Source organism: Xenorhabdus entomophaga (genome assembly GCF_037996725.1).
Taxonomy (GTDB): domain Bacteria; phylum Pseudomonadota; class Gammaproteobacteria; order Enterobacterales; family Enterobacteriaceae; genus Xenorhabdus; species Xenorhabdus khoisanae.
Map to the genome: position 1 here is coordinate 1 of NZ_JBBMXH010000014.1, position 57671 is coordinate 57671.

Below are 57671 nucleotides of genomic sequence, written 5' to 3' on the forward strand. Positions count from 1 at the left end.
CAACCGCAGCAACCGCAGCAACCGCAGCAACCGCAGCAACCGCAGCAACCGCAGCAACCGCAGCAACCGCAGCAACCGCAGCAACCGCAGCAACCGCAGCAACCGCAGCAAGATAGCCTGTTCCATCCGTTTTTGATACGCAATGATCAACCATTGCCGAAATCGACGACGCCGATGCCTTCTCTGGATCTTCTGGCAAAACCGACAGCGGAAGAAGAGCCGGTTGATATGTTTGCTCTTGAACAAACCTCTCGTTTGATTGAAGTGCGCTTGAATGATTATCGCGTCAAAGCGGACGTTGTTGGGTTTTCTCCCGGCCCTGTCATTACACGATTTGAACTGGATCTAGCACCCGGAGTTAAAGCTTCCCGTATTTCCAACTTATCGCGTGACCTTGCTCGTTCACTTTCAGCGGTAGCCGTTCGTATTGTTGAAGTGATTCCGGGAAAACCTTATGTTGGTTTGGAACTACCCAATAAGAAACGGCAAACAGTTTACCTGCGGGAAGTATTGGATTGTGAGAAATTCCGTGATAACCCATCACCATTGACTATCGTTCTTGGAAAAGATATTGCAGGGCAGCCGGTTGTGGCTGATCTGGGCAAAATGCCTCACCTGCTGGTTGCAGGGACAACCGGATCGGGTAAATCGGTAGGGGTCAACGCTATGATCCTCAGTATCCTGTATAAAGCGAAACCAGAAGATGTTCGCTTTATCATGATCGACCCTAAAATGCTTGAGCTATCGGTTTATGAAGGGATTCCACACTTGTTGACCGAAGTTGTCACCGATATGAAAGATGCCGCCAATGCATTGCGTTGGTGTGTGAATGAGATGGAACGACGCTACAAACTGATGTCAGCCTTGGGTGTACGTAATCTCGCCGGTTACAACGACAAAATCAAACAAGCGGAAAATATGGGGCGCCCAATCCCTGATCCATTCTGGAAACCGGGTGATAGTATGGATGTTACGCATCCTGTGCTGAAAAAAGAGCCTTATATCGTTGTGATGGTTGATGAATTTGCCGATTTAATGATGACGGTAGGGAAAAAGGTGGAAGAATTAATTGCGCGTTTGGCTCAGAAAGCACGCGCAGCAGGTATCCACTTAGTATTGGCAACACAACGCCCCTCTGTTGATATTATCACTGGATTGATTAAGGCAAATATTCCGACACGTATTGCATTTACCGTTTCCAGTAAAATCGATTCCCGTACCATTCTTGATCAAGGTGGTGCAGAATCATTGCTTGGTATGGGGGATATGCTTTATCTGGCACCGAACTCTTCCATTCCTGTGCGTGTTCATGGTGCATTTGTACGCGATCAGGAAGTTCACGAAGTGGTTAATGACTGGAAAGCCCGTGGTCGCCCTCAATACATTGATAGCATTATCAAAGGCGGAGAAGATGGTGAAGGTGGTTTAGGGTTTGATAGCGATGAAGAACTCGATCCCTTATTTGATCAAGCCGTTGAATTTGTGGTTGAAAAACGTCGGGTTTCCATTTCGGGTGTGCAACGCCAATTCCGCATCGGATATAACCGGGCAGCCCGGATTGTTGAACAAATGGAAGCACAACAGATTGTTAGTGTACCTGGTCATAATGGCAATCGTGAAGTTTTGGCGCCTCCGCCGCACGAACATTAATCACAATTGTAAAATATAACGTGGTATCGGCCATTAGGGCCGGGAATAAATACGAATTGAAGGTATCTCGCACATGAAAAAACTGATGTTAATTGGTTGTCTGATGATGGGTGTGAGCGTGGGTTCTGCATGGGCTGATGCGACTCAGGATCTGCAAGGGCGTTTGGGAAAGGTAAATAGTTTTCATGCCAGCTTTACTCAAACAGTTACGAGTAATGATGGTTCAACGATCCAAAAAGGAGAAGGTGAACTTTGGATCAAACGCCCTAATTTGTTTAACTGGCATATGACGTCACCTGATGAAAGCGTTTTGGTTTCTGATGGCAGTACCTTGTGGTTTTATAATCCCTTTGTTGAACAGGTGACTGCAAACTGGTTAAAAGATGCAACGGGGAATACACCATTTATGTTAATTGCGCGTAATGACCCTGCTGATTGGAAACAGTACAAAGTTGTGCAAAGCAATAATAACTTTGAACTGACTCCCACTAATGCGAGTGGCAATCTAAAACATTTTTCGATTACCGTGACTCCAGAGGGAACAATTCAGAAGTTCACAGCGGTTGAACAGGACGGGCAAAAAAGCGCTTATCAATTGAAAGGGCAGCAAAACACCAATGTAGATGCGGCGAAATTTAAATTTACCGTACCAGAAGGTGTCACGCTGGATGATCAACGCCAGTGAGGTTTAAGTGAACAATTTTTCACTCGACTTTTCACAAAATGAATTTCAGCCACTGGCCGCAAGAATGCGGCCAGGCACATTAGATCATTATATTGGTCAGCAACATTTGTTGGCAGAAGGAAAACCTTTGCCAAGGGCAATTCGAGCTGGTCATCTCCATTCCATGATTTTATGGGGCCCACCAGGAACAGGAAAAACAACACTGGCTGAAATTATCGGGCACTATGCACAAGCTGATATTGAACGTATTTCAGCAGTGACCTCCGGTATTAAAGAAATTCGTGAATCTATAGAAAAAGCACGTCAAAATCGTAATGCAGGGCGCAGAACTATCTTATTCGTTGATGAAGTTCACCGATTTAATAAAAGCCAACAGGATGCGTTTTTGCCGCATATTGAAGACGGCACTATCACATTTATTGGCGCCACGACTGAAAACCCGTCATTCGAATTAAATTCAGCTTTGTTGTCACGGGCTCGTGTTTACTTATTGAAGTCACTCTCAGCGGCAGAAATTGAGCAAGTACTTATACAGGCGATGAACGACAAAGAGCGTGGTATTGGCGGGCAAAATATCATATTGCCGGATAATACCCGCCAGATGATAGCAGAGCTTGTTGCTGGAGATGCCCGCCGTTCACTGAACTTACTGGAAATGATGTCAGATATGGCAGAAGCAAATTCGCAGGGGCAGAGAGTCCTGACACCGGAATTGCTGAAAGAGGTCAGTGGAGAGCGGAGTGCACGCTTTGATAATAAAGGTGATCGATTTTACGATTTAATTTCTGCCTTACATAAGTCAGTCCGTGGTTCAGCGCCTGATGCCGCGCTTTATTGGTATGCCCGAATTATTACCGCAGGCGGCGATCCACTTTATGTTGCCCGCCGATTATTGGCGATTGCTTCTGAAGATGTAGGGAATGCTGATCCACGCGGAATGCAGGTCGCCATTGCCGCATGGGATTGCTTCACTCGTGTGGGGGCGGCGGAAGGAGAACGAGCGATAGCACAGGCAATTGTTTATCTCGCGTGTGCACCAAAAAGTAATGCGGTTTATACAGCATTTAAGGCGGCAATGGCGGATGCGCAGGACAAACCTGATTATGACGTACCGGCCCATTTGCGTAATGCGCCGACTAAGTTAATGAAAGAGATGGGGCTTGGCGAAGCATACCGCTATGCCCATGATGAAACGAATGCTTATGCTGCCGGTGAAGTTTATTTCCCACCGGAAATGCAGCAAATACGCTACTATTACCCGACAACCAGAGGGCTGGAAGGTAAGATTGGAGAGAAGTTAAACTGGTTAATGGAACAGGATAAAAATAGCCTGATAAAACGCTATCGTTAATCTCTTTGATACGGTAAGGTTTATATCCAACAGATTTCATCATGTTTTCTCAATAACAATTTTCTCAATAACAACAAGCACAGGACTAGCATGCTCGATCCAAATATACTGCGTAATGAGCTAGACGCAGTCGCCGAAAAACTGGCTCGCAGGGGTTATACCCTTGATGTGGAGATGCTGCGCAAATTAGAAGAGCGCCGCAAAGTTTTACAAGTTGAAACTGAAACCCTGCAAGCAGAACGTAACTCCCGATCGAAGTCTATTGGTGCAGCGAAAGCCCGTGGTGAAGATATTGAACCACTGCGCCAGGAAGTGAATCAATTGGGAGAAAAACTGGATTCAGCAAAAGCTGAACTGGAAGCGTTGCAGGCTGAGATCCGTACTCTTGCATTAAGCATGCCGAATATCCCGGATGATTCTTCTCCTGATGGAAAAGATGACAGTGACAATCTGGAAATGAGTCGTTGGGGTGAGCCTCGTCAGTATGACTTTGAAATCAAAGATCATGTATCACTGGGTGAATTGACTGGCGGTCTTGATTTTGCTGCTGCGGTAAAATTAACGGGTTCGCGCTTTGTCGTAATGAAAGGCCAGCTTGCCCGTCTGCATCGTGCTATCGCACAGTTCATGCTGGATCTGCATACTGAGCAGCACGGTTATCTGGAAACTTATGTTCCTTACTTAGTTAACCACGATTCCCTATATGGTACGGGTCAATTGCCTAAGTTCGGCGAAGATCTGTTCCACACCAGACCGCTGGAAGAAGAATCTGGCAGTAACTATGCGTTGATCCCAACGGCTGAAGTCCCTGTTACGAATTTGGTTCGTGATGAAATTCTGGATGAAAGCGAATTACCACTGAAAATGACAGCACATACACCTTGCTTCCGTTCTGAAGCGGGTTCTTATGGGCGTGATACCCGTGGTCTTATTCGTATGCACCAATTTGATAAAGTTGAATTGGTTCAGATTGTTCATCCTGAAAAATCCATGGATGCACTGGAGGAATTGACAGGGCATGCCGAAAAAGTATTGCAGTTGCTGAACTTGCCTTACCGCAAGATGTTGCTGTGTACGGGGGATATGGGAGCGAGCGCAAGAAAAACTTACGATCTGGAAGTTTGGCTGCCAGCGCAAAATACTTACCGCGAAATCTCATCTTGCTCTAATACGTGGGATTTTCAGGCTCGTCGTTTGCAGGCGCGTTTCCGCGGTAAAGATGACAAGAAAACCCAGTTGGTGCATACACTGAATGGTTCTGGTCTGGCGGTAGGCCGTACACTGGTTGCGGTGATGGAAAACTATCAGCAGGCAGATGGACGTATTGAAATTCCAGAAGTATTGCGTCCTTATATGAACGGATTGGAATACATTGGTTAATAACGTGTATTCTTTAATAAAAAAGCGCCGAATTGGCGCTTTTTTATTTCTCATCGGGTTTAATTATTTTACAGCTTGTTCGAGGGATTCCGATTTTTTGTAAAAAACACGACGATAGGAGGAATAAGAGGTTGCCATATACAACGGTGCTGTTAGCAAGACCCCCAAGAATAGAGGAAGTGTAGAAATCAATATCAAAAGATACATAAAAATGAAAAATAATATTACTCCTAAAATATTTTTCGATATAGCATTGAGACTGATTGAAAGAGCTTTTCCTACGTTGAAATCTTTAAGGATAATCAGTGCAGGAGCAAACCAAGAACATGCAGTGGATAAAAACAGGGAAATTAGGGCAATCACCAAGGATAAAAATGATAATTCTGAATCATTATAAGTTATGATTGAGTCATAACTTATGGATGAATAGAGATCATCAAAAACTGCTTGATAGAGATCGTTACCATCAATGAGTGCGATAAGCAGGGAACTTATCATTTGTATTCCACAAACGATTAAACCAACGACAAGCAGGCCACCACATTTATATTTAAATCCATCAAAAAAACGTCCTAACTCGAATTTACCGCTAATTCTTTGCCTTTCACAAATGGCTATAATGCCAGCGACAAATAAAGGGTCTAATAAATTTGGAAGAATAAAACCAAAACGGGGGATAAATATCAGGCCTAATTGGATGATCCCATAGATAATTCCCATTACTATCCACATACCAAGTTTAGGTTTTATAAAATCCCACGCATCACCTATCCAACCGATGGTTGCGCTTACATTAATTGTCTGGCCATTGGGAATAAATATGCTGTTGTCATTAGTCGCGTTATTAGATGTGTTTTCCAAGTTTTGATCAATATTGGGGTTATCCATTATTTTTTAATCTCCTGATTATTAATATTTTTTATCTGGGAACACCATGTGCTAAGTGATAATAAAAAAAAGCGCTATTTTTTAGCGCCTTTTACATATGGATATCTGTCAGTAAAAATTTAAACGATTAAACTCGATTTTGTTTCTTTTTCTTCTGGAGTATAAAAGATACTACGATAGGTTGTGTAATAAGTTATCATGTACACAGGGATTGTCACAAGCAGACCCAATAATAATGGAATCGCGGAAACAAACATCAGGATGCCCATCAACAAGAAAAAGAGAAAACCACCAAATAGGTTTTTCCTTACAGCACTAAGACTCATTGAAACTGCTTCGCCAAATTTTAAATCATTAATGATGATCAGAGCAGGGGCAAACCAGATAAATGCTAAGGCAACTATTATGAAAATGTATAGAATAACAATTGCTAATAAAAAGGTAGAAAAGCTACCTATTAATAATGCTAGATCTGGGTCTTGCCCTGATAAAATCAATTGAAATATACTTGCACCGCCAATAATCATAGCAGCAATAAAGCCAAGCAGATATAAGACAAAGTAAAGTCCACCAACAGCAACTAATGAACCCAACTTATTTTTAAATCCGTAGAAAATTGACTCAATGTCAAAGTCAGCTGTTGTTCTTTGTTTCTCACTTGCAGCGATGAAACCTGCAACGAATACTGGACCGAATATCACAGCCAAGATACCAAGTAAAGGAATAAACTGAGCTATTATCAGAATAACTATGTAAATTAAAGTCATCAGTATCCATTTCAGTGGACTTGCTTTAAACATCTCCCATGCGTTACCAATCCACTCTGTTGCTGCTCCAGCTCCTACTGCTCGACCACCAGGAATGAATGTGCTTTTTTCTTTGCTCAGGGAAACGTTGTTTTCTCCTGAATTCAAATTAATCTCTTGATTATCCATTTTTTTTCCGATTTATCTTATTGAATGGCTATTGTCGAATTAGTTTTTCTCTATTTCCATTCCGTTAACACAAATTGTTAGAGAAAACAGCAGAATTATCATATAAAAATTATTAATCAACAAGTATTAATTGTCATTCTATCAGTAGATTAATAGTGGTTTTATCAGTGTTACTGAGTAAATTGAAGTGTTTTTTGTCGTTTATGACAATATGATTTTAGTTAAATTAACTTATTTATATGGATGTAAAGCAAATAAACTTATCTTTAATATCAAAAATTGAATTTATTTAAATTAAAACTCCTACTCAATGCCAGCAATTTGTTCTGGTTTAAGGTCGTATGTTCTTCATATCCAGTGGTTAATGTTTCACCATTATTTGAATGGTGTTTTTCTATGAATTTTATTAAATATTAATTAGTTATAGTTAACTTATGTAATCAAAAAAGAAACATGAAAGCGCTATCTGTCTTTTTATTTGGGTAATATCAGGCTGAGTACAGCCTGATATTACTATAACTAGTCAGAATTAATAAATGGGATGAATTTATCATTATTCAGCCTTATGTTTTTGGATAAGTAATTTATATTAAATAGTTAGGATCTTAAATCAAAAGTCACTAATACCCCTTTGTGGTCAGTAGGCCAAACGCCTTTAGGTTGTTTAAACTTATCTTGGGAGGTTTCTTGGACACGTTTGCTTTTAACAATACTACTGGAAGGGCCAATGATAACTGCATCCTGAATTGTTAATCGTGGGTTATTGTGGAAAAAAATGAAATCAATCCGCTCGCGTTCATCTGCTTTTGGGGCCAATATAAGCTTTTTGATATCAACATATGTATTATTTGCTGGCCAAGTAAAGCCTGGGTAAGCGACTGGATCGGGATATTTTATTCGATAAGTATCAAGATAACCTGAATCAGTTAATAATTTACTACTCGTCCAAGGAACCACAGTTCCGTTATGATCGAAAAGGTTTTTCGTTTTCTCTGACCAATCCATCCAAGAAGGTTCATTAAAATCACCAGCCAATATAATCAAATGATTATTGTTGATTTCATTTTGAGCATCATTTATTAATAATTTAATAGAGTTTGGACGTTGGGATTGATTGTTTTCTTTCAATATATTATCAATATTAGTATCTGGACCATCGGCTAACTCTTTAAAAGTATTACCATCATAACCTTTGGGAAGGTAATAGGCAGCGTTTTTATAATCTAAATGGCCGGAGTAAAAATCTATATAAGTGTTATTTATTTTAATTAATGCTTTGGTAAATCTGTCAAAATTACTATGTTTGATTATAGGGTAACGAGAAAGAATACTGGCATCATTTTTTGATTTGTAAGAATAATATTTTATTCCTTTGTCATTAAGCGTTTTTACTAAGCGTTTAGTAAAATCAATATTATTATAATTTTCAACTTCACTAAGCGCTATAAGATCAGCGTTAGTAGAAATGATGGCATTTATGATGCCTTCATAACCGCCTTTTACTATAACACCCTCTTGCCAAGTATTTAACGTGAGAACTTTTAATGTGATTTTATTGTTTTTACCATTGCTATAAATTTTAATATTATTGTTTTTGGGTTTTTCATCAAAGTTTATCAATGTATTATCATTGTTTTCGTATGCCTGTTTATTGGTTTTTAATACTGTCTCATTAGCTTGAATATTTAACGAAGTTAATAATATACATGCGCTAAATAAAGAAAAAATAAAGTTTTTCATCATAATGCCCTCGGAGTAACAACAGAATATTGTGATAATATTGCTGAAATTAAATAATTATTCAATATTATGGGTAGAAAATATAAGAACAGATTTGAGGGCTAAGATAACTATTTAGTATAAAACTGGCATCAAATAATTGCTGCCAGTTTTTGATTAGAAGAGGGATAAATCTAGTAGATCACATGATGCCCATAACGACTCAAAATTTCTTTTACCCTATCCATTGTCTCTTTTGATGGAGGCTTGATACCTTCTAGTTTATATTCTTCGCCCATTGCAATCCATTTATGTTTACCAAGTTCGTGATAAGGTAATAATTCAATTTTCTCAATGTTTTTCATATCCTTGGTAAATTCACCAAGCAGATGAACTGATTGATCATCATCCGACCAACCGGGGACGACGACATAGCGAATCCAAACTTTTTGATTACGTTTTGCCAGATAACGGGCAAATTCGAGAGTCCGATGATTTGAAACACCGACTAATTTTTGGTGAATGCTATCGTCAAGCTGCTTTAAATCCAGCATAACCAAATCGGTATCGTCCAGTAATTCATCGATCACAGGATCATAACGGCGAACAAAGCCATTGGTATCCAGACAGGTGTGAATGCCTTCTGCATGGCAAGCCCTGAACCAGTCGCGGACAAACTCAGCCTGAAGAATGGCTTCGCCCCCAGAAGCTGTAACGCCACCACCAGAAGCGTTCATAAAATGACGATAAGTCGTTGCTTCTTTTATTAATTCTTCAACTGTCACGGTTTTTCCGCCATGGGTATCCCAAGTATCGCGGTTGTGGCAATAGAGGCAGCGCATCAGGCAGCCTTGGAAAAACGCGATAAAACGGATACCGGGACCATCAACGGTTCCGCAAGATTCAAAAGAGTGGATACGACCAAGTACGGACATGAAAGGATTTCTCCAAATACTGACAAGCTGATAAAGGCCCCGATTGTGGAGGGGCCTTTAGTGTATGTCATTTTATTTCATCAGAAAATAATGACACTTTCGATGCAGCTATTCTGGTTATTTACATTGATTGAGTAAATGTACGGGTAATCACATCTCGTTGCTGTTCTTTAGTCAGCGAATTGAAACGTACTGCATAACCGGATACGCGAATAGTCAACTGAGGATATTTTTCAGGATCTTCCATTGCATCCAATAACATCTCACGATTCATTACGTTGACATTCAGATGTTGACCGCCTTCGATATCTGCTTCGTGATGGAAATAGCCATCCATTAAGCCTGCCAGATTTGCTTTGCGTACATCATCATCTTTACCCAAGGCGTTCGGTACGATGGAGAAGGTATATGAAATACCATCTTTAGCATAGGCAAATGGTAGTTTAGCAACGGAGGTCAGTGAAGCAACCGCACCTTTTTGGTCACGCCCGTGCATTGGGTTAGCGCCTGGCCCAAATGGAGCACCGGCACGACGTCCATCAGGGGTATTACCTGTTTTCTTGCCATAAACGACGTTTGAAGTAATGGTCAGTACAGACTGTGTTGGAGTCGCATTGCGGTATGTTTGCAGTTTCTGGATTTTTTTCATGAAGCGTTCAACCAGATCACAAGCAATATCATCGACACGAGGGTCGTTGTTACCGAATTGTGGGTATTCACCTTCGATGTTGAAATCAGTTGCCAAACCATCTTCATCACGGACTGGGGAAACTTTCGCATACTTAATTGCAGACAGTGAATCAGCCGCTACGGACAGACCCGCGATACCGCATGCCATGGTACGGAACACATCACGATCATGCAGTGCCATTAATGAAGCTTCATAGCTGTATCTGTCGTGCATGTAGTGGATGATGTTCAGGGCTGTGACATACTGTTTTGCCAACCAATCCATGAAGTGATCCATGCGATCCATCACTTTGTCATAATCAAGCACTGCGTCTTTCATTGGCTCTTCTTTCGGGCCAACCTGCATTTTCAGTTTTTCATCCACGCCGCCGTTGATGGCATACAACATGGTTTTTGCAAGGTTTGCACGGGCACCGAAGAACTGCATTTGTTTACCGACGATCATTGGGCTGACGCAGCATGCGATAGCATAGTCATCGCTGTTGAAGTCGGGACGCATTAAATCATCGTTTTCATATTGCAGAGATGAAGTATCGATAGAAACTTTTGCTGCGAATTTTTTGAAGCTAATCGGCAGTTTTTCAGACCACAGAATGGTCATGTTAGGCTCTGGGGATGGCCCCATGGTGTACAGTGTGTTCAGGAAACGAAAGCTGTTTTTAGTTACAAGAGTACGACCGTCTAAACCCATACCTGCCAGTGATTCAGTTGCCCAGATTGGGTCACCGGAGAACAGCTCATCATATTCTGGAGTACGCAGGAAACGCACCATGCGCAGTTTCATGACCAGATGATCGATCAGCTCTTGGGCTTGCTCTTCTGTCAGTTTACCCGCGTTAATATCGCGTTCGATGTAGATATCCAGAAAGCTGGAAACACGACCGAAGGACATTGCTGCGCCGTTCTGAGATTTAACTGCTGCCAGATAGGCAAAATAAGTCCATTGTACCGCTTCTTTGGCATTGGTAGCCGGGTTGGAGATATCGTAGCCATATTTCGCTGCCATCTCTTTCATTTGACCAAGAGCACGGTGCTGTTCAGAAATTTCTTCGCGCAGGCGGATAGTCGATTCCAGATCTTCGCCGTTTTCCAGTTTTTCCTGTAGGGAAGTGAACTGGGCATATTTTTCATCACGCAGGAAGTCAATACCGTATAGCGCAACACGACGATAATCACCGATAATGCGTCCACGGCCATAAGCATCAGGCAGTCCAGTCAATACACCAGATTTACGGCATTTCAGGATATCAGGTGTATAAACATCGAATACCCCCTGATTGTGGGTTTTACGATATTCAGTGAAAATCTGTTTCAGTTTTGGATCCAGTTCGCGGTTATAGGCTTTGCAGGAACTTTCAACCATTTTAATGCCGCCAAATGGAATAATGGCACGTTTCAGCGGTGCTTCAGTTTGCAGGCCAACGATTTGTTCCAGATCTTTTGCAATATAACCAGCATCATGAGAGGTAATTGTAGACGCAACGTTAGTATCAAAATCTACCGGTGCATGAGTACGGTTTTCGATTTTGATACCTTCCATGACTTTTTCCCACAAAATATCAGTCTCTTTTGTGGCGCCTGCAAGGAATGATTCATCACCTTCATACGGAGTATAGTTTTTCTGGATGAAATCACGAACATTGACTTCATTTTGCCAGCTACCCTCGTTAAAGCCTTGCCATGCTACAGAAAATTTTTCATTTAACTCGGACATGATACTTCTACCTTTTAACAGTGGAAATTTTAATAAATCTGGCGTAGAGGCACAGTTAATGCTTTTTGCCGCCATGTAAATAAATAAACCAGTAAGTCAACCCAACTAATACAGCACCACCAATAATGTTACCTATCGTTACAGGGATCAGATTATCGGTAATAAAGTTCGAAATGGTGAGTTGAGAAAACTGTTCGGGGGTTGCTCCCACTTTCATCCAGAATTCATCTGGCGCGAAGTTTCTGATGACGATCCCGAACGGAATTAAAAACATATTAGCGATACTGTGTTCAAAGCCGCTGGCAACAAACATCCCAATCGGGAGTATCAACGCGAATAATTTATCGGTCAAACTGCGTCCGGCATAGCTGATCCAAACCGCAAGGCAGACCATCAAATTGGCTAAAATACCCAAACATACCGCTTCAATAAAGGTATGGTGCATTTTATGATCCGCTGTCTGTAATACATTCAGCCCCCAGGCACCATTGGCAACGGCATACTGGCCTGAGAACCAAATTAGGGCCACAAAAAATAATGCGCCAATCAGATTACCGATATAAACATTAATCCAGTTCTTGAACATCTGTGGCCACGTAATGCGCCCCGTTGCTTTTGAAATGATCGTCAATACCGTGGAAGTGAAAAGATCAACACCACATATAACCACCAGCATCAAGCCAAGGGAAAAGCAGATCCCGCCCGTCAATTTTGCTAATCCATAAGGAATGGATGAGGTTCCTGTTGTTGCCGTAATATAAAAAACAAAAGCAATGGAGATAAACACACCTGCCATGATTGCCGATAAGTACGTCACTGTGGGGTGTTTATTGACTTTATATACACCACTATCATCAGCGATTTGTGCCATTACAGCAGGTGGAAATAAATTAAAAGGGTTGTCAGTTTTCATCCTAACACTCTCTTTATCCTTAAATAATTGTAGCACGCAATGATAGTAACAAATGGACATTGACCTGAATTTGATATGGATCATATTAGCCCGAAAGTTTGGCGAGCCATGGTTGGCAAAATGCAGGGTTTTTATTTTAATATTTTGATTTATAATGAAAAATATTTTTTAAAATTTATAAAAATATTTTATACGGAGGGTTTTGGGAGTTTCAGGTGGGAAAGTAAAATAACAGGTTAAATTGTCATTTATTTGTTGTTTTAAAATAAATTATATTTAACCTGAATTTTACTTTTTATGGTTAATAAACTTTAAAGTAACAGTTTAATTATTTTGCCCAAAACTCACGCTTAGCTTTTTGCAGTTTTTCATAAGCATTCAACAATGCCTGATGCGCGGGCAATGCTTTTAATTCTGAATCAACAGACCATAAACCGTGGAAACAGTTCTCTCCAACAATAGCAGCGGAAGCAGCATCAACAGTATCTTGCCCATACATCTTAACGAATGCTTGGTAATACTGTGCTGGTTCGCGATCTTCTTCCTGAGTCAATAGCAGCAGTGTTTGCAGGCAGCGATAGTAATTAGCTCTCTCAGCGGTAAAGACAGAGGCATTGAAATCCTGTGTCCATTCAACCCAGATCAGGGCTTGTTCCAGGTCGTTACCAGCCAGTGCCAGCATAGATTTCAGTTCACCGATACGCAGATTGCTCCAGCCGTTATCTTTACCCGCAGCAATACCCAATAATTCACGAACGCGGGTGAAATCATCCAGCCCTTCATCGTCCAATAGTTCGAGGAAGGCAAGATATTCTTCCGGCTGCCATTGGCTGTCCGGTAATGTCAGGATCGTGTCACGCAGATGTGTGCCCATCGTGTTATTGGCAATGTGTAAATCTTCAACCGGATAAATATCTGACATGCCGGGAACCAGAATACGACATGCGTAAACGCCAAGATGTTCGTAATCTGCAATGTAGACTTCAGCATCCAGTGTATTAAAGATTCCCATCAGAGTGGCAAACTCTTCCTCTGTCGTGCCACTGAAACTCCAAGCAGCAAACTCATAATCGGCATCCTGTTTGAAAAGATCCCAACTGATCGCACCGCTCGAATCAATAAAGTGAGTTTCCAGATTAGTATGTTCAGAGACTTCTTCATCATCAAAACTTGGTGGAGTAAAGACATCCAGATCTTTCAGGCTACGCCCTTGCAACAGCTCTGTAACAGTGCGTTCCAGCGCAACGCCAAAATCAGGATGAGCACCAAAGGATGCGAAGCAAGTACCATTATTCGGATTGAACAATACAACACAAATTACAGGGAATTGACCACCGAGCGAGGCATCGTAGCAATAAAGCGGGAAGCCTTCTTCCTGCAATTTGCTGACTGCTTCAACTACGGCAGGATAGCGGTTCATCATATCCTGTGGAATTTCAGGCAAGCTGATGCGTTCTGCGATAATGCGGTTTTTCACATAACGTTCGAACACTTCAGACAACCCCTGAACGCGGGCTTCGTTCATGGTATTTCCGGCGGACATGCCGTTTGAAACATACAAATTTCCGATAATGTTCATCGGAATATAAATCGCCTGATTATCCGATTGGCGCGTGAAGGGTAAGGCACAGATACCACGTTTCTCATTACCCGATTGCAGGTCAATCAATTGGCTGGCGCAGAGCGCATTATCTGGATCGTAAAAACGATGCAGGCGCTCATCTAAAATCCCTTCTGGCAGAGAATCATCTTCCGGCAGAGGGAACCATTTTTCATTCGGATAATGAACAAATTCGCCTTTGGCAACAGTATCGCCAAGGTAAAAGTCAGCAAAAAAATAGTTTGTCGATAGACGTTCAAAATATTCTCCCAATGCAGAAGCCAATGCTGCTTTTTTGCTGGCTCCCTTGCCATTGGTAAAGCACAGAGGGCAGTCACGATCGCGGATATGTACTGACCAGACATTTGGTACAGGATTCAGCCATGAGGCTTCTTCAATATTAAAACCGAGAGATTCCAGCTTGTGCTGGAAACGATTAATGGAGTCTTCCAATGCGGCATCTTTGCCTGGGATATAGGTTTGCGTCATCGTGATTCACTTCAATTTATGCTAAAGACCGCATATCATACGGCGTTTTTTTTATCCGCTCTATCAATTCCCAAAAATTATTGTTAATTAGAGTTTATTTATTCTTGGTTTACATAATAAAATGGCTTTTTTTACAAGAGGTTGAATAATGAAAAAGACTAAAATAACAGCAATAGCCGGTTTTCTGGCTTTAGTTAGCGGTTCTGCTTTCGCTTTGCCAAACATTACTGTTCTGGCAACTGGTGGTACGATTGCCGGGGGTGGTGAATCTGCAACTCAATCTAGTTATACCGCAGGTAAAGTCGGTGTTGATTCATTGCTGAACGCAGTTCCGGCAATCAGAAATATTGCTGATTTAAAAGGCGAGCAAGTTGTTAGCATTGGTTCGCAGGACATGAACGATCAGGTTTGGTTGACTCTGGCGAAAAAAATCAATGCCGATTGTGATAAAACCGATGGTTTCGTTATCACCCATGGTACTGATACCATGGAAGAAACAGCTTACTTCCTTGATTTAACGACTCAATGCCAAAAACCTATCGTGATGGTTGGTGCTATGCGCCCATCCACCGCTTTGGGTGCTGATGGTCCATTGAACTTGTACAACGCGGTTGTTGTTGCTGCGGATAAAAACTCTGCAAACCGTGGCGTTTTGCTGGCGATGAATGATTCCGTTATCCATGGTCGTGATATCGGTAAATTGAGCACAACGGAAGTTCAGGCATTTCAGGCTGTAAATTCCGGTGCACAGGGTTTTGTTCATAACGGCAAAGTTAACTACTATTCCGCAGCGCCAGTAAAAACTAACAAAGCGGCTTTTGATGTTAGCGAATTGGACAAACTGCCAAAAGTTGGCATTGTTTATAACTACTCCAACGCATCTGATCTGCCAGCGAAAGCTTTCGTTGAAAATGGTTATCAGGGCATTATTAGTGCGGGTGTAGGTAACGGTAATATCTATAAATCCATTTTCGATACGTTGACTAAAGCAGCTAAAGAGGGTGTTGTTGTTGTGCGCTCCAGCCGTATTCCTTTTGGTTACACGACCAAGAATGCGGAAGTTAACGACAGCAAGTATGGATTTGTAGCGTCTGAGCGTTTGAACCCACAGAAAGCGCGCATTCTTCTGCAATTGGCGCTGACTCAGACTACTGATGTGGCAAAAATTCAGGATATGTTCAGTAAGTATTAATTCCTGATTTAATTATATAAAAAGGCGCATTAAATGCGCCTTTTTATATTCTAATTTTTAATTCTACTGACTAAGTTAGAAAATTTATTTCCCACAACTACTTTGAAAATCTTGAATTCTTTTTTCTGTTCATCAGTATTTTTTTTGAGTGAAGTGTTCAGCGCCATCATGAAAATTAAGAATACTTACTTTTCCTCTGGAATAGGCTTTTTCTAAATTGCTCTTTAACCACTCCATTGATGTTTTTATATATTATTGATGCAGCATAATGATCTAATGTAACCCAATAAGTTGGATAGTTCTGTAATTGGACATAATGGATATTGTCTATTTCTGATGCCATATTATCTACAGACAATCTTATTTTATTAACCTACTAAAAAATGTTATTTTAAAAAATTATTTACTTAACCAATACGTTGTATTTATTCAAATGATTAAGTATTGATCTTGGTTTTAACTAAAAGATTTTATTTATCAATTTTTACATATTAATTGACATGAACTATTTTTAATATTCCGACCATTAATAAGATAGCTAAATGACCTATTTTACAATAAATTGCAACAATTTTCTAATAACCATTGCAGCGGTAGAGCGGGAGTGATAAAACCAATAGGTCCGATTTTATTTGTATCCATTGATAGGGTGAGGTTGAGGTTAATGAGTCAGGTATATAATTTCAGCGCTGGTCCAGCTATGTTACCAGCAGAAGTATTGCGCCGTGCAGAACAGGAGCTTTGTAGCTGGCACGGCCTGGGAACATCGGTGATGGAAATTAGCCACCGCAGCAAAGAATTTGTGGCTGTTGCGGCAGAAGCAGAAAAAGATCTCCGAGATTTATTAGCAATACCTGAGAATTACAAGGTGCTTTTTTGCCATGGTGGGGCTCGTGGGCAATTCTCAGCATTGCCACTGAATTTACTGGGTGACAAAACAACAGCAGATTATATTGTTAGTGGCTATTGGTCTGAATGTGCAGCGAAAGAAGCAGAAAAATATTGCACACCAAACGTCATTGATATCAGGATGGAAACAGAGGGCGTAACCAGTGTGAAGCCGATGAGTGAATGGGCTTTGAGCAGTGATGCCGCTTATATCCATTATTGCCCTAATGAAACGATTGAAGGCGTTGCAATTTTTGAAGAGCCTGATTTTGGTGATGATAAAATTGTGATTGCCGATTATTCTTCAACCATTCTCTCTGCACCCATTGATGTTAGTCGTTATGGCGTTATTTATGCCGGCGCACAAAAAAATATTGGGCCAGCAGGAATTACCGTGGTCATTATCCGTGAAGACCTATTGGGTAAAGCACACAAACATACTCCATCCATTCTGGATTATACCGTGCAAGCTCAATACGGCTCTATGTACAACACCCCCCCCACATTTGCATGGTATCTGTCTGGCATGGTATTCAAATGGCTGAAAGAGCAGGGAGGGCTGCAAGAAATCAAAAAACGCAATCATGCAAAAGCAGAACACCTCTATCGTGCCATTGATAATAGCGATTTGTATATCAACCGGGTTGCACCTCAAAACCGTTCTATCATGAATGTTCCATTCCAATTGGCTAATCCGGCGCTGGATGGTCAGTTTTTGGAAGGGGCATACGCAAGTGGGCTACACGCATTGAAAGGACACAAAGTTGCAGGTGGTGCTCGTGCTTCCATTTATAACGCTATGCCTTATGAAGGTATAAAAGCGTTGGCTGAGTTTATGGCTGATTTTGAACGCCATAACGCATAATGTTTTTTCTCATCGGGAGGATAGAACCTCCCGATATTAATATTCTCGCTTTATCCCACAAACCAAATTAAAAATATAGTGTGTTAAAAACCGGAGACACCCTTCCTTATGCAATCCCTGACGTTACAACCTATTTTCCGTATTAATGGAACAATTAACCTGCCCGGCTCTAAGAGTGTTTCCAATCGTGCTCTGTTACTTGCTGCTTTTGCTAAAGGAACGACCCGGCTCACTAATTTATTGGATAGTGACGATATTCGTTACATGCTTAATGCTCTGACTGCGTTAGGTATTTCCTATCGCCTGTCCGGCGACCGTACCATTTGTGAAGTCGATGGTATTGGGGGGCGTATTGCGGGTAAAAGTGGGATAGAACTGTTTTTGGGTAATGCTGGTACAGCAATGCGCCCATTGGCAGCGGCACTATGCTTAGGCGGCAATAACGTAGTGCTGACTGGTGAACCACGAATGAAAGAGCGCCCAATTGGTCACTTGGTAGATGCCCTGCGTCAAGGTGGGGCAGAAATTGTCTATCTTGAACAGGAAAATTATCCGCCACTGCACATCAAGGGCGGATTTTCTGGAGGAAAAGTTACCGTAGACGGCAGTGTTTCGAGCCAATTCCTGACAGCCTTGCTAATGGCTGCACCCTTGGCGGATAACGATACAGAAATCCATATCCAAGGTGATTTGGTTTCTAAACCTTATATTGATATTACGTTGGCGCTGATGAAAAGCTTTGGCGTGACGGTAAGTAATCACCAATATCAGATTTTTTACATTAAAGGACAGCAACAATATTTGTCTCCGGGGCAGTATTTAGTAGAAGGAGATGCTTCATCAGCATCTTATTTTCTGGCAGCGGCGGCGATTAAAGGCGGAACGGTGCGTGTTACAGGTATTGGCAGAAATAGCCTGCAAGGGGATACCAAATTTGCCAATGTACTGGAGAAAATGGGCGCAATTATTCGTTGGGGTGATGACTTTGTTGAATGCGAGCGCGGTACATTAACTGGCATTGATATGGACATGAATGCAATTCCTGATGCCGCCATGACCATTGCAACAACGGCTCTGTTTGCTCAGGGAGAAACGGTTATCCGCAATATCTATAACTGGCGGGTAAAAGAAACGGATCGACTCAATGCAATGGCGACTGAATTACGCAAAATAGGCGCAGAAGTAGAAGAAGGGCATGACTATATCCGCGTAATTCCACCAAAAACACTCAACCATGCTGAAATTGAAACCTATAATGATCACCGGATTGCGATGTGTTTTTCGCTGGTGGCCTTGTCGGATACGCCAATCACCATTCTTGATCCAGGTTGTACAGCAAAAACATTCCCTGATTATTTCAATCAACTTGAAAAGCTCAGTCAAAATACAAAATAGATAGGAATAGTGTTTCGCTCATCTGCTGAGTGCGTATAATAAGTCAGACTTTTTATTGCTTGTTAATTGAGCAATTCCCGCATTCGGTAGATGACCTGTCTGTTGTGCGAATGTTATGCGAAAAGGAGGAGAATGATGGCGGCGATAGCCCCTGTAATAACCGTTGATGGGCCAAGTGGTGCTGGCAAGGGAACACTGTGTCAGGCATTGGCAGAAGCGTTAAATTGGCAATTACTTGATTCAGGCGCCATTTATCGTGTGCTGGCACTGGCTGCTATCCACCATCAGGTAGATATCCAGTCTGAAGACGCCCTGGTTCCTCTGGCTGCCAATCTGGATGTTCGTTTTGTGCCTGCAAATGGCAAGCTTCGGGTTATTTTGGAAGGCGAAGATGTCAGCAATGAAATCCGTACCGAAACTGTCGGGAATACGGCTTCGCAGGCAGCAACATTTCCGCGTGTCCGTGAAGCGCTCTTGCGTCGTCAGCGGGCTTTCCGCATCTCTCCTGGCCTGATTGCGGATGGTCGTGACATGGGAACGGTTGTGTTTCCTGATGCGCCAGTGAAGATATTTCTTGATGCAAGTGCAGAAGAACGCGCCCGTAGACGCATGTTACAGTTGCAGGAGAAAGGTTTTAGTGTTAACTTTGAACGCCTTTTGTCCGAAATACAGGAACGAGATTTCCGTGACCGCAATCGGGCAGCTGCGCCATTAGTGCCTGCACAAGATGCATTGATCTTAGACTCGACCAGCATGTCTATCGAAGAAGTGATTGATAAAGCACTGACTTATGCGAAAAATGCGCTGGAAATACCAGCATAAGCATTAATTTTCGCGAATATGCTATTGCAGTAGCATATCAAGAAGATGTATATAGAATTCTGGTGTGTGGGTAGTGAAATATGCTGGCATACCAAAACACCTTGTAACAGGGAGACGTTGCGAGGTATGTAAAACAACCCCATTCGGCCGGATGCTAAATGGACGTTAATTAAAAACCTTGAAGATCATTAACATGACAGAATCTTTTGCTCAACTCTTTGAAGAATCCCTACAGGCTATTGAAACTCGTCCAGGTGCAATCGTACGTGGTGTTGTAGTTGCTATCGATAAAGACATTGTATTGGTTGACGCAGGTCTGAAATCTGAATCTGCAATTCCTGTAGAACAATTCAAAAACGCTCAAGGCGAGCTGGAAATCCAAGTTGGCGATGAAATCGACGTAGCTCTGGATGCGGTAGAAGATGGTTTCGGTGAAACTATCCTGTCCCGTGAAAAAGCAAAACGTCACGAAGCATGGCTGATGCTGGAAAAAGCATACGAAGAAGCTGAAACTGTCACTGGTGTTATCAATGGCAAAGTTAAAGGCGGCTTTACTGTAGAACTGAACGGTATCCGTGCGTTCCTGCCAGGTTCACTGGTTGACGTTCGCCCAGTTCGTGACACTGCTCACCTTGAAGGCAAAGAGCTTGAGTTCAAAGTCATCAAGCTGGATCAGAAACGCAACAACGTAGTTGTTTCTCGTCGTGCTGTTATCGAATCTGAAAACAGTGCAGAGCGCGATCAGCTGCTGGAAAATCTGCAAGAAGGCATGGAAGTTAAAGGTATCGTTAAGAACCTGACTGACTACGGTGCATTCGTTGATCTGGGCGGCGTTGATGGCCTGCTGCACATTACTGATATGGCTTGGAAACGTGTTAAACACCCAAGCGAAATCGTCAATGTGGGCGATGAAATCACAGTTAAAGTACTGAAATTCGACCGTGAGCGTACTCGCGTATCTCTGGGTCTGAAGCAATTGGGCGAAGATCCATGGGTAGCAATCGCTAAACGTTATCCAGAAAGTACTAAACTGACTGGTCGCGTAACTAACCTGACTGACTACGGCTGCTTCGTTGAAATCGAAGAAGGCGTTGAAGGTCTGGTACACGTTTCAGAAATGGATTGGACCAACAAAAACATCCACCCATCCAAAGTTGTTAACGTTGGTGATGTTGTGGAAGTTATGGTTCTGGATATCGATGAAGAACGTCGTCGTATCTCCCTGGGCCTGAAGCAGTGTAAATCTAACCCTTGGCAGCAATTTGCTGAGACTCACAACAAAAACGACCGCGTTGAAGGTAAGATCAAGTCTATCACTGACTTCGGTATCTTCATCGGTCTGGACGGCGGCATCGACGGTCTGGTTCACCTGTCTGACATCTCCTGGAACGTTGCAGGCGAAGAAGCAGTTCGTGAATACAAGAAAGGCGACGAAATTGCTGCTGTAGTTCTGCAAGTTGATGCAGAGCGTGAGCGTATCTCTCTGGGCATCAAACAACTGGCAGAAGATCCATTCAACAATTACCTGTCTGTAAACAAGAAAGGTACAATTGTTACTGGTAAAGTAACTGCAGTTGATGCAAAAGGTGCTACAGTTGAATTAGCTGACGGCGTTGAAGGTTACCTGCGTGCATCAGAAGCTTCTCGTGACCGCGTTGAAGATGCAACTCAAGTTCTGAACGTTGGCGATGAAGTTGAAGCTAAATATGTTGGCGTTGACCGCAAGAATCGCGTAATCAACCTGTCTGTTCGTGCAAAAGACGAAGCTGATGAAAAAGACGCTATCGCTTCTGTGAACAAACAAGAAGATACAAACTTCGCTAACAACGCAATGGCTGAAGCTTTCAAAGCAGCTAAAGGCGAATAATCTAAGTCAATAACGGCGGGTAATATTTTCTTAAACGAGAGTATTACCCGAATACGGTAGTTTAGGGAGGTACTATGACCAAGTCTGAATTAATCGAAAGACTTGCAGAGCAACAATCTCACATGCCGGCCAAAGCCGTTGAAGATGCAGTGAAAGAAATGCTTGATCATATGGCTGAAACATTAGCCACAGGTGAACGTATTGAAGTTCGCGGATTCGGCAGCTTTTCTCTTCACTACCGCGCTCCGCGTGTGGGTCGTAACCCTAAAACGGGTGATAAAGTGGAATTGGACGGCAAATACGTTCCCCACTTTAAGCCGGGTAAAGAGTTACGTGACCGCGTGAATATCTATAGCGATAGCTAAGATATCAGTTATTACTTAATTAAATTAACGGCACTTTAGGGTGCCGTTTTTTTGTGTATCTGATTTTTTGCGAAGAGAATCGCATTACCTTGGGAGTTGTTTCTGTTGCCTGAAAATTAATTTGCGAAGCGATTCCATAATGACATTCATCCGACTGGTGGTGATATTGATTATGCAATAGGCTCTCTGGCGTGAATGGAATATCAACGCAGAGGCATAAATGGATGCAGCCTATAATTTTCTTCATCTTTAATTTTTTATACAGTCCCTGGTGGAAAAAAACACCCATTATCAGTTTGAATTTGGTTGCGCTAGCCGTTGTATTGGGCATTTTTCCTTTATTATTCCTTTCTGAACTCCCTCAACAAAAGATCATAAATTTCCTGCTTTTTCTTGCAATTTTATCTTTATTTTTGCCTTATAAGTTCATTCGAGTGATGTCCATAGGATTATGGGCATTTATTTTCGGTTGTTGGCATGGTCATCAGATATTAGCGAAAATAACGTATTTTAGTGAAACTACTCGTTCTGCAACGGTTATGATTGATAGCGTAACATTGGAAGATAAAACGAAAGAGAGTGAGCAAAAAGCACGTTACCGCATTCGGTTGATTGAAAGTGATGGAAAATATATTTTCCCCGCTTTATACGCATCGGTATTATGGAGTTCACAAGAGCAATTATGCGCAGGCCAAAAATGGCAGGTTACAATGAAACTCAGACCTGTTCATGCCCAATTAAACCATGGTAGTTATGATAACCAGCGATATTCACTTTCTATTCGCCAGCCGTTGAATGGAAAAATTATTCAGGCAAAATTACTCAATAAAAACTGTAGCCTCCGACAAAATTTCATTAATAAGCTTCTGCCAGAAATTCAGTCATTAAAACATGCAGGGATTGCGTTGGCGCTTTCGTTCGGCGAAAGAGCCTGGTTGGATAAACCTACCCGCCTGCTGTTACAGCAGACAGGTATTGCACATTTAATAGCAATTTCAGGGCTGCATATTGCAATGGCCAGCTTATTTGGTTGGAGTTTTGCAAGAATGGCACAATTTTTCTTCCCTGCAAAATGGATTGGATTTTGCTTCCCATTAATTATAGGCTGGTTAACCGCCGTGCTGTATGGGTGGTTATCTGGATGGGGAATTCCGGCTATTCGGGCAATATTGGGGCTAACGTTGTGGGTGTATCTGAGATGTAAAAATAGGCTTTGTTTTTCATGGCAATGGGCTTTATGGAGTGCCGCGCTTATTTTATTTTTTGATCCTTTAGCAATACTTTCCGACAGTTTTTGGCTTTCATTTACCGCAGTGATGGCACTGCTATTTTGGTTTCACTGGATACCCTTGCCAGAAAGAATGCGTCATGGTTGGAAATGGGTTTGGCTGCGTGGATTGCATATGCAATTGGGAATGATACTAATGTTGTTACCGTTGCAGCTTTTGTTATTTCAGGGCGTTAATATTTCATCATTGGTTGCTAATCTGTGGGCTGTTCCAATTATTTCTTTCTTATCTGTGCCATTAGTGATGTCAGGATTAGTTTGTGTTTTTCTTCCCCTTATCCAACCGTTCTTATGGCAACTTGTTGATTACAGTGTTTCTTTTGCTTTGGCTCCTTTATCCATTTTAACGCACTCATGGATTGAAACAGGGCATTATCCTATCGTTATTACGCTTGCCGGCTGGTTTTTTGTTGTTATTTGGCGTCTTGGTTGGTGGAAATCTTATAAAGGGTTATTGGGAGTTTCAATTAGCATTATTGCTTGTTATTCAATACGCTCTGATGAGCATCAATGGCGTTTTTCCATGCTGGATATTGGTCACGGACTGGCGGTAGTGATTGATAAGGGCGGGAAAGCGATAATTTTCGATACAGGGAATCGCTGGGAAACAGGCAGTATGGCAGAAAAAGTCATTGTGCCTTATTTGCGTTGGCACCGATTGACGGCAGAACAAATAATCCTGAGCCATGATCATTTGGATCATACAGGAGGTGTAGAACACCTCAGAGACAACTACCCTGATATCCAAATTAGAAGTCCTTTGCTGAATCAATCTCATTTACCTTGTATCCGTGGTAAACAGTGGCTGTGGCAGGGGCTGAATTTTAAAGTTCTCTGGCCGCCAGAAAAAGCAACTGTCGTTGGAAATAATCAATCTTGCGTGATTCGCATTGATGATGGTAAATACAGTCTGTTATTAACAGGTGATTTGGAGAAACAGGGGGAATATCGCTTATTGGAACTTGAGAAGGGTGAACTGAATGCCACAATATTACAAGTTCCTCATCATGGGAGTAATACTTCCTCTACCGCGATATTTATACGTAAAGTCATGCCTGAATATGCGTTGACTTCAGTTGCACGCTATAGCCCGTGGAGATTACCTTCCGCTAAAGTGAAACAACGTTATAAAAATGCGGGTATTCAATGGAGTAGCACCGCAGTTTCTGGTCAAATAACCGGCTATTTTTATTTTGATCACATTAAATTAGAAGGTTATCGACAACAAATAGTATCACGATGGTATCATCAGTGGTTTGGTATTCGCGGTGATCATGAGTAGAATGAGCCGCTATTTCTTTTGGTTTTGGTAACTCAATAATGAATGATAAAGACCTTTCTACCTGGCAGACCTTTCGCCGATTGTGGCCGATCATCACACCATTTAAGGTCGGGCTGTCAGTTGCGGCGGTTGCACTAATTATCAATGCTGCCGGTGATACATTAATGCTTTCCTTGTTAAAGCCTTTGTTGGATGAGGGTTTTGGTAAGGCAGACATTAGTGTATTGAAGTGGATGCCACTGGTTGTTATCGGATTGATGCTGTTACGTGGCATATCTGGTTTTATATCAAGTTATTGCATCTCTTGGGTATCTGGCAAAGTGGTTATGCAGATGCGTCGGCGCCTGTTTAACCATATGATGGGCATGCCAGTTTCCTTTTTTGACCAGCAATCTACGGGGACATTACTTTCTCGCATCACATATGATTCAGAACAGGTTGCTTCTTCCTCTTCTAGCGCATTGGTGACAGTCGTCAGGGAAGGGGCATCAATTATTGGCCTGTTTATCCTGATGTTCTATTACAGCTGGGAGCTGTCCCTCATTTTGATTGTGATTGCGCCGATCGTTGCAGGTGTTATCCGCCTTGTTTCCGTGCGTTTTCGTAATATCAGTAAAAATATGCAGAATAGCATGGGAATGGTGACGACCAGTGCCGAACAGATGCTGAAAGGGCATAAAGAGGTTTTAATATTTGGTGGCCAAAAAGTTGAAACGGAGCGTTTTAACAAGGTCAGTAACCATATGCGCCAGCAAGGCATGAAAATGGTTTCTGCTGATTCTATTTCAGACCCGATTATTCAGCTTATTGCTTCATTTGCATTGGCGTTTATCCTGTATGCGGCCAGCTTCCCTGAAATTATGGGGGCTTTGACAGCAGGAAAAATTACTGTTGTGTTTTCATCCATGATTGCCTTGATGCGTCCATTGAAGTCACTGACTAACGTTAATGCGCAGTTTCAACGTGGCATGGCTGCTTGCCAGACTTTGTTTGCCATTCTGGATATGGAACAGGAAAAGGATAATGGCAAACTGGAAATCAAAAAAGCAAAAGGCAATATCGAATTCCGCGATGTGACTTTCTGCTATCCAACCAAAGATCATCCAGCCTTGAAAAAGATTTCAATGACGATACCAGCAGGCAAAGCAGTCGCATTGGTTGGTCGTTCTGGATCAGGTAAATCGACAATCGCTAATCTCCTCACCCGTTTTTATGACGTGAATGAAGGGGAAATTATATTGGATGGTCATGATCTGCGCGAATATACGTTGGCTTCACTGCGTAATCAAATTGCGTTGGTGTCGCAAAATGTGCACCTGTTCAACGATACTGTCGCTAATAACATTGCTTACGCCAGCGAAGGACAATTCAGCCGTGAAGAGATCGAACGTGCAGCGGAAATGGCCTACGCAATGGACTTTATCAAAAAACTGGATAACGGCCTTGATACCATGATAGGTGAAAATGGTGTCTTGCTTTCCGGTGGTCAACGTCAGCGTATCGCTATTGCCCGTGCTTTATTGCGTGATTCGCCAATTCTGATTCTGGATGAGGCAACTTCAGCATTGGATACAGAATCTGAACGTGCGATTCAAGCCGCATTGGATGAATTGCAGAAAAACAGAACCTCATTGGTGATTGCTCACCGTCTTTCCACTATTGAAAATGCTGATGAAATTATCGTCATTGAAGATGGTAATATTCTGGAACGAGGCAACCATGTCGCTCTATTGGAACACGAGGGCGCATATGCTCAATTACATCGGATGCAGTTTGGTCAATGATTGAAAAGATATGGTCAGGCCGTTCATGGCTTTATATTGCGCTATTACCCTTATCAGCCCTTTATGGGCTGGTAAGTGGTTTACGTCGATTAAGTTATAAAATGGGGTTGAGCCGCTCTTGGAAAGCACCTGTACCTGTCATTGTGGTTGGTAACCTGACGGCAGGGGGAAATGGCAAAACCCCTGTTGTTATTTGGCTGGTAGAACAGCTGCAACAAAAAGGTTATCGGGTTGGTGTTGTTTCCCGTGGCTATGGAGGGAAATCGGAATATTATCCTCTGCTCGTGACAGATGAAGTGACTACAGCACAGGCAGGAGATGAGCCTGTTTTAATTCGTCGTCGTACTGGTGCGCCTGTTGCAGTTGCACCAAAACGTGCTAATGCTATTGAAGCATTATTGGCTCATACCCCTATTGATATCGTGGTTACGGATGACGGTCTCCAACATTACGCTTTACAACGTGATTATGAGATTGTAGTGATTGATGGCGTTCGTCGTTTTGGTAATGGTTGTTGGCTACCCGCAGGGCCGATGCGGGAACTGGCCGGGCGCTTGAATACCGTCAATGCCATTATTGTTAATGGTGGAACGGCTCAGGCAGGGGAATTGCCGATGACTCTGAAAGGGGAATTGGCCGTTAACCTGTTAACGGGCGAGATGCGAAACGTCACTGATATTCCAAATACAATTGCAATGGCAGGGATTGGTCATCCACCGCGTTTTTTTGCGACATTGCAACAATTGGGCGCAAGTCTACAGGAAACCCATGCTTTTGCTGACCATCACTCTTATGAAAAATCTCAGTTACTGGCTTTGGCGAACAGTGAGCAAAATCTGCTGATGACAGAAAAAGATGCGGTAAAGTGTTTCCAATTCGCTCAGCCTAACTGGTGGTATTTACCCGTCAATGCAGTTTTGCCTGAAGAAGAAGGGCAGAAAGTACTGAATGAGATTCGAGCCTTGATCCCAGAGTGAACCACTCATTTAACAAAATAACAGAGTTAACGGTGAGACATCGCTTGTGGTATTCTGGGCCGCATTAAATTGAAGGCCCGTCTTTTGGGGGATATATGGATCACCGTTTACTCGAAATCATTGCTTGTCCGGTATGTCATGGCAAGCTCAGTTACGATAAAGAAAACTTTGAACTGATTTGCAAATTTAACCGCCTCGCATTTCCTGTCCGTGATGGTATTCCTGTGTTGCTAGAGCATGAAGCACGAGTCTTGCCTACAGAGGAAAACAAGTAACCTATGTTTACCGTTATCATTCCAGCTCGCTTTTCTTCAACGCGCTTGCCCGGAAAACCACTGGCCGATATTCATGGCAAGCCCATGATTGTACGTGTTATGGAACGGGCAGCCCGTTCTGGCGCTGCCCGGGTTATTGTGGCAACAGATAATCAAGACGTTTTTGATGCAGTGATTGCCGCAGGCGGTGAAGCCTGCATGACAAGCGAAAACCATCATTCAGGCACAGAACGGCTGGCGGAAGTTATCGATAAATACCAATTTGCTGATGATGAAATCATTGTGAATGTGCAGGGCGACGAACCGCTTATTCCAGAACAAATCATTAAGCAAGTGGCTGATAACCTGGCTGGCAGTGATGCTGGAATGGCAACACTTGCTGTGCAAATTAAAGATGCAGAAGAAGCATTCAATCCCAATGCTGTTAAAGTTGTTATGGATGCTAAAGGTTATGCGCTCTACTTTTCCCGCGCTACCATTCCATGGGAACGTGACCGCTTTATGCAGTCAAAAGAAACTATCGGAGACAATTTCCTGCGCCATATCGGAATTTATGCGTATCGGGCAGGGTTTATCCGGCGCTATGTTCAATGGACTCCAAGTCCGTTGGAAAATATCGAGATGCTCGAACAATTACGGGTGCTTTGGTACGGTGAAAAAATCCATGTAGCAAAAGCATTGCAAGCGCCGGGTGCAGGTGTGGATACTCCAGAAGATCTGGAAACAGTTAGAAAAGTTTTTGCAGCGCTCTGATCTCTATTGGCATGAGTATTAATTGAATGTGATTTAAAAGAGAATGCCGTATAGCGGCATTCTCTTTTTTCAGTTTTGTTCTTTTCTATTTGGCGATATTTTTCTCACCATTTTTAGGCTGGGGCTCTGATGGCTTTTCAGTGTCTATGTCTTTATTAATAGGTTTAATAGATTGCCAGATACGCCCTAATGTCTCATACCAAGCTCGTTCTGTGTGTGAGAAATAATAGGAAGAAGGGAGATATTTTTCCCACGGATAGAGCGGTGTTGTGACAGCCAATTGGTTGGCCGGGGCTGCGATGGGATGTAGGCCACGTTGTTCAAAGAATCTCATTGACCTTTCCATATGGTTGGCAGATGTGACAAGAATAAAAGATTGCTTCCCGACGACTTTTTCTACCTCAGCAGCTTCTTCTTCTGTATCCAAAGGTTTTTTCAATGCTATGGTGTCTTCTACAGGAATACCCATAGATTGTGCTACCATAGCAGCAACTTCTGCACTGCTAATTGAATTTACGCCTTTACCGCCTGTGAAAATCATTTTAGCGCCAGGATTAAGGTAATATAACCGAATGCCCTCGGTGACTCTGGGCAGGCTGTTGCTGATAAGGTTAGCACTGGGTGCCCACTTAGGGTTATAAGTAAAACCTCCGCCGAGAACGACAATATATTTTACGGGGGCGATGGAGGTAGTATCAGCTATAGTGTCAGATGTGGTTTTAGGCTCATAGCGTTGAACATATTTCCCTTCAATAGGAAGTAAGAGCTTGTCGGCAATAGGCTGTAAACTAAATAAAAGTAATGCAAGCCAACTCAGTGATAAAATAGTTTTTCCCGTTTTTTGCCAGCGGGTGAACCATAGTAATAGTAACGCAATGAAAGAGGCGATAATAATCAGCGGCAAAGGCATTAGCAGCGAGCCGATATATTTTTTTAGCAGGAATAGCATTGATGGGCCTTTGTTTGGTTAAATTACAGCCGTGCAGGGGCGAATTTAAGGCTAAAAGTAGTTAATTAAATGATTACTGTGCCAAAATAACAGTAGCAAAAATAGCAGTAGATAGCTTAACTACTCAATAGATAAATTAAACTCAGCTTATAAGTGGGGCAGTTTTTCATGCGGGATCGCAATTTCGATGATATTGCAGACAAATTTTCGCGTAATATTTACGGCACAACCAAGGGTAAAATCAGGCAGGCCGTTGTCTGGCAGGATATTAACGAATTGCTGAACCATTTGCCTCAACGCTCTTTACGCATTTTAGATGCAGGGGGCGGTGAAGGGAATATGGCTTGTCAATTGGCTGAATTAGGTCATCAGGTCATACTTTGTGACTTATCCGAAGAGATGATCCAGCGGGCGAAACACAACGCGGAAGAGCGGGGTGTTCTCCATCAAATGCAATTTATCCAAAGCCCAGTACAGGAAATTCACCAACATATTGAACAGCCGGTTGATCTGATTCTATTTCACGCTGTATTGGAGTGGATCACTGACCAAAAAGATGCAATAGAAACATTGGGCGATATCATCACGCCCGGTGGTGCACTCTCATTAATGTTTTATAATGCTAATGGGTTGGTCATGCGTAATGCCATCTTGGGTAATTTTCATTTGGCGACACCCAATATTCAGCGCCGCCGCAAACGTTCTCTATCTCCGCAGAATCCATTAGTACCGGAACAGGTATACCAATGGCTGACTGAACTCAAGATGGAAATAACCGGTAAAACTGGCGTAAGGGTTTTTCACGATTACCTGCAAAGCCGCCAATTACAAAACACAGATTTTCCGGCGTTGCTTGAACTTGAACAACGTTATTGCAGACAAGAGCCCTATATCAGCCTGGGGCGTTACATTCATGTGATGGCGCGCAAGCCTACCTTAAAGAGCGAATTATGAGTGAATATTCCCAGACTGTTCCTGAACTTGTGTCCTGGGCCAGAAAAAATGACTTTTCAATTTCGTTGCCACCAGAACGATTGGCTTTTTTATTGGCAATTGCCGTATTGAACAGTGAACGGCTCGATGGTGAAATGAGTGAAGGAGAGCTGGTGGATGCTTTCCGTGAAGTGTGTAAAGGTTTTGAGCAGACTTCTGAAGCGGTATCCGTCAGGGCGAATAATGCCATTAACGATATGGTTCGTCAGAAGCTACTTAACCGTTTTACCAGTGAACTGGCTGATGGCAATGCTATCTATCGTTTAACCCCGTTGGGGATAGGCATTAGTGATTACTATATTCGCCAGCGTGAATTTTCCACGTTGCGCCTTTCCATGCAGTTATCCATCGTTGCTAACGAATTGCATCGTGCGGCTGAGGCAGCCGAAGAAGGTGGTGATGAATTCCATTGGCATCGCAATGTCTTCGCACCTCTCAAATATTCTGTGGCTGAAATTTTTGACAGCATTGATATGTCCCAGCGCTTGATGGATGAACAGCAAAACGGTGTAAAAACCGATATTGCCGCGTTACTTAATCAGGATTGGCAGGCCGCCATTGCCAATTGTGAACAGTTGCTGTCTGAAACTTCCGGCACATTGCGGGAGCTTCAGGACACATTAGAAGCAGCGGGTGACAAATTGCAGGCGAATCTATTGCGCATTCAGGCGGCTAATATGGATAGTGATGGTTCTGAACTGGTTGATAGACTGGTTTTTGATCTCCAAAGCAAGCTGGATCGTATTATCAGTTGGGGACAGCAGGCTATCGACTTGTGGATAGGCTATGATCGCCATGTTCATAAATTTATCCGAACCGCCATTGATATGGATAAAAACCGCATTTTCGCCCAGCGCCTCCGTCAATCCATACAACACTATTTTGACAGCCCGTGGGCGTTGACCATCGCCAACGCAGAACGTTTTCTGGATATGCGTGATGAAGAACTGACTCTGCGCAATGAAGAAGTAATGGGAGAATTACCGCCAGAAATGGAATACGAAGAGTTCAATGAAATCAACGAACAATTGGCTGAAATGGTTGAACAGGCGCTGGCGGTCTACCAACAGGCAAAACTCCCTCTGGATTTAGGAGCCATCCTGCGCGACTACCTTGCTGAATATCCACGTAAACGCCACTTTGATGTGGCACGTATTCTGGTGGATCAGGCAGTAAGATTGGGCGTTGCAGAAGCAGATTTCTCTGGGTTGCCAGCGGAATGGTTAGCGATTAATGATTACGGAGCCAAGGTGCAGGCACATGTCATCGACACATATTGAACAATTTATGCCAGTTAAACTGGTTCAGGCATTATCCAACGTACTTTTCCCGGAATTAGACAGCCAGCTTCGTTCTGGCCGTCATATCAGTATGGATAATCTTGATAATCATGCTTTTCTGATGGATTTTCAGGAAGAGTTGGAAATGTTTTATGCGCGTTATAACGTCGAGTTAATCCGTGCACCGGAAGGTTTTTTCTACCTGCGTCCCCGTTCAACAACGTTGATCCCGCGATCTGTCTTGTCTGAATTGGACATGATGGTAGGTAAGATCCTGTGTTATCTCTATCTCAGCCCGGAGCGCCTGTCCAATCAGGGGATATTTACTTCTCAAGAATTGTATGACGAGCTGCTGTCATTGGCTGATGAAAATAAGCTGATTAAATTCGTGAACCAGCGTTCGACAGGTTCCGATCTGGATAAACAGAAATTACAGGAAAAAGTACGCACTTCCCTAAACCGTCTACGCCGTTTGGGAATGGTTTATTTCCTGCAAAATGACAGCAATAAATTTACGATTACCGAAGCCGTATTCCGCTTCGGTGCAGATGTACGCAGCGGTGATGATCCACGCGAGGCTCAATTGCGGATGATCCGTGATGGTGAAGCCATGCCGATCGAAAAGGAATCATCGCAGGAAGATAATGAACATGAAGAAGCATCAGAGCATTCAGCAGAAGGTGCGGAGGATGAGCAGTCATGATTGAACGCGGTAAATTTCGCTCACTGACGTTAGTTAACTGGAACGGCTTTTTTGCCAGAACGTTTGATCTTGACGAGCTTGTAACGACTTTATCCGGTGGTAATGGCGCGGGTAAATCTACGACGATGGCGGCATTTGTAACCGCTTTGATCCCGGATTTAACGTTACTTCACTTCCGTAATACCACTGAGGCAGGGGCAACCAGTGGTTCACGTGACAAAGGCTTGCACGGTAAACTGCGCGCTGGTGTCTGTTATTCCACGCTGGATGTTGTTAACTCCCGTCATCAAAGGATCATTACCGGGGTTCGTCTACAGCAGGTTGCCGGACGTGATCGTAAAGTGGATATCAAGCCATTTATGATTCAGGGCGTTCCTGCATCTATTCAGCCAACACAACTTTTGACTGAAAATATTAACGAACGTCAGGCAAGAGTTTTACCATTAAATGAACTGAAAGAGCGCCTTGATGAGATGGAGGGCGTTCAATTCAAACAGTTTAATTCGATTACGGATTACCACTCCCTGATGTTTGATTTGGGGGTAATTCCAAAACGTCTGCGTTCGGCGAGTGATCGAAGCAAGTTTTATCGCCTGATAGAAGCATCATTGTATGGTGGTATTTCCAGCGCCATTACACGTTCATTGCGTGATTATTTATTGCCGGAAAACAGTGGCGTCAGAAAAGCGTTTCAGGATATGGAAGCCGCGTTGCGTGAAAACCGTATCACATTGGAAGCCATCCGCGTAACTCAATCTGATCGCGATCTATTCAAGCATCTCATTACAGAAGCAACGACTTACGTTTCTGCGGATTATATGCGTCATGCCAATGAACGTCGTGTTCATTTGGATGAAGCGTTGGCCTTGCGCAGTGAATTATTTGGCAGCCGCCGTCAGTTAATTGCTGAACAATATCGTCATGTCGAAATGGCACGGGAGCTGACGGAACAAAGCGACACATCTTCTGATTTAGAAATGGATTATCAGGCTGCCAGCGATCATCTGAATTTGGTTCAGACTGCAATGCGTCAGCAGGAGAAAATCGATCGTTATCAATCAGATATTGAAGAATTGACTTATCGGCTGGAAGAACAGAGCGAAGTCGTAGAAGAAGCGAAAGAGCTACAGGCAGAATATGAAGCTGTTTCTGAAGCGGCTGAACAGGAAGTTGATGAGCTGAAAAGCCAGCTTGCTGATTACCAGCAGGCTTTGGATGTTCAGCAAACCCGTGCGATTCAATATCAGCAGGCACTACAAGCATTAGAGCGTGCCCGTGAACTTTGCCAGCTTCCTGAGCTGTCAATAGAAAATGCTGATGAGTGGCAGGAAACGTATCAGGCCGCAGTGCAACAGGCGACGGAAACTTTGCTGGCTCTGGAACAGAAACTGAATGTCGCAGATGCAGCGCATAGTCAGTTCGAACAAGCTTATCAACTGGTGAAAAACATTGTTGGTGAAGTGAGCCGCAGTGAAGCATGGCAAACTGCCCGTGAATTATTACGTGAATGGTCCTCCCAACGCCATTTGGCTGAGCGCGTTCAGCCTTTGCGTATCCAGTTGGCTGAGTTGGAACAGCGCCTGAACAGCCAGAAAAATGCAGAGCGTTTGTTGGAAGAGTTCTGTAAGCGTCATAACCAACAATATCAAGCGGAAGATTTAGAAGCTTTACAGGGCGAATTAGAAGCCCAGTCGGAAGAATTGAGTCTGAATGCCAGTGAAAGCGGTGAACGTCGTATACAGATGCGTCAGGAGTTTGAACAACTCAAGCAGAAGATCCAAGGATTAACTGCGCGCGCACCAGTATGGCTTGCAGCACAGGAAGCCCTGAATCAGTTGTGTGAACAGAGTAATGAGACGCTTGAAAGCGGGAACGAAGTTACTGAATACATGCAGCAATTGCTGGAACAGGAGCGTGAAATCACTGTTGAGCGTGACGATGTAGCGGCACAGAAACGTGAACTGGAAAAACAAATTGAGCGCTTGAACCAACCAAATGGTGCAGAAGATGGGCGGTTGCTTGCATTGGCGGAGCGTTTCGGCGGTGTTTTGTTATCAGAAATTTATGACGACATTACCATTGATGATGCGCCTTATTTTTCTGCACTGTATGGCCCGGCACGCCATGCGATCGTCGTGTCTGATCTTTCATTAGTTCGCCCACATCTGGAAGCATTGGAAGATTGCCCGGAAGATCTCTATTTGATCGAGGGAGATCCACAATCTTTCGATGACAGCGTATTCCATTTCGAAGAGCAGAAAAATGCCGTTCTGGTGAAATCATCCGAACGCCAGTGGCGTTACTCGCGTTATCCTGAAGTTCCGTTGTTTGGACGGGCAGCAAGAGAAAGTCGTCTGGAAGCACTCAGCCTTGAGCGCGATACGTTGGCAGAGCGCTATGCGACGCTCTCATTTGATGTTCAGAAAATTCAGCGTGCACATCAGGCGTTCAGCCGTTTTGTGGGTAAACACCTTTCTGTTGCGTTTGATGCTGATCCAGAAGCGGAAATTCGCAGCCTGAACCAGCGCCGGACGGAACTGGAGCGTGAGTTATCCCAATTTGAAGTCCAGACTCAGCAGCACCACCAGAAACTGGCTCAAGTAAAAGAAAGTTTGTCAGTATTGAATCGCTTGATCCCACAAATCACGATCTTGTTGGATGAAACGCTGATTGATCGCGTGGAAACAGTTCGTGAAGAGATGGATGAAGCGCAGGACGCAGCACGGTTCCTGCAACAACATGGTAACGCCCTGACTAAACTTGAGCCGCTGGTTTCTGTTTTGCAAAGCGATCCACAGCAACATGAACAGTTGCAGAAAGATTATGAGACAGCGAAACACAGCCAAAATAAGGCCAAGCAGCAAGCTTTTGCCCTGACAGAAATCGTCCAGCGCCGTGCGCATTTCAGTTACAGTGATTCTGCCGGAATGCTCAATGAAAATTCCGACTTGAACGACAAGCTGCGTCAGCGTCTTGAACATGCAGAATCTGATCGCAGCCGTGCGCGTGAACAATTGCGCCAGCAGCAATCACAATGTGCTCAGTTCAACCAAGTATTGGCATCTCTGAAAAGTTCTTATGACACTAAGCAGGATATGCTGAAGGAACTTGAGCAAGAGCTGAAGGATATTGGCGTTCAGGCCGACGCCAACGCAGAAAGCCGCGCTCGTGAACGTCGTGATCAGCTCCATGCTGCCGTGAGTACCAACCGTTCCCGCATTAACCAGCTTGAGAAACAAATCGCATTCTGTGAAGCAGAAATGGACAACCTCCAGAAAAAACTGCGTAAATCTGAGCGTGATTATTACCAGAAGCGTGAGCAGGTGGTTTCTTCGAAAGCAGGCTGGTGTGCTGTAATGCGCATGGTAAAAGACAATGGGGTTGAGCGTCGTTTACATCGCCGTGAATTGGCCTATATAGATGGTGATGATTTACGTTCGATGTCGGATAAGGCATTGGGCGCATTGCGTCTGGCAGTAGCGGATAATGAACATTTGCGCGATGCGTTGCGTTTGTCTGAAGATCCGAAACGTCCTGAGCGTAAAATTCAATTTTTTGTTGCTGTTTACCAACATCTGCGCGAGCGCATCCGTCAGGATATTATTCGAACAGACGATCCGGTTGATGCCATTGAACAGATGGAAATTGAGCTGGCGCGTCTGACCGAAGAGTTAACCGCTCGTGAGCAGAAACTGGCGATTAGCTCCAAGAGTGTGGCTAATATCATTCGTAAGACCATCCAACGTGAACAAAACCGCATTCGCATGCTGAACCAAGGGTTGCAGGCTGTTTCCTTTGGGCAGGTTGGCGGCGTACGTCTGAATGTGAATGTACGTGAAAGCCATTCTCTCTTGTTGGATATTTTGTCTGAGCAACAGGAACAACATCAGGATCTGTTCAACAGCCAACGTCTGACCTTCTCAGAAGCGATGGCGAAGCTCTATCAGCGTTTGAACCCACAGATTGATATGGGGCAGCGCCTGCCTCAAACCATTGGTGAAGAATTGCTGGATTACCGTAATTACCTCGAACTGGACGTTGAAGTTAATCGTGGTTCGGATGGTTGGCTCAAAGCGGAAAGCGGCGCACTCTCTACTGGTGAAGCTATCGGTACGGGGATGTCTATTCTGGTTATGGTTGTACAGAGCTGGGAAGAAGAATCGTGTCGTTTACGTGGTAAAGATATTTCACCATGCCGTTTGTTGTTCCTTGACGAAGCCGCACGTTTGGACGCGAAATCAATCGCGACGCTGTTTGAACTGTGTGAACGCTTGCAGATGCAGTTAATTATCGCAGCACCGGAAAACATCAGCCCAGAAAAAGGGACAACCTATAAACTGGTACGTAAGGTCTTCAATAATCAGGAGCATGTACACGTTGTTGGGTTGCGTGGTTTTGGGCAGGATGCCCCGGCGACTGAGCAATTACAGTCACAAGCACTGCAATCACAAGCACTACAGTCACAAACACAATCGATATTGGAAAAATAACGTCAATATCGTCAAATAATGCCTTTGGCAAGGAGGTGTATTATGACCTCCTTGCCCTGATATACCCCTTATCTTTTTTCCCCTGACTCTTATCTGATGAGTAGTAACCTTAATCAATTGTGCAGTGTGTCTCGTTTTCATGTGGTAATAACGTTTATTATTTCGGACCGTTATGATTAATATAAAAAGGAATAACGATGCGTAAAGTCACCCTGGCATTCAGTGCGATTGTACTCGCTTTTGGTTTAAACGGTATGGCACAGGCAAAAGTGTTTATGCCGGAGCAAATTGGCTCAGGAGTCACAGCAGCAGATTTGGCTCAACGTCAGGCGGTACATTGGGTTTCTGTTGATCAAATCGAAAAAAGCCTGCAATCCCAACCTCCAATGGCGGTAGGATTTGATATCGATGATACAGTGTTGTTTTCAAGCCCTGGTTTTTTCCGCGGTAAATTGGAATACTCGCCGAATGACAATAGCTATCTGAAAAACCCGGAGTTTTGGGAAAAAATGAATAATGAATGGGATAAATTCAGTATGCCAAAACAAATTGGCATTGAATTAGTTCAGATGCACTTGAAGCGGGGAGATGATATTTATTTCATTACCGGCCGTTCAAAAACCAAAACAGAAACGGTAACCAAATATTTGCAAGAAGATTTACATATTCCTGCTGATAAAATGAATGCTGTTATTTTTGCGGGAGATGAGCCAGGTAAAAATAATAAAATTAGTTGGATGAAAGATCATAAATTGAGAATTTACTATGGTGATGCAGATGCTGATATTGCCGCAGCCCGTGAGTTGAATATCCGTGGCATACGCATTTTGAGAGCATCAAATTCTTCTTATCAGCCTTTACCTAAAGCAGGCCGATTCGGAGAGGAAGTAGTCATTAAATCTGAGTATTAATCTGAAATTTCAGGATAGTACATTCCAATTAAGGGCACTATAGGTGCCTTTTCCCTTTTTAGAGCCAGTATAATCTAATTTATAATAGTGAAAATTTTCTTTTGCTTAGAGTAATTGAGTATGATTGGGTAGGCCCCTATCTTAAGAAGTAATTATGTATATAATTACTACTATTCTTTTCTGATAAAATAGGACTCCTGATAATTAGAATAAGTCATTGAATAGCTGTATGCATAATAAGGTGAGGTGAACTGTTATGGTGAAGAACTCGGTAAGGTTACTGAAAGTCTCTTTTATCTGTAGCGCATTGGCGGTATCAGAAGGAACCTTTGCAACTCAACAAAATGGCTTAGAATCAAGTGGCGTGCAACCATTGACAGGGGAACCAAAAAAAGAGGTTTCGGTTGCTTCATCTGATAAGACTATTCCTATATCTCAGATAAATTTTATTAATGATAATCGAAAGCAGTTACAAAATTGGCTACCGCAACAAGTAAAACCGGTATTCCTTGATCGTTTGGTAACGTTATATACTGCCAATAAAATGAAACCATTATGGACAGATAAAAAATCCATTCAGCAATTCGAAGATCAATTATTTGAAATATCGTTAGCTGGTTTTCAACCTCAATTTGAAAAATGGTTAGTGCAACTTAATTCTCCAGAATTAAGTGATATTGGGCGTGATGTTATTTTATCTGATGCTATGTTAGGTTATCTCCATTTTATTAACGGTGTTAAGAAAAAAGGGGATTCATGGTTATACAGTAAAACACCTTATAAGATGAATTTACCTCCTTCTCATTTAATTGATAAATGGCAGCAACATATCAGGGATCAGAGTACTGAATCTTATATTACCACCTTATCACCCAACCATCCTATGTATGAAAATATGCGTAAGGAGATGTTGGCTCAATTAGCTGATAAGCAACCATGGACGGAGTTTTCGCTGAAAGGCACCCTAAGACCCGGGCAAAGCAGTGAGAGTGTTGCAGCATTAAGAAAAATATTGATTCGAGCAGGTATGTTGGAGGTATCAGATGCCAAATCTGATAATAAGGCTTATGGTAAAGAATTAATCGCTGCGGTAAAACGCTTTCAAACTCTACATGGTCTGTCAGCCGATGGTGTTATTGGCCGATCCACTAAGGTATGGTTAAATACGACACCACAAATTCGTGCTCGCATTATGGCATTAAATATACAACGGTTACGAGTTATCCCCAGAGATATTCCTACAGGTATTTTAGTTAATATTCCTAACTATTCGCTTTTTTATTATCTGGATGGAAAGGAAATATTAAATTCTAAAGTCGTAGTTGGCCGCCCTAGTCGCAAAACGCCCATTATGAGTAGTGAATTAAACAATGTAGTGATCAATCCACCATGGAATGTACCTACGAGTATGACTCGTAAAGATATTGCGCCAAGAGCGCAGAGTGATCCAAGTTATTTTCGTACTCGTGGTTATACCGTTTTTTCTAGTTGGGGTAATGACGCTAAAGTTATTGATCCTTCATCAATTAATTGGAGCGTAGTTACACCGAGTAATTTTCCTTATCGTATAAGACAAGCACCCGGCCCAACTAACTCATTAGGGCGTTTCAAATTTAACATGCCAAATTCAGAAGCAATTTATTTACATGATACGCCAAATCAGGCTTCCTTTGGTCGGGAAATGAGAGCAGTCAGCTCTGGTTGTGTGCGTGTCAATAAAGCGCCTGAATTGGCTAATATGTTGTTAGGCGATGCTGGTTGGAATAAAAATAAAGTTAATGGTTCATTGAAAACTTGGGAAACAAAGTATGTTAAGATTCCCAAAAAAATTCCTGTCTTTCTTTACTATCAAACAGCCTGGGTTGATGGTGAAGGAGTACCACAATACCGAGCTGATATCTACGGCTATGATATGAATGCAAGACAACAATCTGAGATTTTACCCAAGATTCTGGCTACCAGAAGTGATTTATGATTTTTATAGTTATTAGTAACATATAAAGGCATAAATTTGACATTCATATCCATCTTATAAACGGTGAAGAAAAAAATAATTTCTTCACCGTTATTTTACTAATTCTTTTTTCAGATCTTTTCCTACTATAATGGTTTATTAATGAATTGCGTTTATCTGCGATTAGTCGATTTCTATGGTTCATACGAAAGAAATCTGTTAACAACATATCGTCATTAAAATTTCATCTATATTTAATATGATTTGTATTCTGTTAGATTGGTCACAATTATAGGCTGGTAAATTTACAGTAATATACAAAAATAATTGAAACTACTTTTTATTTGTTGATGTCTCATTAATTGGTTAAACTCACCTATTAATGTAGTTTAGATATTATTAATACATCATAGAATAGCAGGGCATTTTATCCATGAATGATATTGACCACGATCGCCGAAAGTGGCTCGGCGTAAGCGTGGCCGCGCTAGGGTTGGGTTTATTACCTCAACCTGCTTTGGCCGCATTGACGACGCCGCGTCCCCGAATTTTACGCTTTGATAATCTGCATACGGGAGAAACACTCAAAGCTGAATTCTTTGATGGTCGCCGTTATAACAAATCGGAATTAGCTCGTTTGAATTATTTATTCCGGGATTTCCGTCAGAATAAGATCAAAACTATTGATCCGAAATTGTTTGATCAAATTTATTTATTACAGATGCTGATGGGAACAAATAAATCTGTTCAACTCGTTTCTGGTTACCGTTCATTGACGACAAATAATATACTGCGCCAAGCTAGTGCTGGGGTCGCAAAACATAGTTATCATACGCGCGGGCAGGCAATGGATTTCCATATTGATGGTGTTCAATTAGCGCATATTCGTAAAGCGGCACTGAAAATGCGGGCAGGGGGAGTTGGGTTTTATCCAAAAAGTAATTTTATTCATATTGATACAGGCCCGGTCAGGACGTGGTAATCTTATTACTAAAAATGAGTCTTGATTGTGGAGCTAAACAATATAATGAAATACCACATTATCCCCGTCACGATGGCGATGCAGAATTGTACATTGCTTTGGTGTGAAGAAACTCAGGAAGCAGCGATTGTTGATCCGGGCGGCAATGCCGAGCAACTTATCGCCGAAATAGAACGTCGTGAACTGAAACTCACACAAATTTTGCTGACACATGGTCATTACGATCATGTTGGTGCTACCGTTGAAGTTGCCAACCGTTTTGATGTACCTGTTTATGGGCCACATAAAGGGGATGCTTTTTGGATAGAAGGGTTGGAAATTCAGTGCCAAATGTTTGGTGTTGAGCCATGTCCATCTTTCACGCCTGATCGTTGGTTAGATGAAGGGGATACATTGCAAGTTGGCAATGTTGAATTATCCGTTTTGCATTGTCCGGGGCATACACCAGGGCATATCATCCTTGCTAATCACGCGGATAAATTAATCTCAATGGGAGATGTGCTGTTTAAAGGGAGTATTGGTCGTACTGATTTCCCGGGTGGAAATTATGATGAACTGATTCAATCTATTAAAGAAAAAGTACTGCCGTTAGGCGATGATTACCAGTTCATTCCCGGTCATGGGTCGATGTCAACTTTAGGACACGAACGGAAAACCAATCCATTCTTGCAAGATTAATTGGAAATGTGCAAAGCATCGCGTAGATATAAAAGCCGCTTTTTTTAGCGGCTTTTTTGGAATAGATATCAGCTAGTTAGGTATAAATTAGAGCACTGCAACAATAGCTTCACACAGAGGAACCATGTTCTCCAGTGTCAAACCCGCTACATTGATACGACCAGAGCTAACCGCATAAACACCATATTCTTCACGCAGACGATCAACTTGTTCTTTAGTCAAGCCGCTGAATGAAAACATGCCGTTTTGAGCGATAATGAAGCTGAAATCTCGTTTCGCACCTTTTTCTTGTAAGGTGTTTACAAATAGTTGACGCATACGCTGAATGCGCTCGCGCATTGTTGCCAATTCCTGAACCCATTCTGCTTTCAGATCATCATTAGACAAAATTGTCGTAACAACGGAAGCACCGTGTGCCGGTGGGTTAGAGTAGTTGGTGCGAACAATGGATTTTGCTTGGCTGAATGCTTTTTCTGCGGTATCGCTATCTGCTGCAACGATGGTGCAGGCACCAACACGCTCATTGTACAGGCCAAAGTTTTTGGAATAAGAGCTGGCAACGATCAGTTCATTGTGGTTTTTGGTAAAGATACGCAGACCTTCTGCATCTTCATCCAATCCTTTAGCAAAACCTTGATACGCGAAGTCAAACACCGGCAACCAACCATTTGCAGCAGATAAATCCGCCAGTTTTTGCCATTGTTCAGCAGTCGGATCAATACCAGTTGGGTTATGGCAGCAACCGTGCAGCAAAACAACATCACCGGCTTGTGCTTCAGACAGATTTGCCAGCATGCCTTCGAAATCCAAAGCATGTTTTTCTGCATTGTAATAGTTGTATTCGCGAATTTCTAAACCAGCACTGGAGAAAACACCTTTATGGTTTGGCCATGTAGGGTTGCTGATCCAAACACGCTTTGCATTGGTTTGTTTAGCAATAAAGTCAGCGGCAGTGCGCAGTGCGCCAGTTCCGCCTGGGCTTTGTACAGTACGGGCGCGTTTGTCGGTTACGATAGGGCTGGTTTTACCGAATAGCAGTTCCTGAGTGACACGACCAAATTCAGGTAACCCGCTAATTGCCAGATAATTTTTGGTGGTTTCGTTTTCCAGCAGGAATTTTTCTGCTTTTTTAACGGTGGTCAGAACAGGGGTTTTACCGGTTTCGTCTTTGTAGACGCCGATACCTAAATTGATTTTGTTTTCACGTGGATCTGCTTTAAAGCTATCGGCTAAACCAAGAATAGGGTCGGCAGGCGCTGCTGTGATTTTTTCAAACATTTTTTTGATTCCAAGTCTCGGAGAGTTAAGCCCAAAGTAAGTTATACGCTGCTCAGGGTAACCTTAAGGAACCTATTTGCCAACCACTTGTAGCAAAAAGAATAAAATCTTGTGAAGTAGTTTACGGAGTGAAGAAAAAAGATAATAAAAACAGGGAAATAAAACGTAAAAAGCAGCGCCGGAGCGCTGCTTTTTCTGAGATAAATCGATTAGCGTTTCGCTAAATAATTCATCAACAGTGATTAGAACTGATAAGTCAGACCAACACCGAATACGTTACGAGCGTTTGTATCGCCGCCTTCGTTTTTGTCTAACAGGTTGATTTTGTAATCAACGTAGGTAGACAGGTTTTTGTTAAAGTAGTAGTAAGTACCTACAGAAACGTATTTAACCAGATCTGCGTTGAAACCTTTGGCACCGTCGTTACGTTTCAGATCCTTACCTTTGGATTGAACGTAAGCCAGGGATGGTTTCAGGCCTAAATCAGAGAACAGATATTGTGCAGTCAGTTCGATATTTTGAGTTTTATTAGCGATACCGTCAAACTCTTTCACTACGCCACGGTATTCATGACCACCTTTACCTGGGGTCATGTTACGGGTTTCACCGTACATTGCAGCCAGGTATACGTTGTTAGCATCGTATTTAGCACCGATGTTCCATGCTTCAGCACGTTTGCCGTGAGCATTAGCATTTTGCCAATCATCGTTTCCACGATTAGAATTGGCGTAAGAACCACCAACAGTAATACCGTAACCTACGTTATAAGTGGTAGACAAACCGTAGCCATCACCATTTGCTGTCTTTTCAGTGCGGCCTGCTTTATTTTTAGTGCGCTCTCCGCTGTTTTGACCTTGGTATTGCAGGGCAAAGTTCAGGCCATCAACCAGACCGAAGAAGTCAGTGTTGCGGTAAGTCAACAGACCAGTAGAACGGCCAGTCATGTAGTTGTCAGTATGAGACATGGAGTCACCACCAAAGATTGGCAGTACGTCAGTCCATGCGTTGACATCATAGTTCACACCGTAGTTACGGCCGTAATCCAGTGAACCGTAATTAGCGAATTTCAAACCAGCGAACGCCAGACGGGTTTTAGTTGCTTGGTTACTGTTAGCTTCTGTGCCGCTAGCGTTCAGGTTGTATTCCCAGCGACCGAAACCAGTCAGTTGGTCAGAAATCTGAGTTTCACCTTTGATGCCGATACGAGCATAAGAATCGTCGCCATCTTCGCCACTTCTCTTGTCAGCGAACTGATGACGAACGTCTACTTTACCGTACAGATCCAGTTTGTTGCCGTCTTTGTTAAAGATTTCAGCTGCGTTTGCTGTACCAGCAACCAGCAGAGCTGGGATTACCACTGCAAGAATATTGCGCTTCATTATTATTACCCTCATTGGTGTTATGCAGACACCTGCCACTGCCAGAAATAGAACACTAAAAATTTTTGGAACTATTTGTGGGTATCGAGTGTCTTATTAGTCGGCGACCAGTGTTCCATTGGTAATGAATTTTATCTACCCTCAAAATGCTACAAAAGCGCAAAATCGGTAACAAAGTGCAAATAGGTGTTTCAAAATGTAAATAGCAGGGAACTTTTTTTGTGTGCTTTTTACCATAAAATAAAAAAAGCCAACTTTCGCTGGCTTTTCAGAGGATTGAATTGTGCTCGTTTATTGAGCTGATTCATTAGAAACTTGCGTTTCTCGGTGTCCGTGGGAATGGAATAACGTCACGAACGTTGGATACTCCAGTCACATAAGCGACCAAACGTTCGAAGCCCAAACCGAAACCAGCATGAGGAACGGTGCCATAACGGCGCAGATCACGATACCACCAGTAATCTTCTTTATTCAGCCCCATTTCTTCCATACGCTGATCCAGCATATCCAGACGTTCTTCACGCTGAGAACCACCGATGATTTCACCAATGCCAGGAGCTAACACATCCATCGCTGCAACGGTTTTACCATCTTCGTTCAGGCGCATATAGAAGGATTTAATGTCTTTTGGATAGTTTTTCATGATCACTGGCGCTTCGAAGTGTTTCTCTGCTAAATAGCGCTCATGCTCTGATGCCAAATCCACGCCCCAGAAAACAGGGTTTTCAAATTTCTGGCCGCAATTTTCCAGAATTTCTATTGCATCGGTGTAATCCAATTGAACGAAGTCTGAATCGACAAATTTCTCCAGACGAGTAATAACTTCGCTATCAACACGTTCTGCAAAGAAAGCCAAATCATCAGCACGTTCTTCCAGAGCAGCTCTGAAAACATATTTCAGCATATCTTCGGAAAGTTTGGCGATATCATTCAGATCGGCAAACGCCACTTCGGGTTCAACCATCCAGAATTCTGCCAAGTGGCGGCTGGTATTGGAATTTTCTGCGCGGAAAGTTGGTCCAAAAGTATAAACTTTGCTCAGTGCGCAAGCATAAGCTTCACCGTTTAACTGACCAGATACGGTCAGGAAAGCTTCGCTCCCGAAGAAATCCTGGCTGAAATCCACTTCGCCTTTATCTGTACGTGGCAGGTTTTGCAGATCTAACGTGGAAACGCGGAACATCTCGCCAGCACCTTCAGTATCTGATGCGGTGATCAGCGGAGATGATACCCAGAAGTAGCCTTTTTCATGGAAAAAGCGGTGCAGGGCTTGTGCCAGTGTATGACGAACACGAGCAACTGCGCCGATCAAATTAGTGCGTGGACGGAGATGGGCAACTTCACGCAGGTATTCGATACTGTGGCGTTTGGCCGCCATTGGATAGGTATCAGGGTCATCAACCATGCCAACGACAACAACTTTAGTTGCCTGCAATTCAAAAGATTGACCTTTACCCTGAGATTCAACCACTGTCCCAGTCACTTCTACAGAACAGCCTGTGGTTAAATGCAGCACTTCATCCTGATAATTAGGTAAATTATTATTAACGACAGCCTGTAATGGATTAAAGCAGGAACCGTCATAGACGGCGAGGAACGAGATACCAGCTTTAGAATCTCTCCTTGTACGTATCCAACCGCGAACGGTGACTTCGCTGTCAACCGGAACACGGCCTTGCAGTACATCGACTACAGGCGCTACGCTCATAAATTTCTCTCTTCTTTTATTAGTGAATTAGATAACTAGATAGATTTACCATAAATGCCCCATCTTCAGGGGCAGATCTGCTATCTTACTTGTCATCTCTCAGGAAACAAGAAGAAATTTCGGGTCTTAGCGAGGAAATAAGGGAAAAAGCTGCTTTTTACTTGCGTAACCAGCATGGAGCCGGTTACGCAAGGGACAATCAACCAGATTATACTGCTTTTTCTATATAAGGAATGTCGAACGCCCGGCGTAACCGATCGACAAATTCATCATCTTCACAGATCGTTTTTCCGGGGCTATCGGAGAGTTTCGCTACCGGTTTGCCATTACATTCAACGAGCTTGATAACAATATTCAGTGGTTTTACACCTGGAATATTGCAGGTCAGCCGTGTGCCAATACCGAAAATGACATTGATTCTCTTATGGAAATGGTGATATAGCGCTAATGCTTTTTGCAAATCCAGACTGTCAGAGAATACCAGTGTTTTCGTCATTGGCTCGATACCTAATGACTGGTAGTGTGCTATGGCTTTTTCACCCCATTCAATAGGATCACCGGAATCATGACGCAGGCCTTGGTAAGCTGTCGCCAAGGGTTTGTCAAAGTCCCGCAGGAAAGCATCCATAGTGATACAATCTGTCAGAGCGATACCTAACTGATTTGGATATTCATTCAGCCATGTTTGTAGCGCAGCTCGCTGACTATTAGCCAGTTCAGGGCTAATCTGCTGATGAGCCTGAAACCATTCATGAGCCTGTGTACCAAGCGGAGGAAGATCAAGCTGCTCTGCCAGTTGATAGTTACTGGTTCCGGTTAAATAAGGGAAGCTATTTTTCAGCTCATTGATAATGGCATACTGTACTTCGTGTGAAAAACGGCGACGGGTGCCAAAATCCATTAACTTAAAGCCGGACAGATCAATATTTTCTTCTTTCGCATCTTTGTGGAACAGCTCAATTAGTTTTCTGAGCTGAATAACCGCATCTTCTGGTTTTATTTCAGGTGAGCGATGGCGATGAACTAATTCGCTGATGAGGGCAAGTAAAGGCACTTCCCACAGGATAACTTCGTGCCATGGGCCGGAAATGCGGATAGCCAATTGCCCTTTATGGGTAACAGAAACGTCTACTTGTTTAGGGTTAAGGCGGAATGTCTTGAACCAGTTCAGGTAATCCTCTTTAAAGAACGGGAGACGAGAGAGATAATCGAATTCGCGTTCTGTTAATCTTAAATCAGCCATCATGTTAATTTGATGGCGTAACGCCTCGGCGTATTCTCCGAGCAGCTCATCACCACGGCAACGAAATTCTGCAACAACAGGAATATTGTTGTAATGGTGGTACACTGCTTGCTGCATATGAAATTTATAAGCATCTGTATCAAGCAGTGATTTGATAATCGGGGTAGCGTCTAAAGTCATGGCGCGTCAGGCATCCTCGCGGAGCATATTCGTGTCTGCTAAATCGATAAAGTCGGGAGAGTATACCGTGATTATTGGGTTAATGAAGCTATGTAGCTGCATATATTTTCCCGAATCTAAAGATTAAGGTTAATCCATTTATAGATAATATCATGTTAAATGAGATATGAGATGACAATTCGCACGAAAGTACTAATATGCTGACTACATCATTTATACCTTTATTTAATAAGTTATTAACATTCAGAAAAAGAGACTTATTGATTGAAAGGATGGTTTCTCTATGGCAGCGTTAGCGATTGGAAAGTTTCTATGGAAACACAATATGCCAGGCGCCTTGTAGCTAAAGTTATGCAGATGTTATCAAATATGCCTGTTAAAAATAATGGAAAAGGTTCCCTATGACACAACAGCGACTCGTAAAACACCGTCTGGATTACAGAAAACCAGATTATACAATTACCGATATTGATCTCGATTTTGAGTTGAATACAGATAAAACCACGGTAACGGCAATCAATCAGGTAAAACGTCTGGCTAATGATATTACTCCATTGATTCTGGATGGAGAAAACCTCACGTTAAAAAGTATCTACATAGATGATAAAGCGTGGGAACATTATCAGGAACAGGATGGTAAGCTATTGATTGAGCAGCTACCAACCCAGTTTACCTTGAAGATTGTGAATGAAATTAGCCCATTGGCAAATACAGCACTTGAAGGCTTATATGTCTCCGGAGATGCCTTGTGCACCCAATGTGAGGCCGAAGGATTCCGTCACATCACTTATTATTTGGATCGTCCAGATGTTCTGGCTTGCTTTACTACTCGTATTACAGCAGATAAAGCCAAATACCCCTTCTTGCTTTCCAATGGTAACCGCATTGAACAGGGAGAATTGGATGATGGTCGCCATTGGGTGAAATGGCAGGACCCATTCCCAAAACCGGCTTATCTATTTGCGCTGGTGGCAGGTGATTTTGATGTCCTGCGGGACACATTTGTAACCCGTAGTGGCCGTGAAGTTGCACTGGAATTGTTTGTCGACCGGGGTAATTTAGATCGTGCTGACTGGGCCATGACATCGCTGAAAAATTCGATGAAGTGGGATGAAACCCGCTTTGGTTTGGAGTACGACCTTGATATCTATATGATCGTTGCCGTTGATTTCTTCAATATGGGTGCGATGGAGAACAAGGGGTTGAACATCTTCAACTCCAAATATGTTCTGGCAAAAACGGAAACCGCGACTGACAAAGATTACCTTGCCATTGAAGCCGTCATTGGACATGAATATTTCCATAACTGGACAGGAAACCGCATTACATGCCGTGACTGGTTCCAGTTAAGCCTGAAAGAAGGGCTGACCGTATTCCGTGATCAGGAGTTCAGTTCTGACTTGGGCTCTCGTTCGGTTAACCGTATCAATAACGTGCGTGTTATGCGTGCTGCGCAGTTTGCTGAAGATGCCAGCCCAATGGCTCATCCTATCCGTCCCGATCAGGTGATGGAAATGAATAACTTCTATACGTTGACCGTCTATGAAAAAGGTTCGGAAGTGATTCGGATGATCCACACTTTGTTGGGTGAAGAACAATTTCAGGCGGGTATGCAGCTTTATATCCACCGTCATGATGGTAGCGCTGCAACCTGTGATGATTTTGTTCAGGCAATGGAAGATGCGTCAAACGTTGATTTGACACTCTTCCGCCGCTGGTATAGCCAATCCGGGACACCTGTGCTGACTGTCCGCGATGAATACGATGCAGAAAAACAGCAATATGTTTTGCACGTCAGTCAAATGACACCACCAACGCTGGATCAGAAAGAAAAATTGCCACTGCACATTCCTCTGGACATTGAGCTTTATGATGAACACGGAAGGGTAATTCCGCTGCGCCGTGATGGTCAGCCTGTGCATCATGTTCTGAATGTCATTCATGCAGAACAAGCATTTATATTTGATGATGTTCCATCACGTCCTGTTCCTTCTTTACTGCGTGAATTCTCTGCACCAGTAAAATTGGATTATCCATATAGCGATGAGCAGCTTTCATTTTTGATGAAATATGCACGTAACGAATTCTCTCGTTGGGATGCGGCACAGGCATTGCTAGCCAATTATGTGAAGCTGAATGTTGCCCGGAAGCAAAAATCTCAGGCGCTGGAATTGCCAATGCATGTCATTGACGCTTTCCGTGCTGTATTGCTGGATAAAGAGATTGATCCGGCATTGGCTGCATTGATCCTGACTTTGCCGTCTGAAAATGAAATAGCAGAACTGTTTACGATTGTCGATCCTAAAGCCATCCATAATGTCATTGGTGCTATGACGAAGGTGTTGGCTAATGAAATGGCAGATGAATTTACGGCGGTTTATCACAGCCTCCGTACAGGTGCATACCGCGTGGATCATCAGGATATTGCGAAACGTGATTTACGTAATACCTGCCTCTACTATTTGGCCTTTATTGATAACAAAGAGCTGGCTGATAAATTAGTGGCTGCACAATATTATCAGGCTGATAACATGACTGACAGTATTGCTGCCCTGTCTGCGGCAGTATCTGCTGAATTGCCTTGCAGTTATCAATTAATGGATGAATTTGATCAACGTTGGCATCAGAATGGTTTGGTCATGGATAAATGGTTCAGGCTGCAAGCAACCAACCCAGCCTTTGATGCGCTTGATAAAGTACGTGGCTTGATGAAGCATCGTTCTTTCAGTTTGAGTAATCCAAACCGTGTTTATTCACTGTTGAGAACATTCTTTACCAGTAATCCTGTGGCTTTCCATGCTGAAGATGGCAGTGGTTATCAGTTCCTGGTGGAAGTGTTGACTGATCTGAACAGCCGAAACCCTCAAGTAGCATCAAGTTTGATTAATCCATTGATTCGTCTGAAACGTTACGATGAGAAACGTCAGGTCCTGATGCGTGCGGCACTGGAACAGTTGAAAGGATTGGAAAACTTGTCTGGTGATTTGTTCGAAAAAATTACCAAGGCACTTGAAAGTTAATATGTGATATATCCTCCGGTGATAGCCGGAGGATATTGACCTGAACTTCTCCAATATCTCCCATATCAATCGTCGGGCAATTCCGGAATATTGAGTGTATAGAAAATTTCATTCCAATAAGCCCAAATAATTCTGTAAGGCAATTTCTCTAAAACCATTCCACCAAAATAATTGACTCAGATAAAAGAGAAGGAATGATAGGCTTTTGCCAATAAAGAGAAGGCTTTTTTGTTTATGCAGATAATGGTAAATTAGCGGTCTTTGCCAGTCATGATAAAGCAGCAATCATATATGTATGGGATTGTGCATAACCCAAAATATATAATTGACAATTCCTGTATAAAAAACAATAGGTTAATCTAAATGTGTTATTCTCTGGTACGGAAGGCATTGTTCCAGCTTGATCCTGAACAAGCACATGAGCTTACTTTCCGTCAGCTCAAGCGTGTCACCGGTACTCCTTTCGAATTCCTTATTCGCCAATCAGTTGCTACTAAGCCCGTTACTTGTATGGGGCTGTCGTTCAAAAATCCATTAGGTCTCGCTGCTGGTCTTGATAAAAATGGTGATTGCATTGATTCCTTTGGTGCAATGGGCTTCGGCTTTGTTGAAATTGGCACCGTGACTCCACGCCCACAAGCGGGAAATGATAAACCAAGATTATTTCGTGTAGTTGAAGCAGAAGGGATCATCAATCGGATGGGGTTTAATAACCTTGGTGTGGATAATCTGGTTGAGAATGTTAAACAAGCAAAATACGACGGAATTATCGGGATCAATATTGGCAAAAATAAAGATACTCCAGTAGAGAATGGAAAAGACGATTATTTAATTTGCATGGATAAGGTTTATCCGTATGCAGGTTATATCACTATCAACATTTCTTCTCCCAATACCCCCGGCCTGAGAACCTTGCAATATGGGGAAGCGCTGGACGATCTCTTATCTGCGATTAAAAATAAGCAAGGAGAGCTTCAACAGAAGTTCCAAAAATATGTGCCTGTTGCTGTAAAAATTTCTCCAGATCTTTCAGAAGAGGAATTAATTAAAATCGCTGATAGTTTAATGCGTCATCAGATTGATGGTGTTATTGCAACTAATACGACTTTGGATAGAAAGATCATTGAAGGATTGAACCACTGTCAGCAGGCTGGCGGATTAAGCGGTCGTCCTGTTCAATTACGTAGTACAGAGATTATTCGACGTCTTTCTCAAGAATTAAAAGGTGAAATACCGATTATTGGTGTTGGTGGAATTGATTCGCTTGTTGCTGCCAGAGAAAAAATGGAAGCGGGTGCTTCGTTGATTCAAATATATTCTGGTTTTATCTATAAAGGGCCAAAACTCATCAAAGATATAGTTAACCATATCTGAATATTTGCCGCAATTCGGGGTTGGGGGTTTATTTCTTCCCCCAACTCGTCTATATTTTGTCTAACAGCTTAAATCCTTATTATTTCTTTTGAATTTTCATTTCAGTAGTGATGTTTATTTTTAACCAAAAAAGCTATTGTGAGTATAAAGGGTAATCAATGAAAATTAGACCTGATGATCAGTGGCGCTGGTATTTCGATCATGAACATAGTCGTGTCATGCTCGATCTTGCTAATGGCATGGTTTTTCGTTCTCATTTCCCTGCCAAAATGTTGACCGACTATGCGATGACAATGAAAGAAATGTCTTTCTCTGTCGACGATGCTGCATTTTATTATGCTTTCGAAGAACATTCGCGTCGTATTAATATTGCCCCAGCGCTCAGAACGGAATTAGCCCTGAATGGCGTGGTCGCATTCCGCTTTATGAAACCACAAATGCCCAGAAGCTGGCATTTCTCCCATTTTTCTTTAGTGGAAAAACCTGAACATGGTGAAATTGTTCAACTTCGTTTACAGGACTGTGGCACTGAAGCACTCTTTATGGTGGTGGAAGTTGGTGACAATGCGAGTTTATGCCTATTAGCACAGCAAAAATTGGAACTGAATGATCGTGTGATGAGTTTTTGTGATGCTATTAAGGTAATGAACGATCGCTTGCTACCTTATATTGAATCAACTCAGGTGTCGGTATATGACAGGGCGATTTAATTTCATTCAGTTGTTGAATGTATAACTCAATTAATCATACCTTATCAGGTCTATTTATAACGTCATTTACCTGAATGAGTTTGCTTCCGGAAAATTTTACCATTTGAAGTTTTAAAATAAAAATATAACTAAAATTAGCAGGATAGGGATAAAAAGTCAGACAGAAGATTTTATTCATACTGCCTGACCTAGATATTATCACTACATATTATTAATGATTAGTTTAATTCAATCACTAAATCACTTTTGGGAATACAACTACATGCCAGAATTTTTCCATTGTCTTTGACGGATGTTGATTTTAATGGCTGTACATCCCCTTCAAGCAGGGATAGTTTACAGGAACCACAAATACCGGCACGACAGGAATAAGGAACTCTAATACCTTGATTTTCGAGCTGCTCTAGAATTATTTGTTGATTGTTTCCAATAAAACGCTGCCCATTGAATTCAATAGAAATAGATTGCTCAGCAATTTTCTGTATATTTAAATCATTCGCTTGCTCACCACCGCCATATTCACGTGGGGTTTTCTTTTCCAAAATAGTGACATGATCGCCAACGCGAATAATGCCACTATTACGGGCAATGGCATTCTGCCCAAAATCGACAGCTCCATTTTCTTTGGCAGTTCTAAAAGACTGTAATGTTGCCAGTGGCTCACCTTGAGGATTTTTACGACCTTTTTCAGGGCTGACCGTTGTCAAAATACAACGGCTGCACGGTTTGGGAAGGTCGAAAATAACATCGCCAATTTGGATAACTTTCCAGCTATCTTCTTCAAAGGGCGCAGCACCTGTGACAATTATATTGGCACGAAACTGCTCTATTTTAATACTTGCGGGACAGCGTTGTTGTAAAGCATGAAAAGAGGCTTCATTGATCATTAAATAGGGGTAGCCATCCGCGAATGATAAAGAAATATCCGGGAATTTCTTGACTCTTCGGGTGAGTTCCTCACTTAGCCAGCGGAGTTGCACAGGGGTATCAAAAAAACCACTTAACCAAGTGTTTATCAGATCCGGGGCAACTAAAGCAGTAAAATGAGTCCCCCAGACTTCGGTGGGTAAACGCTCTTCTTTAAAATCAGTATAAAGTACAGTTGCACTTTCTCCGTTTGGCGCCTGTAGATAGAGACCGTTATGGAGCATCGTTGGCGTAAACAGCAACAGTTGTGGATATTGGCGGCCAGTAATAAAAGTACCGTCTGTTGTGGTTATCATAAAGTTGCGATCAAACGTAAGGCCACTTTCATTGACGAGGGAATGTGAAAGTTGCAATCCACGCATAGACTTGACGGGATAAGTATAGAGGCGCGACAAAGTTATCATCCATTATCTCCAGAGCATTTTTATTTTTTAATTGAATAAGCAACTTTATGACATGTCGTCGGTATTGGCTATAATGTGCCACAATTTTTTGTATTGAACTTTTGTGGTGATTAATAAAATGAACGCTCTCTTTGCCAGCACGGCACGTGGACTGGAAGAACTGTTAAAAAACGAACTGGAAATGCTGGGAGCGCAATCCTGCAAGATTGCCCAAGGCGGGGTTCATTTTCAGGGTGATGATCGGGTGATGTATAAAAGCCTGCTGTGGAGCAGGCTGGCATCTCGTATCATGATGCCACTTAATGAGTTCAAGGTTTATAGTGACTTAGATCTGTACCTTGGTGTCCAATCCATTGACTGGAGTGAAATTTTCTCGGTCGATAGCACTTTTTCCGTGCATTTCAGCGGCACGAATGAAGAAATCAGAAATACACAATATGGCGCATTGAAAGTCAAAGATGCCATTGTTGACAGTTTTGTACGTAAAATAAAGCAGCGTCCTGATGTTGCAAAACAACAACCTGATGTCCGTGTCAATGTCTTCTTGAATAAAGAAAAAGCGACAGTTTCACTTGATCTCAGTGGAGACAGTTTGCATATCCGTGGTTATCGTGATCTGGCAGGGCAAGCGCCACTGAAAGAAAATCTTGCGGCAGCAATTATTTTGCGTTCTGGCTGGAATGTAGGAACGCCAATGATTGATCCAATGTGTGGTTCAGGCACATTGTTAATAGAAGCCGCTATGCTGGCGGCAGATTGTGCACCAGGTTTACATCGCAAATATTGGGGATTCACCTCATGGCTGAAATTCGATGAAACTATCTGGCGTGAAGTGACCACAGAAGCACAAGTACGTTTCCGTAAAGGGTTACAGGAAACCACTTCCCGCTTTTTCGGAACAGATATTGATCGCCGTGTCATGGATATGGCTCGTTCAAATGCGCGCAGGGCAGGAGTATCCCAACTGATCCAGTTCCAACAGGGGGATGCCAGCAAGCTGGAAAATCCATTGCCGGAAGGGGTTACGGGAACGGTACTGAGCAACCCGCCTTATGGTGAACGCCTTGAAAGTGAGCCTGCGTTGATTGCACTGCATAGTGTGTTTGGCCGCGTAATGAAAAGCCGCTTCCCCGGCTGGCGCTTATCATTATTCAGTGCTTCGCCAGAACTGTTGAGCTGCTTGCAATTACGTGCAGAACGAGAGTTCAAGGCGAAAAATGGCCCGCTGGATTGTATCCAGAAGAATTATCAATTGTCGGATAAACCACAGTCTTTGGATGTTGGTATTGCTGAGGATTACGCAAACCGTTTGCGTAAAAATGAGAAAAAACTCAGTAAATGGGCCAAACAGCAAGGTATTGATTGCTATCGGTTATATGATGCAGATTTACCGGAATACAATGTTGCAGTTGATCGCTATGCGGATAAAGTTATTGTTCAGGAGTATGCGCCCCCGAAATCTGTGGATGCGAATAAAGCACGCCAACGTTTATTTGATGTTATCAGTGCAACAATGAATGTACTTGGTTTGTCATCCAGCCAACTGATCCTGAAAACTCGTCAACGTCAGAAAGGCAGTAGCCAATATGAAAAGATGGCCGAAAAGAAAGAATTCTTTTTGGTTAATGAATATGGGGCGAAATTCTGGGTTAATTTGACCGATTATCTGGATACGGGCTTATTCCTTGATCACCGCATTGCCCGCCGAAAATTAGGGGAAATGAGCCAAGATAAAGATTTCCTCAATTTATTTGCTTATACCGGTTCGGCGACGGTTCACGCAGGATTGGGCGGAGCTCGTTCGACAACCACCGTAGATATGTCCCGTACTTATCTTGAATGGGCAGAGAAAAATTTACAGGCAAATGGCTTAGCCGGACGTCAGCATCGTTTAATTCAGGCTGATTGTTTGGGATGGTTGGCACAAACGCGTGAACAATTCGATTTGATCTTTATTGACCCTCCAACATTCTCCAACTCTAAACGAATGGAAGACACTTTTGATGTTCAGCGTGATCACATTACATTAATGCAGCAATTAAAACGCCTGTTACGTCGGGGTGGGACTTTGATGTTTTCCAATAATAAACGGGGCTTCAAAATGGATTTTGCTGAATTGGAAAAATTAGGGTTGGTTGCAGAAGAAATAACAGAAAAAACGTTATCTCAGGATTTTGCCCGTAACCGTCAGATTCATAATTGCTGGTTGCTACGCCACGCTGGCGAGGAAAAATAATATTATGTCATTGATTAGTTTATCCGGTGCCTGGTTGTCTTTTAGTGATGCACCGTTGTTGGATAATGCTGAACTGCATATAGAAGAAAATGAAAGGGTGTGTCTGGTCGGGCGTAATGGCGCGGGAAAATCGACACTGTTACGCGTGCTGGCAAAAGAGCAACCTTTGGATGACGGGTTGGTTATTTATGAGCAGGATTTGATTGTCGCTCGCTTACAGCAAGATCCTCCCCGCGATGTAGAAGGCACGGTATTTGATTTTGTTGCCGAAGGGGTAAAAGAGCAGGCCGAATATATTAAAGCGTTCCACCATACTTCGCGCTTGGTGGAAACCGATCCGAGTGAAAAGAACCTCAATCGCCTTGCAGAATTACAGGAAGTGCTGGACATTCAGGGTCTTTGGTCACTGGATAGCCGGATTAGCGATGTATTGAAACAATTGTCCTTACCCGCAGACGCGAAATTATCTTCACTGTCCGGTGGTTGGCTGCGCAAGGCGGCATTGGGCAGGGCGCTGGTTTGTGCGCCAAGAGTGTTATTTCTGGATGAACCGACCAACCACCTTGATATTGACACGATCGAATGGTTGGAGAATTTCCTGAAAGATTTCAACGGAAGTCTTGTTTTCATTTCCCATGATCGGTCATTCATTCGCAATATGGCGACACGCATTATCGATCTGGATCGTGGAAAATTGACATCATGGCCAGGAAATTACGATAAGTATCTTGAAGGCAAAGAAGAGGCATTGCGGGTTGAAGAATTGCAAAATGCCGAATTTGACAAAAAACTGGCGCAGGAAGAAGTTTGGATCCGCCAGGGTATTAAAGCACGACGTACCCGTAATGAAGGCCGCGTAAGAGCATTGAAAGCGTTGCGTGTAGAGCATTCTGAACGCCGCAATGTTATGGGCGCGGCGAAAATGCAGGTCGAGGAAGCAACACGTTCCGGTAAGATCGTGTTTGAAATGGAAAATGTAAATTACCAGATTGGTGATAAAACATTAGTTAAAAATTTCTCGGCTCAGGTTCAACGTGGCGACAAGATTGCGTTAGTGGGGCCAAACGGCTGTGGTAAAACCACGCTATTGAAAATGATGTTAGGCAATTTGTCAGCAGACAGTGGGCGCATTCATTGCGGTACAAAACTTGAAGTCGCTTATTTTGATCAGCATCGTACAGCGTTGGACCCTGATAAAACCGTTATGGATAACCTCGCTGAAGGAAAACAGGAAGTGATGGTTAACGGGCGCTCCCGCCATGTACTGGGTTATTTACAGGATTTCCTTTTCCATCCCAAACGAGCCATGACACCTGTACGGGCACTTTCCGGCGGTGAACGCAACCGTCTGTTGTTGGCGCGTCTATTCCTGAAACCAAGCAACTTACTTATTCTTGATGAACCAACCAATGACCTTGATGTTGAAACATTGGAACTACTCGAAGAAATGGTTGATGGTTATACCGGAACTGTGATTCTGGTAAGCCATGATCGTCAATTTGTTGATAATTCAGTCACTGAATGCTGGATTTTTGAAGGTGACGGTGAAATCAGCAATTATGTGGGAGGT

41 protein-coding genes (1 of these 41 running past the window's edge) are annotated in these 57671 nt (G+C 42.8%); 28 read left to right on the forward strand and 13 right to left on the reverse strand.

What is annotated here, in order from left to right:
• The 4 genes from AAC854_RS04595 to serS all read left to right on the forward strand — a co-directional run.
• Positions 1–1650: DNA translocase FtsK (locus tag AAC854_RS04595; RefSeq protein WP_340616075.1), on the forward strand; the 1650-nt coding region annotated here is incomplete at its 5' end.
• A 73-nt stretch (positions 1651–1723) separates the two neighbouring features.
• The gene (gene lolA / locus AAC854_RS04600) at positions 1724–2335 is read left to right on the forward strand and encodes an outer membrane lipoprotein periplasmic chaperone LolA (RefSeq protein WP_340616076.1); all 612 of its coding nucleotides are present in this window, start codon (positions 1724–1726) and stop codon (positions 2333–2335) included.
• Between the two features lie 7 nt (positions 2336–2342).
• Positions 2343–3686: a replication-associated recombination protein A gene (locus tag AAC854_RS04605; RefSeq protein ID WP_340616077.1), complete on the forward strand. Its 1344-nt coding sequence runs from the start codon at positions 2343–2345 to the stop codon at positions 3684–3686.
• Positions 3687–3776: 90 nt separating this feature from the next.
• A complete protein-coding gene (gene serS, locus AAC854_RS04610; RefSeq protein WP_047961950.1) occupies positions 3777–5066 on the forward strand; it encodes a serine--tRNA ligase in 1290 nt (429 codons plus the stop codon).
• Positions 5067–5129: 63 nt separating this feature from the next.
• On the opposite strand, the gene AAC854_RS04615 is transcribed toward serS, so the two are convergent.
• The 7 genes from AAC854_RS04615 to ycaO form a co-directional block, all read right to left on the reverse strand.
• A complete protein-coding gene (locus tag AAC854_RS04615; protein ID WP_340616078.1) occupies positions 5130–5954 on the reverse strand; it encodes a BPSS1780 family membrane protein in 825 nt (274 codons plus the stop codon).
• 119 nt (positions 5955–6073) lie between these two features.
• On the reverse strand, positions 6074–6889 hold the full coding sequence (locus tag AAC854_RS04620; RefSeq protein WP_340616079.1) for a BPSS1780 family membrane protein: 816 nt from the start codon (positions 6887–6889) through the stop codon (positions 6074–6076).
• A 597-nt stretch (positions 6890–7486) separates the two neighbouring features.
• Positions 7487–8632 carry an endonuclease/exonuclease/phosphatase family protein gene (locus tag AAC854_RS04625; protein WP_340616080.1) on the reverse strand — a complete coding sequence of 382 codons (1146 nt, stop codon included), beginning with the start codon at positions 8630–8632 and terminating at the stop codon, positions 7487–7489.
• 170 nt (positions 8633–8802) lie between these two features.
• Positions 8803–9543: a pyruvate formate lyase 1-activating protein gene (pflA, locus tag AAC854_RS04630; protein WP_340616081.1), complete on the reverse strand. Its 741-nt coding sequence runs from the start codon at positions 9541–9543 to the stop codon at positions 8803–8805.
• Between the two features lie 121 nt (positions 9544–9664).
• Positions 9665–11947, reverse strand: a complete 2283-nt coding sequence (pflB, locus tag AAC854_RS04635; RefSeq protein WP_340616082.1) for a formate C-acetyltransferase — start codon at positions 11945–11947, stop codon at positions 9665–9667.
• 55 nt (positions 11948–12002) lie between these two features.
• Positions 12003–12860 carry a formate transporter FocA gene (focA, locus tag AAC854_RS04640; RefSeq protein ID WP_340616083.1) on the reverse strand — a complete coding sequence of 286 codons (858 nt, stop codon included), beginning with the start codon at positions 12858–12860 and terminating at the stop codon, positions 12003–12005.
• A gap of 328 nt (positions 12861–13188) precedes the next feature.
• Positions 13189–14949: a 30S ribosomal protein S12 methylthiotransferase accessory factor YcaO gene (ycaO, locus tag AAC854_RS04645; protein WP_340616084.1), complete on the reverse strand. Its 1761-nt coding sequence runs from the start codon at positions 14947–14949 to the stop codon at positions 13189–13191.
• A gap of 148 nt (positions 14950–15097) precedes the next feature.
• Here ycaO and ansB point away from each other — a divergent pair, with 148 nt between their 5' ends.
• The 11 genes from ansB (at position 15098) to kdsB (ending at position 28702) form a co-directional block, all read left to right on the forward strand.
• Positions 15098–16141 carry an L-asparaginase 2 gene (gene ansB / locus AAC854_RS04650; RefSeq protein WP_340616085.1) on the forward strand — a complete coding sequence of 348 codons (1044 nt, stop codon included), beginning with the start codon at positions 15098–15100 and terminating at the stop codon, positions 16139–16141.
• Between the two features lie 664 nt (positions 16142–16805).
• Positions 16806–17894 carry a 3-phosphoserine/phosphohydroxythreonine transaminase gene (serC, locus tag AAC854_RS04655; protein WP_340616086.1) on the forward strand — a complete coding sequence of 363 codons (1089 nt, stop codon included), beginning with the start codon at positions 16806–16808 and terminating at the stop codon, positions 17892–17894.
• A 108-nt stretch (positions 17895–18002) separates the two neighbouring features.
• Positions 18003–19289, forward strand: a complete 1287-nt coding sequence (gene aroA, locus AAC854_RS04660) for a 3-phosphoshikimate 1-carboxyvinyltransferase (RefSeq protein WP_340616087.1) — start codon at positions 18003–18005, stop codon at positions 19287–19289.
• 135 nt (positions 19290–19424) lie between these two features.
• Positions 19425–20111 (forward strand): (d)CMP kinase, encoded by a 687-nt coding sequence (gene cmk, locus AAC854_RS04665; RefSeq protein ID WP_047961961.1) that lies wholly within the window; start codon positions 19425–19427, stop codon positions 20109–20111.
• Positions 20112–20304: 193 nt separating this feature from the next.
• Complete coding sequence (gene rpsA, locus AAC854_RS04670) at positions 20305–21978, forward strand: 30S ribosomal protein S1 (protein WP_340616088.1); 1674 nt, start codon at positions 20305–20307, stop codon at positions 21976–21978.
• Positions 21979–22052: 74 nt separating this feature from the next.
• On the forward strand, positions 22053–22343 hold the full coding sequence (gene ihfB / locus AAC854_RS04675; protein WP_340616089.1) for an integration host factor subunit beta: 291 nt from the start codon (positions 22053–22055) through the stop codon (positions 22341–22343).
• 224 nt (positions 22344–22567) lie between these two features.
• On the forward strand, positions 22568–24913 hold the full coding sequence (locus AAC854_RS04680) for a ComEC family protein (RefSeq protein WP_340616090.1): 2346 nt from the start codon (positions 22568–22570) through the stop codon (positions 24911–24913).
• Positions 24914–24948: 35 nt separating this feature from the next.
• Complete coding sequence (msbA, locus tag AAC854_RS04685; protein ID WP_340616110.1) at positions 24949–26697, forward strand: lipid A ABC transporter ATP-binding protein/permease MsbA; 1749 nt, start codon at positions 24949–24951, stop codon at positions 26695–26697.
• On the forward strand, positions 26694–27674 hold the full coding sequence (gene lpxK / locus AAC854_RS04690) for a tetraacyldisaccharide 4'-kinase (RefSeq protein ID WP_340616091.1): 981 nt from the start codon (positions 26694–26696) through the stop codon (positions 27672–27674). The genes msbA and lpxK overlap by 4 nt, the downstream gene beginning before the upstream one ends.
• Before the next feature lie 95 nt (positions 27675–27769).
• Positions 27770–27949: a Trm112 family protein gene (locus AAC854_RS04695; protein WP_047961966.1), complete on the forward strand. Its 180-nt coding sequence runs from the start codon at positions 27770–27772 to the stop codon at positions 27947–27949.
• Positions 27950–27952: 3 nt separating this feature from the next.
• Positions 27953–28702, forward strand: a complete 750-nt coding sequence (gene kdsB, locus AAC854_RS04700) for a 3-deoxy-manno-octulosonate cytidylyltransferase (protein ID WP_047961967.1) — start codon at positions 27953–27955, stop codon at positions 28700–28702.
• An 85-nt stretch (positions 28703–28787) separates the two neighbouring features.
• Here kdsB and elyC read toward each other — a convergent pair whose 3' ends face one another.
• A complete protein-coding gene (elyC, locus tag AAC854_RS04705; RefSeq protein WP_340616092.1) occupies positions 28788–29651 on the reverse strand; it encodes an envelope biogenesis factor ElyC in 864 nt (287 codons plus the stop codon).
• A 168-nt stretch (positions 29652–29819) separates the two neighbouring features.
• Here elyC and cmoM point away from each other — a divergent pair, with 168 nt between their 5' ends.
• The 8 genes from cmoM (at position 29820) to AAC854_RS04745 (ending at position 41642) form a co-directional block, all read left to right on the forward strand.
• Positions 29820–30605, forward strand: coding sequence for a tRNA uridine 5-oxyacetic acid(34) methyltransferase CmoM (gene cmoM, locus AAC854_RS04710; protein WP_340616093.1), 786 nt, complete (start codon positions 29820–29822; stop codon positions 30603–30605).
• The gene (gene mukF / locus AAC854_RS04715) at positions 30602–31924 is read left to right on the forward strand and encodes a chromosome partition protein MukF (RefSeq protein ID WP_340616094.1); all 1323 of its coding nucleotides are present in this window, start codon (positions 30602–30604) and stop codon (positions 31922–31924) included. The genes cmoM and mukF overlap by 4 nt, the downstream gene beginning before the upstream one ends.
• A complete protein-coding gene (gene mukE / locus AAC854_RS04720; RefSeq protein ID WP_340616095.1) occupies positions 31905–32627 on the forward strand; it encodes a chromosome partition protein MukE in 723 nt (240 codons plus the stop codon). Before mukF ends, mukE begins: the two co-directional genes overlap by 20 nt.
• Positions 32624–37117: a chromosome partition protein MukB gene (gene mukB, locus AAC854_RS04725; protein ID WP_340616096.1), complete on the forward strand. Its 4494-nt coding sequence runs from the start codon at positions 32624–32626 to the stop codon at positions 37115–37117. Before mukE ends, mukB begins: the two co-directional genes overlap by 4 nt.
• 197 nt (positions 37118–37314) lie before the next feature.
• The gene (gene aphA, locus AAC854_RS04730; protein WP_273547238.1) at positions 37315–38028 is read left to right on the forward strand and encodes an acid phosphatase AphA; all 714 of its coding nucleotides are present in this window, start codon (positions 37315–37317) and stop codon (positions 38026–38028) included.
• A 256-nt stretch (positions 38029–38284) separates the two neighbouring features.
• Positions 38285–40003, forward strand: a complete 1719-nt coding sequence (gene ldtD / locus AAC854_RS04735) for a L,D-transpeptidase (protein WP_340616097.1) — start codon at positions 38285–38287, stop codon at positions 40001–40003.
• Between the two features lie 412 nt (positions 40004–40415).
• Positions 40416–40964 carry a peptidoglycan L,D-endopeptidase MepK gene (gene mepK / locus AAC854_RS04740; protein ID WP_047962506.1) on the forward strand — a complete coding sequence of 183 codons (549 nt, stop codon included), beginning with the start codon at positions 40416–40418 and terminating at the stop codon, positions 40962–40964.
• 45 nt (positions 40965–41009) lie between these two features.
• The gene (locus tag AAC854_RS04745; protein WP_340616098.1) at positions 41010–41642 is read left to right on the forward strand and encodes an MBL fold metallo-hydrolase; all 633 of its coding nucleotides are present in this window, start codon (positions 41010–41012) and stop codon (positions 41640–41642) included.
• Positions 41643–41729: 87 nt separating this feature from the next.
• On the opposite strand, the gene AAC854_RS04750 is transcribed toward AAC854_RS04745, so the two are convergent.
• The 4 genes from AAC854_RS04750 to pncB all read right to left on the reverse strand — a co-directional run bounded on the left by AAC854_RS04750 (position 41730) and on the right by pncB (position 47430).
• Positions 41730–42920 carry an amino acid aminotransferase gene (locus AAC854_RS04750; RefSeq protein ID WP_340616099.1) on the reverse strand — a complete coding sequence of 397 codons (1191 nt, stop codon included), beginning with the start codon at positions 42918–42920 and terminating at the stop codon, positions 41730–41732.
• Between the two features lie 242 nt (positions 42921–43162).
• Positions 43163–44299, reverse strand: a complete 1137-nt coding sequence (locus tag AAC854_RS04755) for a porin (RefSeq protein WP_340616100.1) — start codon at positions 44297–44299, stop codon at positions 43163–43165.
• A 307-nt stretch (positions 44300–44606) separates the two neighbouring features.
• Positions 44607–46007 (reverse strand): asparagine--tRNA ligase, encoded by a 1401-nt coding sequence (gene asnS / locus AAC854_RS04760; protein WP_340616101.1) that lies wholly within the window; start codon positions 46005–46007, stop codon positions 44607–44609.
• A gap of 208 nt (positions 46008–46215) precedes the next feature.
• Positions 46216–47430, reverse strand: coding sequence for a nicotinate phosphoribosyltransferase (gene pncB / locus AAC854_RS04765; RefSeq protein ID WP_340616102.1), 1215 nt, complete (start codon positions 47428–47430; stop codon positions 46216–46218).
• Between the two features lie 401 nt (positions 47431–47831).
• Here pncB and pepN point away from each other — a divergent pair, with 401 nt between their 5' ends.
• The 3 genes from pepN to AAC854_RS04780 all read left to right on the forward strand — a co-directional run bounded on the left by pepN (position 47832) and on the right by AAC854_RS04780 (position 52534).
• Positions 47832–50450 (forward strand): aminopeptidase N, encoded by a 2619-nt coding sequence (pepN, locus tag AAC854_RS04770; RefSeq protein ID WP_340616103.1) that lies wholly within the window; start codon positions 47832–47834, stop codon positions 50448–50450.
• A gap of 363 nt (positions 50451–50813) precedes the next feature.
• Entirely contained in the window at positions 50814–51824 is a 1011-nt protein-coding gene (gene pyrD, locus AAC854_RS04775) for a quinone-dependent dihydroorotate dehydrogenase (protein ID WP_340616104.1), read from the forward strand.
• Between the two features lie 158 nt (positions 51825–51982).
• Positions 51983–52534: a cell division protein ZapC gene (locus AAC854_RS04780; protein ID WP_340616105.1), complete on the forward strand. Its 552-nt coding sequence runs from the start codon at positions 51983–51985 to the stop codon at positions 52532–52534.
• 218 nt (positions 52535–52752) lie between these two features.
• Here the strand turns inward: AAC854_RS04780 and AAC854_RS04785 are convergent, their stop codons facing one another.
• On the reverse strand, positions 52753–53865 hold the full coding sequence (locus AAC854_RS04785) for a YcbX family protein (protein WP_340616106.1): 1113 nt from the start codon (positions 53863–53865) through the stop codon (positions 52753–52755).
• A gap of 118 nt (positions 53866–53983) precedes the next feature.
• Here AAC854_RS04785 and rlmKL point away from each other — a divergent pair, with 118 nt between their 5' ends.
• Complete coding sequence (gene rlmKL / locus AAC854_RS04790) at positions 53984–56101, forward strand: bifunctional 23S rRNA (guanine(2069)-N(7))-methyltransferase RlmK/23S rRNA (guanine(2445)-N(2))-methyltransferase RlmL (RefSeq protein ID WP_047962496.1); 2118 nt, start codon at positions 53984–53986, stop codon at positions 56099–56101.
• 4 nt (positions 56102–56105) lie between these two features.
• Positions 56106–57671, forward strand: partial view of an ABC transporter ATP-binding protein gene (locus AAC854_RS04795; protein ID WP_340616107.1) — the 5' portion only. 345 nt of this gene lie beyond the right edge of the window; only the first 1566 of its 1911 coding nucleotides appear in the window; its start codon is at positions 56106–56108; the stop codon falls past the right edge of the window.

What these genes read in the sequence shown, in the direction of transcription:
- serS (WP_047961950.1), top strand. Translation starts at nt 3,777, where the DNA reads ATGCTCGATCCAAATATACTGCGTAATGAGCTAGACGCAGTCGCCGAA.
- cmk (WP_047961961.1), top strand. Translation starts at nt 19,425, where the DNA reads ATGGCGGCGATAGCCCCTGTAATAACCGTTGATGGGCCAAGTGGTGCT.
- mukB (WP_340616096.1), top strand. Translation starts at nt 32,624, where the DNA reads ATGATTGAACGCGGTAAATTTCGCTCACTGACGTTAGTTAACTGGAAC.
- focA (WP_340616083.1), bottom strand. Translation starts at nt 12,860, where the DNA reads ATGAAAACTGACAACCCTTTTAATTTATTTCCACCTGCTGTAATGGCA.
- mepK (WP_047962506.1), top strand. Translation starts at nt 40,416, where the DNA reads ATGAATGATATTGACCACGATCGCCGAAAGTGGCTCGGCGTAAGCGTG.
- AAC854_RS04620 (WP_340616079.1), bottom strand. Translation starts at nt 6,889, where the DNA reads ATGGATAATCAAGAGATTAATTTGAATTCAGGAGAAAACAACGTTTCC.
- serC (WP_340616086.1), top strand. Translation starts at nt 16,806, where the DNA reads ATGAGTCAGGTATATAATTTCAGCGCTGGTCCAGCTATGTTACCAGCA.
- ldtD (WP_340616097.1), top strand. Translation starts at nt 38,285, where the DNA reads ATGGTGAAGAACTCGGTAAGGTTACTGAAAGTCTCTTTTATCTGTAGC.
- AAC854_RS04755 (WP_340616100.1), bottom strand. Translation starts at nt 44,299, where the DNA reads ATGAAGCGCAATATTCTTGCAGTGGTAATCCCAGCTCTGCTGGTTGCT.
- asnS (WP_340616101.1), bottom strand. Translation starts at nt 46,007, where the DNA reads ATGAGCGTAGCGCCTGTAGTCGATGTACTGCAAGGCCGTGTTCCGGTT.
- rlmKL (WP_047962496.1), top strand. Translation starts at nt 53,984, where the DNA reads ATGAACGCTCTCTTTGCCAGCACGGCACGTGGACTGGAAGAACTGTTA.
- aroA (WP_340616087.1), top strand. Translation starts at nt 18,003, where the DNA reads ATGCAATCCCTGACGTTACAACCTATTTTCCGTATTAATGGAACAATT.
- pflB (WP_340616082.1), bottom strand. Translation starts at nt 11,947, where the DNA reads ATGTCCGAGTTAAATGAAAAATTTTCTGTAGCATGGCAAGGCTTTAAC.
- rpsA (WP_340616088.1), top strand. Translation starts at nt 20,305, where the DNA reads ATGACAGAATCTTTTGCTCAACTCTTTGAAGAATCCCTACAGGCTATT.
- AAC854_RS04785 (WP_340616106.1), bottom strand. Translation starts at nt 53,865, where the DNA reads ATGATAACTTTGTCGCGCCTCTATACTTATCCCGTCAAGTCTATGCGT.
- ycaO (WP_340616084.1), bottom strand. Translation starts at nt 14,949, where the DNA reads ATGACGCAAACCTATATCCCAGGCAAAGATGCCGCATTGGAAGACTCC.
- pepN (WP_340616103.1), top strand. Translation starts at nt 47,832, where the DNA reads ATGACACAACAGCGACTCGTAAAACACCGTCTGGATTACAGAAAACCA.
- AAC854_RS04680 (WP_340616090.1), top strand. Translation starts at nt 22,568, where the DNA reads ATGCAGCCTATAATTTTCTTCATCTTTAATTTTTTATACAGTCCCTGG.
- AAC854_RS04745 (WP_340616098.1), top strand. Translation starts at nt 41,010, where the DNA reads ATGAAATACCACATTATCCCCGTCACGATGGCGATGCAGAATTGTACA.
- pyrD (WP_340616104.1), top strand. Translation starts at nt 50,814, where the DNA reads ATGTGTTATTCTCTGGTACGGAAGGCATTGTTCCAGCTTGATCCTGAA.
- ihfB (WP_340616089.1), top strand. Translation starts at nt 22,053, where the DNA reads ATGACCAAGTCTGAATTAATCGAAAGACTTGCAGAGCAACAATCTCAC.
- AAC854_RS04695 (WP_047961966.1), top strand. Translation starts at nt 27,770, where the DNA reads ATGGATCACCGTTTACTCGAAATCATTGCTTGTCCGGTATGTCATGGC.
- pflA (WP_340616081.1), bottom strand. Translation starts at nt 9,543, where the DNA reads ATGTCCGTACTTGGTCGTATCCACTCTTTTGAATCTTGCGGAACCGTT.
- kdsB (WP_047961967.1), top strand. Translation starts at nt 27,953, where the DNA reads ATGTTTACCGTTATCATTCCAGCTCGCTTTTCTTCAACGCGCTTGCCC.
- AAC854_RS04750 (WP_340616099.1), bottom strand. Translation starts at nt 42,920, where the DNA reads ATGTTTGAAAAAATCACAGCAGCGCCTGCCGACCCTATTCTTGGTTTA.
- mukF (WP_340616094.1), top strand. Translation starts at nt 30,602, where the DNA reads ATGAGTGAATATTCCCAGACTGTTCCTGAACTTGTGTCCTGGGCCAGA.
- cmoM (WP_340616093.1), top strand. Translation starts at nt 29,820, where the DNA reads ATGCGGGATCGCAATTTCGATGATATTGCAGACAAATTTTCGCGTAAT.
- elyC (WP_340616092.1), bottom strand. Translation starts at nt 29,651, where the DNA reads ATGCTATTCCTGCTAAAAAAATATATCGGCTCGCTGCTAATGCCTTTG.
- mukE (WP_340616095.1), top strand. Translation starts at nt 31,905, where the DNA reads ATGTCATCGACACATATTGAACAATTTATGCCAGTTAAACTGGTTCAG.
- AAC854_RS04780 (WP_340616105.1), top strand. Translation starts at nt 51,983, where the DNA reads ATGAAAATTAGACCTGATGATCAGTGGCGCTGGTATTTCGATCATGAA.
- pncB (WP_340616102.1), bottom strand. Translation starts at nt 47,430, where the DNA reads ATGACTTTAGACGCTACCCCGATTATCAAATCACTGCTTGATACAGAT.
- lpxK (WP_340616091.1), top strand. Translation starts at nt 26,694, where the DNA reads ATGATTGAAAAGATATGGTCAGGCCGTTCATGGCTTTATATTGCGCTA.
- aphA (WP_273547238.1), top strand. Translation starts at nt 37,315, where the DNA reads ATGCGTAAAGTCACCCTGGCATTCAGTGCGATTGTACTCGCTTTTGGT.
- AAC854_RS04625 (WP_340616080.1), bottom strand. Translation starts at nt 8,632, where the DNA reads ATGATGAAAAACTTTATTTTTTCTTTATTTAGCGCATGTATATTATTA.
- ansB (WP_340616085.1), top strand. Translation starts at nt 15,098, where the DNA reads ATGAAAAAGACTAAAATAACAGCAATAGCCGGTTTTCTGGCTTTAGTT.
- AAC854_RS04615 (WP_340616078.1), bottom strand. Translation starts at nt 5,954, where the DNA reads ATGGATAACCCCAATATTGATCAAAACTTGGAAAACACATCTAATAAC.
- lolA (WP_340616076.1), top strand. Translation starts at nt 1,724, where the DNA reads ATGAAAAAACTGATGTTAATTGGTTGTCTGATGATGGGTGTGAGCGTG.